48 protein-coding genes (2 of these 48 cut by a window edge) are annotated in these 57671 nt (G+C 66.0%); 22 read left to right on the forward strand and 26 right to left on the reverse strand.

What is annotated here, in order from left to right:
• Positions 1-1826: the 3' portion of an EAL domain-containing protein gene (locus DID96_RS06240; protein WP_124598388.1), read on the forward strand. It extends 799 nt beyond the left edge of the window; the window shows 1826 of its 2625 coding nt (coding positions 800-2625); the start codon falls outside the window, past its left edge; its stop codon occupies positions 1824-1826.
• Between the two features lie 132 nt (positions 1827-1958).
• Positions 1959-2162, forward strand: coding sequence for a cold-shock protein (locus DID96_RS06245; protein ID WP_124598389.1), 204 nt, complete (start codon positions 1959-1961; stop codon positions 2160-2162).
• Positions 2163-2270: 108 nt separating this feature from the next.
• Here the strand turns inward: DID96_RS06245 and rpoD are convergent, their stop codons facing one another.
• Complete coding sequence (gene rpoD / locus DID96_RS06250; protein WP_124598390.1) at positions 2271-4259, reverse strand: RNA polymerase sigma factor RpoD; 1989 nt, start codon at positions 4257-4259, stop codon at positions 2271-2273.
• 510 nt (positions 4260-4769) lie between these two features.
• Between rpoD and DID96_RS06255 the strand changes: the two genes are divergently transcribed.
• Positions 4770-7019 (forward strand): bifunctional diguanylate cyclase/phosphodiesterase, encoded by a 2250-nt coding sequence (locus tag DID96_RS06255; RefSeq protein WP_124598516.1) that lies wholly within the window; start codon positions 4770-4772, stop codon positions 7017-7019.
• A 74-nt stretch (positions 7020-7093) separates the two neighbouring features.
• Here DID96_RS06255 and DID96_RS06260 read toward each other — a convergent pair whose 3' ends face one another.
• From DID96_RS06260 to DID96_RS06295, 8 genes are all read right to left on the reverse strand, one after another.
• Positions 7094-8221, reverse strand: coding sequence for a diguanylate cyclase (locus tag DID96_RS06260; RefSeq protein WP_124598391.1), 1128 nt, complete (start codon positions 8219-8221; stop codon positions 7094-7096).
• A gap of 45 nt (positions 8222-8266) precedes the next feature.
• The gene (locus tag DID96_RS06265) at positions 8267-9274 is read right to left on the reverse strand and encodes a chemotaxis response regulator protein-glutamate methylesterase (protein WP_124598392.1); all 1008 of its coding nucleotides are present in this window, start codon (positions 9272-9274) and stop codon (positions 8267-8269) included.
• A complete protein-coding gene (locus DID96_RS06270) occupies positions 9271-11619 on the reverse strand; it encodes a hybrid sensor histidine kinase/response regulator (RefSeq protein ID WP_124598393.1) in 2349 nt (782 codons plus the stop codon). Before DID96_RS06270 ends, DID96_RS06265 begins: the two co-directional genes overlap by 4 nt.
• Positions 11616-12347, reverse strand: coding sequence for a chemotaxis protein CheW (locus tag DID96_RS06275; RefSeq protein ID WP_124598394.1), 732 nt, complete (start codon positions 12345-12347; stop codon positions 11616-11618). The genes DID96_RS06270 and DID96_RS06275 overlap by 4 nt, the downstream gene beginning before the upstream one ends.
• A complete protein-coding gene (locus tag DID96_RS06280; protein WP_124598518.1) occupies positions 12328-13773 on the reverse strand; it encodes a CheR family methyltransferase in 1446 nt (481 codons plus the stop codon). Before DID96_RS06280 ends, DID96_RS06275 begins: the two co-directional genes overlap by 20 nt.
• Positions 13774-13781: 8 nt before the next feature.
• Positions 13782-14270: a chemotaxis protein CheW gene (locus DID96_RS06285; RefSeq protein ID WP_124598395.1), complete on the reverse strand. Its 489-nt coding sequence runs from the start codon at positions 14268-14270 to the stop codon at positions 13782-13784.
• Positions 14271-14298: 28 nt separating this feature from the next.
• Positions 14299-15975: a methyl-accepting chemotaxis protein gene (locus DID96_RS06290; protein WP_124598396.1), complete on the reverse strand. Its 1677-nt coding sequence runs from the start codon at positions 15973-15975 to the stop codon at positions 14299-14301.
• 474 nt (positions 15976-16449) lie between these two features.
• Positions 16450-16674 carry a hypothetical protein gene (locus tag DID96_RS06295; RefSeq protein ID WP_124598397.1) on the reverse strand — a complete coding sequence of 75 codons (225 nt, stop codon included), beginning with the start codon at positions 16672-16674 and terminating at the stop codon, positions 16450-16452.
• 107 nt (positions 16675-16781) lie between these two features.
• On the opposite strand from DID96_RS06295, the gene DID96_RS06300 reads away from it, so the two are divergent.
• On the forward strand, positions 16782-16955 hold the full coding sequence (locus DID96_RS06300) for a hypothetical protein (RefSeq protein WP_260463814.1): 174 nt from the start codon (positions 16782-16784) through the stop codon (positions 16953-16955).
• A gap of 34 nt (positions 16956-16989) precedes the next feature.
• On the opposite strand, the gene DID96_RS06305 is transcribed toward DID96_RS06300, so the two are convergent.
• A complete protein-coding gene (locus DID96_RS06305) occupies positions 16990-19257 on the reverse strand; it encodes a TonB-dependent siderophore receptor (protein WP_124598398.1) in 2268 nt (755 codons plus the stop codon).
• Positions 19258-19667: 410 nt separating this feature from the next.
• Between DID96_RS06305 and DID96_RS06310 the strand changes: the two genes are divergently transcribed.
• Entirely contained in the window at positions 19668-20732 is a 1065-nt protein-coding gene (locus tag DID96_RS06310; protein ID WP_124598399.1) for an asparaginase, read from the forward strand.
• A 16-nt stretch (positions 20733-20748) separates the two neighbouring features.
• Here the strand turns inward: DID96_RS06310 and DID96_RS06315 are convergent, their stop codons facing one another.
• Positions 20749-21729 carry a LysR family transcriptional regulator gene (locus tag DID96_RS06315; protein WP_124598400.1) on the reverse strand — a complete coding sequence of 327 codons (981 nt, stop codon included), beginning with the start codon at positions 21727-21729 and terminating at the stop codon, positions 20749-20751.
• A gap of 251 nt (positions 21730-21980) precedes the next feature.
• Between DID96_RS06315 and aspA the strand changes: the two genes are divergently transcribed.
• Both aspA and DID96_RS06325 read left to right on the forward strand, forming a co-directional pair.
• Positions 21981-23387, forward strand: a complete 1407-nt coding sequence (aspA, locus tag DID96_RS06320) for an aspartate ammonia-lyase (RefSeq protein ID WP_124598401.1) — start codon at positions 21981-21983, stop codon at positions 23385-23387.
• A 135-nt stretch (positions 23388-23522) separates the two neighbouring features.
• Positions 23523-25022 (forward strand): amino acid permease, encoded by a 1500-nt coding sequence (locus tag DID96_RS06325; protein WP_124598402.1) that lies wholly within the window; start codon positions 23523-23525, stop codon positions 25020-25022.
• 57 nt (positions 25023-25079) lie between these two features.
• On the opposite strand, the gene DID96_RS06330 is transcribed toward DID96_RS06325, so the two are convergent.
• Positions 25080-25769, reverse strand: coding sequence for an alpha/beta hydrolase (locus tag DID96_RS06330; protein WP_124598403.1), 690 nt, complete (start codon positions 25767-25769; stop codon positions 25080-25082).
• Positions 25770-25985: 216 nt separating this feature from the next.
• Between DID96_RS06330 and DID96_RS06335 the strand changes: the two genes are divergently transcribed.
• The 7 genes from DID96_RS06335 to DID96_RS06365 all read left to right on the forward strand — a co-directional run bounded on the left by DID96_RS06335 (position 25986) and on the right by DID96_RS06365 (position 32746).
• Entirely contained in the window at positions 25986-26207 is a 222-nt protein-coding gene (locus DID96_RS06335) for an antitoxin (RefSeq protein ID WP_124598404.1), read from the forward strand.
• Positions 26208-26717: 510 nt separating this feature from the next.
• Complete coding sequence (locus tag DID96_RS06340; RefSeq protein WP_124598405.1) at positions 26718-29108, forward strand: MCP four helix bundle domain-containing protein; 2391 nt, start codon at positions 26718-26720, stop codon at positions 29106-29108.
• The gene (locus DID96_RS06345; RefSeq protein WP_124598406.1) at positions 29105-29851 is read left to right on the forward strand and encodes a methyl-accepting chemotaxis protein; all 747 of its coding nucleotides are present in this window, start codon (positions 29105-29107) and stop codon (positions 29849-29851) included. Before DID96_RS06340 ends, DID96_RS06345 begins: the two co-directional genes overlap by 4 nt.
• On the forward strand, positions 29848-30396 hold the full coding sequence (locus tag DID96_RS06350; protein WP_124598407.1) for a hypothetical protein: 549 nt from the start codon (positions 29848-29850) through the stop codon (positions 30394-30396). Before DID96_RS06345 ends, DID96_RS06350 begins: the two co-directional genes overlap by 4 nt.
• 65 nt (positions 30397-30461) lie before the next feature.
• Positions 30462-31421: a chemotaxis protein CheX gene (locus DID96_RS06355; protein WP_124598408.1), complete on the forward strand. Its 960-nt coding sequence runs from the start codon at positions 30462-30464 to the stop codon at positions 31419-31421.
• Positions 31422-31451: 30 nt separating this feature from the next.
• The gene (locus tag DID96_RS06360) at positions 31452-31817 is read left to right on the forward strand and encodes a response regulator (RefSeq protein WP_124598409.1); all 366 of its coding nucleotides are present in this window, start codon (positions 31452-31454) and stop codon (positions 31815-31817) included.
• A 134-nt stretch (positions 31818-31951) separates the two neighbouring features.
• A complete protein-coding gene (locus DID96_RS06365; RefSeq protein WP_124598410.1) occupies positions 31952-32746 on the forward strand; it encodes an enoyl-CoA hydratase in 795 nt (264 codons plus the stop codon).
• 15 nt (positions 32747-32761) lie between these two features.
• On the opposite strand, the gene alr is transcribed toward DID96_RS06365, so the two are convergent.
• Positions 32762-33883, reverse strand: coding sequence for an alanine racemase (gene alr, locus DID96_RS06370; protein ID WP_124598411.1), 1122 nt, complete (start codon positions 33881-33883; stop codon positions 32762-32764).
• Between the two features lie 307 nt (positions 33884-34190).
• Here alr and DID96_RS06375 point away from each other — a divergent pair, with 307 nt between their 5' ends.
• Positions 34191-34559 (forward strand): MAPEG family protein, encoded by a 369-nt coding sequence (locus tag DID96_RS06375; RefSeq protein WP_124598412.1) that lies wholly within the window; start codon positions 34191-34193, stop codon positions 34557-34559.
• A 126-nt stretch (positions 34560-34685) separates the two neighbouring features.
• Here DID96_RS06375 and fabF read toward each other — a convergent pair whose 3' ends face one another.
• Positions 34686-35951, reverse strand: coding sequence for a beta-ketoacyl-ACP synthase II (gene fabF, locus DID96_RS06380; RefSeq protein WP_124598413.1), 1266 nt, complete (start codon positions 35949-35951; stop codon positions 34686-34688).
• A 105-nt stretch (positions 35952-36056) separates the two neighbouring features.
• On the reverse strand, positions 36057-36704 hold the full coding sequence (locus DID96_RS06385) for a helix-turn-helix domain-containing protein (protein WP_311767723.1): 648 nt from the start codon (positions 36702-36704) through the stop codon (positions 36057-36059).
• Between the two features lie 157 nt (positions 36705-36861).
• Between DID96_RS06385 and glnH the strand changes: the two genes are divergently transcribed.
• The 6 genes from glnH to DID96_RS06415 are packed head-to-tail and all read left to right on the forward strand — an operon-like array spanning position 36862 to position 42064.
• On the forward strand, positions 36862-37614 hold the full coding sequence (gene glnH / locus DID96_RS06390) for a glutamine ABC transporter substrate-binding protein GlnH (protein WP_124598414.1): 753 nt from the start codon (positions 36862-36864) through the stop codon (positions 37612-37614).
• Between the two features lie 18 nt (positions 37615-37632).
• Positions 37633-38340, forward strand: coding sequence for a glutamine ABC transporter permease GlnP (gene glnP / locus DID96_RS06395; RefSeq protein ID WP_260463815.1), 708 nt, complete (start codon positions 37633-37635; stop codon positions 38338-38340).
• Entirely contained in the window at positions 38337-39065 is a 729-nt protein-coding gene (gene glnQ / locus DID96_RS06400; RefSeq protein WP_185732184.1) for a glutamine ABC transporter ATP-binding protein GlnQ, read from the forward strand. The genes glnP and glnQ overlap by 4 nt, the downstream gene beginning before the upstream one ends.
• A 20-nt stretch (positions 39066-39085) precedes the next feature.
• On the forward strand, positions 39086-40135 hold the full coding sequence (locus DID96_RS06405; protein ID WP_124598416.1) for a C45 family peptidase: 1050 nt from the start codon (positions 39086-39088) through the stop codon (positions 40133-40135).
• A gap of 15 nt (positions 40136-40150) precedes the next feature.
• Entirely contained in the window at positions 40151-41485 is a 1335-nt protein-coding gene (locus DID96_RS06410) for an aspartate aminotransferase family protein (protein ID WP_124598417.1), read from the forward strand.
• 24 nt (positions 41486-41509) lie between these two features.
• Positions 41510-42064 carry a carboxymuconolactone decarboxylase family protein gene (locus DID96_RS06415; RefSeq protein WP_124598418.1) on the forward strand — a complete coding sequence of 185 codons (555 nt, stop codon included), beginning with the start codon at positions 41510-41512 and terminating at the stop codon, positions 42062-42064.
• A gap of 104 nt (positions 42065-42168) precedes the next feature.
• Here the strand turns inward: DID96_RS06415 and ahpF are convergent, their stop codons facing one another.
• From ahpF to DID96_RS06470, 11 genes are all read right to left on the reverse strand, one after another.
• A complete protein-coding gene (gene ahpF, locus DID96_RS06420; protein ID WP_124598419.1) occupies positions 42169-43764 on the reverse strand; it encodes an alkyl hydroperoxide reductase subunit F in 1596 nt (531 codons plus the stop codon).
• Positions 43765-43884: 120 nt separating this feature from the next.
• Positions 43885-44448, reverse strand: coding sequence for an alkyl hydroperoxide reductase subunit C (ahpC, locus tag DID96_RS06425; RefSeq protein ID WP_059610848.1), 564 nt, complete (start codon positions 44446-44448; stop codon positions 43885-43887).
• 80 nt (positions 44449-44528) lie between these two features.
• Positions 44529-45860 carry a hypothetical protein gene (locus DID96_RS06430; protein ID WP_124598420.1) on the reverse strand — a complete coding sequence of 444 codons (1332 nt, stop codon included), beginning with the start codon at positions 45858-45860 and terminating at the stop codon, positions 44529-44531.
• Positions 45857-47680: a glutamine--fructose-6-phosphate transaminase (isomerizing) gene (gene glmS, locus DID96_RS06435; RefSeq protein ID WP_124598421.1), complete on the reverse strand. Its 1824-nt coding sequence runs from the start codon at positions 47678-47680 to the stop codon at positions 45857-45859. Before glmS ends, DID96_RS06430 begins: the two co-directional genes overlap by 4 nt.
• A gap of 127 nt (positions 47681-47807) precedes the next feature.
• Entirely contained in the window at positions 47808-48296 is a 489-nt protein-coding gene (locus DID96_RS06440; RefSeq protein WP_124598422.1) for a Biofilm PGA synthesis auxiliary protein PgaD, read from the reverse strand.
• Positions 48274-49545, reverse strand: a complete 1272-nt coding sequence (gene pgaC, locus DID96_RS06445) for a poly-beta-1,6-N-acetyl-D-glucosamine synthase (protein ID WP_124598423.1) — start codon at positions 49543-49545, stop codon at positions 48274-48276. Before pgaC ends, DID96_RS06440 begins: the two co-directional genes overlap by 23 nt.
• Positions 49542-51632, reverse strand: a complete 2091-nt coding sequence (gene pgaB, locus DID96_RS06450) for a poly-beta-1,6-N-acetyl-D-glucosamine N-deacetylase PgaB (RefSeq protein WP_124598424.1) — start codon at positions 51630-51632, stop codon at positions 49542-49544. The genes pgaC and pgaB overlap by 4 nt, the downstream gene beginning before the upstream one ends.
• Positions 51633-51649: 17 nt before the next feature.
• On the reverse strand, positions 51650-53647 hold the full coding sequence (pgaA, locus tag DID96_RS06455; protein WP_124598425.1) for a poly-beta-1,6 N-acetyl-D-glucosamine export porin PgaA: 1998 nt from the start codon (positions 53645-53647) through the stop codon (positions 51650-51652).
• Between the two features lie 177 nt (positions 53648-53824).
• On the reverse strand, positions 53825-54577 hold the full coding sequence (locus DID96_RS06460; RefSeq protein WP_124598426.1) for a hypothetical protein: 753 nt from the start codon (positions 54575-54577) through the stop codon (positions 53825-53827).
• A gap of 74 nt (positions 54578-54651) precedes the next feature.
• Positions 54652-55065: a hypothetical protein gene (locus DID96_RS06465; RefSeq protein ID WP_124598427.1), complete on the reverse strand. Its 414-nt coding sequence runs from the start codon at positions 55063-55065 to the stop codon at positions 54652-54654.
• A gap of 795 nt (positions 55066-55860) precedes the next feature.
• Positions 55861-56847, reverse strand: coding sequence for a LysR substrate-binding domain-containing protein (locus DID96_RS06470; protein WP_124598429.1), 987 nt, complete (start codon positions 56845-56847; stop codon positions 55861-55863).
• Between the two features lie 789 nt (positions 56848-57636).
• Here DID96_RS06470 and DID96_RS06475 point away from each other — a divergent pair.
• Positions 57637-57671 carry the 5' end (the start) of a circularly permuted type 2 ATP-grasp protein gene (locus DID96_RS06475; RefSeq protein WP_185732185.1) on the forward strand. 1381 nt of this gene lie beyond the right edge of the window, so only the first 35 of its 1416 coding nucleotides appear in the window; the start codon lies at positions 57637-57639; its stop codon lies beyond the right edge, outside the window.

A 57671-nucleotide genomic window follows, 5' to 3' on the forward strand; every position in this document is an offset into this window, starting at 1 on the left:
AGCGGATGCAGGAAATGCTGACCCGGCAGCACGAGCAAATCCGGGTGACGTTGCACTCGATCGGGGATGCCGTCATTGCCGCGGATACGACGGGACGCGTCCAATACCTCAATCCGATGGCGGAGCGGCTGACCGGCTGGTTGTCCGAACATGCGACGGACCGCAGCATCGACGATGTCTTTCATGTCTTCGACGAGCGCACCGGCGCGCAAGCGGCGAACCCCGTCAAGCGATGCCTCGTCGAAGATCGCGCGATCCAGCTCGACGACGACACAGTGCTTGTTTCCAGGGATGGCCAGCGTTTCTGCATCGAAGATTCCGCCGCACCGATCAAGGATTCGAATGGCGTGACATCGGGCGTCGTGCTGGTCTTTCGTGACGTGACCGAGGAGCGGCAAATCTCGAAGGAGATGGAGCATCGTGCGACGCACGACGCGTTGACCGGCCTCATCAACCGGACCGAATTCGAGGCCCGGCTGCTGCGCGTGCTGGACGGCGAGCGCGATGCGACGAGGCCCGGTGCGGTCTTCTACCTGGACCTCGACCAATTCAAGCTCGTCAATGACACATGTGGCCATGCGGCCGGCGACGCGTTGCTCAAGCAGGTGGCGTCACAACTCGACGACAGCCTCGACGTGCGTCACACGCTGGCGCGGCTGGGAGGCGACGAGTTCGGCATCATTCTGGACGCTTGCGCGATCGGCGAGGCCGAGGAAGTCGCGTCGCGCCTCTGCCGGCGGCTCGACGAGATGCGCTTCGACTACAACGGTTTCCACATCTGCGTCGGGGCGAGCATCGGGGTCGTGCCGCTCGACAGTCAGCTGGAGTCGGTGGATGCAATCATGCAGCAGGTCGACAGTGCATGCTATACGGCCAAGGATGCCGGACGGAATCGCATTCATGTGTGGACCCCGACGGACCAGGCAATGCGCGCGAGAAAGGACGAGATGGACTGGGTGCGTCGGCTGCGGCAGGCGCTCGATGAAAATCGCTTCGTCCTGTATGCGCAGGAGATCATTCCATTGCAGACGCCCGCCACCTCGAAGCGATTCGAGGTGCTGCTGAGGCTCAACGGCGAAGAAGGGAAGCTCATTCCGCCCGGGGAATTCCTGCCGGCTGCGGAGCGCTTCCACATCGCCAGCCGTATCGATCGATGGGTGGTCAACCAGGTATTCAGATGGATGGCCAGCTACTCGGACAAACTGGACCACATCGAGTACGTGTCGGTCAATATCTCGGGCCAGTCGATCGGTGACGCGGAATTCCTGGACTACATCCGGCGCCTGTTGCACGGTTACCCGTTCAACGGGAGCAAGCTCTGCTTCGAAGTCACCGAGACTGCGGCCGTGACGAACCTCGACGTCGCCGCGTCATTCATCAACGCGCTGAGAAGGTATGGCGTGCGATTTGCGCTCGACGATTTCGGGAGCGGCGCATCGTCATTCGGATATCTGAAGGCGCTGCCGGTCAACTATCTGAAGATCGACGGGCGATTCGTGAGGAACCTTCATCAGGACGCGCTCGACAGGACGGTGGTCCGGTGTATCCAGGAGGTGGCCAATGTGCTCGGCAAGGAAACCATCGCCGAATTTGTCGAAACCGCGGAAATTTCCGCCATCCTGACGGAAATGGGCGTAGGCAGCGCACAGGGCTTTTTCCTGCATCGTCCGCAGCCCATCTCCGTGATGCTGGCTTGCCGCTCGACGTCCGGGATCGAGCGTCCCGGACGCCCGCCTGAACCCTCGCCTGGGCCCTCGCATGAACCTTTTTTCTCGCGAGACAAGTCGATCGGGGCCAAGCCGTCGACCGACACGAGCCGGACGTGACGGTTCCCGAATGGCGTCGCCCAACAACAACCGGATTGTCGGCAACGGCTCCGTTGTGATACAACATTGGCCGCACGTCTGGCACCGGCCAGGCGTGTCATCCACAATCAATCTCTCTGGAACACTCAGAATATGGCAACCGGTACCGTCAAGTGGTTTAACGATACGAAGGGTTTCGGGTTCATCACGCCGGATGACGGCGGCGAAGACCTGTTTGCGCACTTCTCCGAAGTTCAGGGAAGCGGCTTCAAATCCCTTCAAGAGGGCCAGAAGGTCACTTTCGACGTCAAGCAGGGCCCGAAGGGGAAACAGGCAGCGAACATCAAGCCTGTGTAAGTTTTCCCGCGCAGCGAACCCGCCCGGCCTCAGAGCAGCGATCAGGCCGGCGCGAGATCGCTGCGGGTGTGGAGCAGGGCGTCGAACGAACCTCGCGCCCGGCTTTCCTCAGCGCTCGAGAAAGGCTCTCAGCTTGTCCGCGCGGCTGGGATGCATCAGCTTGCGCATCGCCTTGCCTTCGATTTGACGGATCCGCTCGCGGGTCACGTCGAACTGCTTGCCGACCTCGTCGAGCGTGTGGTCGGACGTGGTGTCGAGCCCGAATCGCATCCGCAAGACCTTGGCCTCGCGTGGCGACAGTGCGTCAAGCGCCTCGTCGATCGCGGCGCGCAGGTTCGCGTGGATCGCAGCCTCTGCCGGCGAACTCGCACCGGCATCCTCGATCATGTCGCCGAGCGTCGCATCGCCATCGTCGCCCACCGGGGTTTCGAGCGACACGGGTTGCCGGGCGATCTTGAGGATCCCGCGCACCTTTTCCTCGGACATCTCCATGCGCTCCGCGAGGACGGCAGGATCCGCTTCCTTGCCCGTCTGTTGCAGGATTTCGCGTGAAATCCGGTTCAGCTTGTTGATCGTCTCGATCATGTGCACGGGCACGCGAATGGTGCGCGCCTGATCGGCAATCGCACGCGTGACGGCCTGGCGGACCCACCATGTGGCGTAGGTCGAAAACTTCCAGCCGCGCCGATATTCGAATTTGTCCACCGCCTTCATCAGGCCGATATTGCCTTCCTGGATCAGATCCAGGAACTGCATGCCGCGGTTCACGTATTTCTTCGCAATGGAAATGACGAGACGAAGGTTCGCCTCGATCATCTCCCGCTTGGCCTGCCGCATTTTCGACTCGGCGGCGCACATCTGGCGGTTGATCTGCTTGAGCTGCTGCAGCGGCAGCGAAGCCCTTTCCTCGATATCGACGAGCTTTTGCTGTCCGGCCTGAATCGCCGGCAGATGTCGCTCGAGCGCCGCGCCAAACTTCCGCGAAGATGCCGCCGTGCGGCTGGCCCATTCGAGGTCGGTCTCATTGCCCGGGAACGACTCGACGAACGCGTCGCGCGGCATGTCGCACCGGTCGACGGCGATCTGCAGGATGTCGCGCTCGATCGCGCGAACCTGGGCGATCTGCTCCTGCACGTCGGCGCACAGCCGATCGATGGTCTTGGCCGTAAAGCGGATCGGCGCCAGTTCGCGCTGGATCTCCGAGCGCACTTGCGCAACGGCGGCGGAACGGGCCTTGCCAGTCACGGGACCTTCCGGCAGTTGCTCGAACAGGGCCCGGACGCGCGCGAAAATCGCGAGGCTGTCGTTCGTGAGCTGTTCGAGCCGGGCCGCGTTCGCCTTTTCCGAATCGCCGGCGTCCGTTTCGACGTCGTCGTCGTCTTCGTCCGAATCATCGTCGGATGCGAGCGATGTCTCGCTATCGTCGTCGGACTCCGGCGTCGGTTCGTTCGCGTCGGCGTCGATGCTGATGCCGTCGACGAGTTCGTCGATACGCAGTTCGCCGGCAACGATGCGGTCGACATCGGCGAGAATCGTGGACACGATCGACGGACACGCGGCGATCGCCTGGATCATGTCCTGCAGGCCGCCTTCGATGCGTTTCGCGATCTCGATTTCGCCGGCGCGGGTCAGCAGTTCGCGGGCGCCCATTTCGCGCATGTACATCCGGACCGGATCCGTCGTGCGGCCGAATTCCGAATCGACGGTCGAGAGCGCGGCTTCCGCTTCCTCGTCCGCCTGATCGTCGGATGCCGCGGCCGGCGCGGCGTCGTTCAGCAGCAGCGTTTCGGCGTCCGGCGCCTGCTCGTACACGGCCACGCCCATGTCGCTGAACGTGCTGACGATCGCCTCCATCGCCGCCGTTTGCGTCACGTTGTCGGGCAGGTGATCGTTGATGTCCGCGTGTGTGAGATAGCCGCGCTCACGTCCAAGCGCGATCAGTGCACGCATCTGGAGTTGACGCTCCTCGTCGTGGCGCGCCACCGACGCGGCGTCCGGCGGTGTTGCGACGGCCAGGGTTTTCCCCTTCGACGCATTGCGACCGGTTTTTGACGTAACTGCGATCGCGCGGGACGCGGAATCGTCCCGATCAGGCATTGCCAATGCATTCTCCTCGACAGGTTGGCCGACGATCGTCGCGAGCATGACGGCAAGTTGGTTTGCCTGCCGATTGCGAACGGAATCGTGGAGTGGCGCACAGGCAGTCGAGGCCGGGGTGCCTCGCGCGGAGTCCGATGTGCGCAGTATGTGGGACCGGGAATAGTATCAGACCAGCTTGTGCGACGCAATATGTCGCGGGCAAGAATTTGTCGGGCAGGCGGGGAGGCGAAAAACACGTGCTGGCCCGATTTTCCGGACCTGGCGCGCGACGAAGCGTTCAAGACATCCGCGTCCCGTGCAACTCCCTATGCATTTCGATGCGCTGGGTGTCACGGATTAGTGTTAAATGTATTACGGTCCGATACCGGAACGGCGTTTGTCCGTCCGGCCGCGCCGTCCCTTGGCGTAAACCCGGACGCAAGAAGCTGCACGGAGAGAAGCGGCACGAAGTCAAGATAGCGAATCGCGCGCGCCAGACGCGATCGAACCACGACGGCGGGTTTCATGTTGGATACCGAACCGCAAAGCTCTCGCTACAGCCTCGGTCTTGCGGCCGAAGTGCTCGCGTCCGAGCAGAGCGTGCTGCGGCTGATCACGCGCAACACACCGTTGCCCGAACTGCTGGCCGAGGTCTGCCGGCGCGCGGAAGGGCTGCTCGGTGCAGGCGCGTCGTGCACGATCATGCTGCTCGACGAGGACGGCTTGCATATCCGCGTCGGCGCCGCGCCGTCGCTGCCGGCCCACTATGGCGCGGCGATCGACGGCGCCGCGATCGGCCCGAAGGCGGGCTCGTGCGGCACCGCGATGCACGAACGCAGCATGGTCGCGGTCGAGGACATCGCAACCGATCCGCTGTGGAGCGACTACAAGGCCCTCGCGCTGCCGCTTGGGCTGCGCGCGTGCTGGTCGGTGCCGTTTCAGGACGAAGCGGGCGCCGTGCTCGGCGCGTTCGCGGTCTACCATCGCGCGCCGCGCCGGCCGAGCGACGAGGAAACCGCGCTGCTGCGCGACATCAGCAACAGCGTCGGGCTCGCCGTGCACCAGGACCGGATTGCGCGGCAGCTCGCGCGCAGCGAGGCGCATCACCGGCTCGTCGTCAACAGCCTGAACGAGGGGATCTTCGTGGTGTCGCGCGACGGCACCATCGTCGCGAGCAACCCGAGTGCGAACCGGATGATGCGCGTGGAGGGCAGCCTCGTCGGCCGCCCGCTGTCGACCGTGATCGTGCGCGCGCTGTACGAGGACGGCACGCCGATCCCGCCGGACGAGTGGCCGAGCCGGCGCGCGCTCGTGACCGCGACGCCGCTGCTCGGCTACACGGCGGGCCTCGGCCTTGCGGATGGCGACGTGGTCTGGGTGCGCGGCAACGCGGTGCCGATCGTGAAGCCGGGCGACACGGAGGCCGATTCGGTGCTGGTGTCGATCAACGACATCGGCCCCGTGCGCGAAGCGCAGCAGCAGCTGCGCTACCTCGCGACGCGCGACGCGCTGACGGGCCTCTACAACCGCCGCTGGCTTGCCGACCGGCTGCGCGAGCTGTTCGACGCCCGCGACGGCGCCGCCGGCGCCGCGCGCGTCGCGATCCTGTACGTCGATCTCGACGGTTTCAAGAAGGTCAACGACACGGCCGGCCACGACGCGGGCGATGCGCTGTTGCGCAGCGTCGCGTCGCGGCTCGCGGGCTGCGTCGGCGAGCGGCATGCGCTCACGCGCGTCGGTGGCGACGAGTTCGTGATCCTGGTCGACGACTGCGACGAACCGGACAGCCTTGCCGCGCTCGCGCGGCAGGTGATCGACGCGATCGCGCGGCCGTTCGAGGCCGCGAACAACGAGTACTACCTCGGCGTGTCGATCGGCATCGGCGTCGCGCCGCGCGATGGCGACGACGCGGCGACGCTGATGCGTAACGCGGATTCCGCGATGTACGACGCGAAGCAGCGCGGCCGCAACCAGTTCAAGTTCTTCACCGCGCAGCTGAACCTGCGGCTGCAGCGCCGCTTCGCGATCGAACAGTCGCTGCGCCGCGCGCTCGCGTCGAACACGCTGCGGCTCGCGTACCAGCCCGTCGTCGACGGCCGCAACGGCCGCACGGTCGGGGCCGAGGCACTGCTGCGCTGGACGAGCCCGGAGCTCGGGCCGCTGTCGCCGGCGGAGTTCATTCCGGTCGCGGAGGACACCGGGCAGATCGTCGCGATCGGCCAGTGGGTGCTCGAGACCGCGTGCCGGCAGGCGGCCGAATGGCGGCGCACGATCGCGCCGGACCTGATGATGGCTGTGAACCTGTCGCCGCGGCAGTTCCACGACGGGCTCGTCGAGTCGGTCGACCGCTGCCTCGCGCAGGCGGGGCTCGACCCGTCCGCGCTCGAGCTCGAGATCACCGAGGGGCTGCTGATGAACGACACCGCGACCGTGCTGCCGATGCTCGAAGCGCTCACCGACATGAACGTGCGGATCTCGGTCGACGATTTCGGCACCGGCTATTCGTCGCTGTCGTACCTGAAGCGTTTCCCGCTGCACAACCTGAAGGTCGACCGCTCGTTCGTGTCGGGCGTGCCGGAACACCGCGATGCCGTCGCGATCACGCAGGCCGTGGTCGCGATGGCGCATTCGCTCGGGATGAAGGTCACGGCCGAAGGCGTCGAGACCGAGGCGCAGTCGTCGTTCCTGCGGCAGATCGGCTGCGACAAGCAACAGGGCTATCTGTTCAGCCGGCCGCTCGAGCCGGCCGATTACGCGCGCCGGCTCGGCGAGCCGTAACGGCACGGGCCGGGTCGGGCCATTCGGCCGGCCCCGCGCATCACGCGGCCGCGCCGTTCGGGCGGCCCTGCCGATTACGCAGGCGTGTTGCCGTTTCTGCCGCTTTCGTCCGGCTGGATGGCCATGCCGATCACCACACGGTTCTTGCCGTCGTGCTTCGCGCGATACAGCGCACGGTCCGCGGCCTCGATCAGCGACGTCATCGGCGCGCCGGCCGCCGGCACGACACCCGCGCCGCCGATGCTGATCGTCACGTAGCGGCCGGTGGACGAATGCACGTGCTCGAGCCGCAGCGCCTCGACTGCGAGGCGGATCTTCTCGGCGAGCAGGCGCACGCCGCCCGGCGACGTGCCCGGCAGCACCACCGCGAATTCCTCGCCGCCGAAGCGCGCGGCGAGATCGCCCGGGCGGCCGAGGCAGCCTTCGACGGTCGACGCGATCCGCTTGAGCACATCGTCGCCCGACACGTGGCCGTACGTGTCGTTGTACCGCTTGAAATTGTCGACGTCGATCATCAGCAACGACAGCTCGGTGCGCTCGCGCGCGCCGCGCCGCCACTCGGCGTTCAGGTATTCGTCGAGATAGCGCCGGTTCGACAGCCCGGTGAGGCCGTCGGAATGCGTGAGGCGGCGCAGTTCGAGGTTCGCTTCGAGCAGCTGCTGCTGCGATTGCCGCAGTGCGCGATACGCCTCGTCGCGCTGCAGCAGGTTCACGTACGAACGCGAGTGGTAGCGGATGCGCGCGACGAGCTCGATGCGGTCCGGCAGTTTCACGAGATAGTCGTTCGCGCCGGCCGCGAACGCGGCGCTCTTGATCGCCGGGTCGTCCTTCGTCGACAGCACGATGATCGGCACGTCGCGGGTGGCCGGATTCGCGCGGTACGCCTTCACGAGGCTCAGCCCGTCGGTGCCGGGCATCACGAGATCCTGCAGGATCACGGTCGGCCGCGTCTCGGTCGCGGCGACGAGCGCGTCGTCCGAACGCGTGCAGTAGTGGAAGTCGATGCGGTCTTCGTCGGCGAGCGCGCGCCGCACGGCCTCTGCGACGATCGTCTGGTCGTCGACCAGCAGCACCATCGCCGGCACGTCGGTGGCCGGCGGCGTCTGCAGGGTCGCGCGCGCGGCTTCGAGCGCCGCATCCGCGCCGTCCGCGGCGGACGTGCCGTTATCGTGGCCCGGGCGTCGCGTGGAATCACTAGTCATGTCGATACCTGTTGTTGCCATTGCTGTCACGCATGTCGATGTCCTTCAAACCCTGACGAGCGCCGCCAGTTCGCCTGCGATGCGCTCGAGCGGCAGGATCGCGCGCGCGGCGCCGAGCGTCGCGGCCGCTTTCGGCATCCCGTAGACGGCGCTCGTCGCCTGATCCTGGGCGATCGTGTGGTAGCCCTTCATCCGCATCGCCTTCAGCCCGATCGCGCCGTCGCGGCCCATGCCGGTGAGCAGCACGCCGATCACGTCGCCGGGCCAGTGCTCGGTCACGCTGTTGAAGAACACGTCGACCGACGGCCGGTACGGCGTCGCGGCCGGCTCGCGGGTGTATTCGAGCGTGCCGGCGCGCGTGACGCGCAGGTGGTCGTTGGTCGCGGCGAGCAGCGCGACGGACGGCTCGGGCCGGTCGCCTTCGCGCGCGATGCGCACGGTGAGTGGCGTCTGGCCGTCGAGCCATTGCGCCATGCCGTCCGCGAACGCCTGGTCGACGTGCTGGACGATCACGATCGGCGCGCCGAATCCGGCGGGCAGCGCGCCGAGGATCGACGCGAGCGCGGTGGGGCCGCCGGCCGATGCGCCGATCGCGACGAGCGGTCCGCCGTAGCCGCTCGCAGCGGGGGCGGCGGGGCGGGCGGTGCCCGGCGGATTGTCGAGCAGCCGGCCGATCTGGTCGATCTTCGCGAGCAGGAGTTGCGCGGTATCGCCGTTCGCGCCTGCGCCGAGCCGCGGCGTGTCGACCGCGTCGAGCGCGCCGGCACCCATCGCCTCGTACACGCGCCACGCGTTCGCGCCGATGCTGCTCGTCACGATCAGGATCGCGCACGGCTTGCCGGACGACATGATCCGCCGCGTCGCCGCGACGCCGTCGAACTTCGGCATGATCAGGTCCATCAGCACGATGTCGGGCGGCTGCGCGGCGCAGAACTCGACGGCCTGCGCGCCATCGGTCGCGACCCACAGCACGTGGTGCTCGGGCCGTCTTGCGATCGCGCGGCGCAGCGCCTCGACGGCCAGCGGAAGGTCGTTGACGATGCCGATGTTCACGAACGGGCTTCTCCTATCAGGTCGCGCACCGCGTCGAGCAGGGTTTCGTCGTGGAAGCTGCTCTTCGCGAGGTAGTAGTCGGCGCCCGCGTCGAGCCCGCGGCGGCGGTCTTCCTCGCGGTCCTTGTACGACACGATCATCACGGGCAGCGTTTTCAGCGCGGCGTCGCGCTTGATCAGCGTGACGAGCTCGATACCGTCCATGCGCGGCATGTCGATGTCGGTCACGACGAGATCGAAATCGGCGCCGCGCAGCGCGTTCCAGCCGTCCATCCCGTCGACCGCGACGGTGACCGCGTAGCCGCGCTTCTCGAGCAGCTTGCGCTCCAGTTCGCGGACCGTCAACGAATCGTCGACCACCAGCACGTGCCGGCGTCGCGCGACGGCCGCATGCTGCGCGCGCTGCACCTTGTCGAGCTGGCCGCCGTGCACGAGCTTGTCGACCGAGCGCAGCAGGTCCTCGACGTCGATGATCAGCACCGGGTCGCCGTTCTCCAGCAGCGCGGCCGCCGAGATGTCCTTGACCTTGCCGAGCCGGCGGTCGAGCGGCTGGATCACCAGCATGCATTCGCCGAGGAAGCGGTCGACCGCGATGCCGTACGTATCCGATTCATCGCCGATCACGACGGTCGCGATGCTGTCGCGCGCGTGTTCCGGCGCACGCGCGCCGAGCAGCTGGTGCGCGGTGACGAGCCCGATCGCGCGGCCATCGAAGCGGAAATGCTGCTGGCCTTCGAGCAGGTCGATGTCGCTGCGCGCGAGTTCGAGCGTGCGGCGCACGTGTGCGAGCGGGATCGCATACGTTTCGCCACCGACCTCGACGAGCAGGCTGCGGACGATCGACAGCGTGAGCGGCAGCTGCAGCACGAAGCGCACGCCGCGGCCCGGCTCGGTAAAGATCCGCACGGTGCCGCGCACGGCCTTGACCATGTCGTGCACCGCGTCGAGGCCGACGCCGCGGCCCGACACGTCGGTCACCCGGTCGCGCATCGAAAAGCCGGGGAGCAGCAGGAAGTCGAGCAGCTCGTGGTCGGTGAGCCGCGCGGCCGTGTCCGCGTCGGCGAGCCGGCGCCGCACGACGGCCGCGCGCAGCGCGTCGAGATCGATGCCGGCGCCGTCGTCGCTGACGGAAATCAGCAGCTGGCCCGCGCTGTGGCGCGCTTCGAGCGTCACGTTCGCTTCGGCCGGCTTGCCGCGCGCGAGGCGCTCGTCGGGCGTCTCGACGCCGTGGTCGAGCGCGTTGCGCAGCAGGTGGCCGAGCGGCGCGTCGAGCATGTCGAGGATGTCGCGGTCGACCTGCGTCGCCTCGCCGACGATCGTGAAGCGGACGCGCTTGCCGAGCGAGCGCGCGAGATCGCGCACGATGCGCGGATACGCATGCGCCGCGTCGCCGAACGGCCGCATCCGGCAGCGCAGCGCCTCGTCGTACAGCTGCTGCGCGAGATGCGTGCTGCGGCGGTCGAAGCGGTCGAGTTCGTCGAGGCGCGCGCCGAGTTGCAACTGCAGGTTGCCGAGCCCCTGGCGCACGTCGTTCAGCGACGCGAGCGCGGTCTGGTCGAGCCGGTCCGTAAGCGTTTCGACGAGTACGTCGAGCGAGCGCGCGATATCGCGCTGCGTCCGCTTGATGCGCAGGATCGATTCCGTGAACGGCTTCAGCCAGTGCGATTCGACGAGCGATTCGCCAGACAGGCTCAGCAGCCGGTCGAGCTGCTCGGCGCGCACGCGCAGCATCCGTTGCGGGTCGTGCCGGGGGCCCGGCCGGGCCGGCGAGGGCAGGTCGGCGTCGGGCACGGCGGGCGCTGGGTCGGGCGCTGGATCGGGTGCGGGGTCGGGCGCCGGATCGGCCGGTGTGTGCGGCGAGTGGTCGTCCGCGCGCGGCGGTGCAATGGCGATCGCGATCGTTTCTGCGCCGGGCTCGGGCGCGGGCGACGCGGGTCCCGCCGATGCGGCGCCCGGTTCGAGCGCGGCCAGCCGCGCGGCGAGCGCGTCGATGTCCGCGCGCGCGACCGCGGCCGCCGGATCGGCATCGCCGACGCGCAGCAGCAGGTCTACGCCGTGCAGCAGTACGTCGATGTGCGCGGCCGTCAGCGTCAGCTCGCCGCGCTGCGCGGCGACGAAGCATTCCTCCATCGCGTGCGCGACGTCGACGCCGTCCTGCAGGTCGATGATGCGCGCGGCGCCTTTCAGCGAATGCGCGGCGCGCATGCACGCCTCGAGCGCGGCCGCGTCGCCGGGCGCATGTTCGAGCGTGAGCAGGCCGCTCGCGAGCGCCTGCGTCTGCGTGTGTGCTTCGTCGCGGAACAGGTCGAGCAGCGACAGGCGCATCAGGTCGTCGTCGGTGCTCATCGCAAGCTCCTCGCGAGCGAGTCGAACACACGGTCGGTGTCGAGCAGGCCGATCGTCGTGTCGCGCCACGCGAGCAGGCCGCGCGCGTGCATCGCGGCCGCGTGGGTGAGCGTCGTCGGTACCGGCAGCAGCGCGGACGCCGCAAAGCGCAGCACGCCCTCGACCTCGTCGACGGGCAGCGCGACCGTGTCGCCGCGATGCTCGACGACCAGCATCCGCGCATACGCGTTGCGCGACGCGTGCCGCCCGGCCGCATCGCGATCGAGATTCAGCAGTGCGCCGAGCGATGCGGCGATCGTCAGCGTGCCGCGCACGTTGACGAGCCCGAGCACGACGCCGTTGCGCCGGTGCGGCAGCGGATGGATCGGCCGCGTCCCGTCGATCTGCCGCAGCACGGAGGCGGGCAGCGCGAGCCATTCGTCGGCGATGCGGAACGCGAGCGCGGACTGCAGCGGTTGCACGTCATTGGCGGGTGCGTGGGCGGGCGCGTCGGCGGTCCGGTCCGGCCGCGCCGTTGTGTGGGCAGTGCGCGCCGTTTCGGCGAGATCGGCGTCGGTCAGCGGCCGGTCGAGCAGCTTCGCGGCCGCGTGTTCGAACACCGGGCAGTTCAGGCAGCGCGTGTGCTCGGCGAGCCGCGGACACGAGCCGTCGCCTCGCGTGCCGATGCGATTCCAGCAGTCGTCGACGGACTTCGCCGGGGCGAGGTCGTCAAGCGCGGCGTGAACCATGGGTTCCTCCCGGTTCGTCGGTCCGGTCCGGCGCCGTCGGCGTGCCGCGCAGCGCGCTGGCCCGCCGCGCACGCAGCATCAGCTGCCGTGCGCCGGCGCCATCGCCGGCCGCGTCGCGCAGCGCGGCGAGATGGGTCAGCGCCTCGTAATGGGCCGGGTCGAGATACAGCGTCTTGCGATAGAAATCCTGCGCGTCGGCATCGCGGCCGCGCGCGTCGGCGATCAGGCCGAGCAGGTGGAACGCGTCGGCATCGGGGCCGTGCGCGAGCGTATACGCATGCGCGGCACGCTCGGCGTCGTCGAGGCGCCCCGTGTCGGCGAGCCGCCGCGCGTCGGCGAGCGTCGGGACCGGTTCGGCGGACGTCGCGTCCGGCGCGGCGTTCGCGAGCTGCGTCGCCGGCCGTTTTGCGGACGCGGCGAACGGCCGGGGCACCGCCTCCACGTCGCGCGCTGGTGCACGGTACGCGCGTAGCGCCGGCTGCTGCGGCACGGCGGGCCGCAGCAGAGGAGGCGAGGCCGGCGAGGCCCAGTCGTGCTGCGCGCGGACGGGCACGCCTGCGGCCGGCGCAGTGACGGGCGGCGCCCGATGGAACGCGAACGCGAGCGGAATGCGCGCGGGCGCCAGCGCGTGCCGCATCATCAGCCCCGTTTCGGCCGGGCCGACGAAGATCGTGCCGCCGTCCGCCAGTTGCCGGTCGAGCAGCCGGATCGACTGGTCCTGCGTGTCGCGGTTGAAATAAATCAGCACGTTGCGGCAGAAGATGAAGTCGTAGCGCGTGTCCGCGTCGAGCGGCAGATCGAACAGGTTCGCCTGCACGAAGCGCACCGGTTCGCGCACCCGCGCGTGAAGCTGCCAGCCGCCGTCCGTTTCGCTGAAGTGACGCTCGCGGAAGTCGAGCGGGTGGCCGCGAAACGCGTTGCGTCCGTACACGCCGTCCCGTGCGCGGTCGATCGCGCGCGCGCTGATGTCGACTGCGTCGATCGCGAAGCGCGACGCGCCGATGCCGGCGTCGATGAGCGCCATCGAGATCGAATACGGCTCCTCGCCGGTCGAGCACGGCGCGCTCAGCACGCGCAGCGTGCGCGCGGGTTCGCGCACGAGCCGCGCGTCGGCGAGCCGCGCAAGCGCGACGAACGCTTCGCGGTCGCGGAAGAACCACGTTTCCGGCACGACGAGCGTCTCGATCAGCGCCTGCCGTTCGTCCAGCGACGCGATCAGCCGCTGCCAGTACGCGTCGATCGCGCCGTCGCCGAGGTCGTCGGCCGGCATCCCGCCGGCGGGCAGCGTCACGTCCGGCGCGCCGGCCTGCATGATGCGCGCGCGCTCGAGCACCGCGCGCGCGAGCGCACGATGGCCGAGCGTCGTGGCATCCATGCCCGTTTCACGCGTGAGCCACGCTTCGAAGCGGGGATCGTCGGCGTTCATCGCGTTCGTCATCCGGCAGCCACCTGCTGCAGCGGCTGCGCGGGCGGGAACAGCAACGCTCGCGCATCGTCGTCGAGCATCTGCCGCACGTCGATCTGCTGCACGAACCCCGACGCGTCGGCGGCGACCGGCCCGAGCCAGCGCGCGTGCGGCGTCGCGATGCCGCTGTCCGCGAATTGCGCGGGTGCGAAATCGCGCACCTGCGTCGCGTGCTCGACGATCAGCCCGAGCCACCGATCCGCGCCGTCCGCTGCGTTCGGCTGCGCATAGCGCACGACGACGAGCCGCGTCGAGCGCAGCGTGCGCGCCGCGCGCCCGAGCGCGAGCTGCGGGACGTCGAGCACCGGCACCAGCGTGCCGCGGTGATCGATCACGCCGGCGAGCCACGGCGGCGTGCCCGGCATCGACTTCACGGGCGCGAGCGCCAGCACCTCGACGATCTGCGTCGCATCGAGCGCATAGCGTTCGCCGTCCAGTTCGAAAAGAAGGAAGAGCATCGTGTCGATCGCCCGGAGGCCGTCTGCGTCAGCTGTCGATCTTGAAGCGCGACACGCCGGTACGCAACTGGTTCGCCACGAGCGTCAGGTCGTCGATCGCCTGCGACGACTGGCGCAGCGATTCGGCCGTCTGCTGCGCGGCTTCCGACAGCTGCGACAGCGCCTGCGTGATCTGCTCGGCGCCGCTCGCTTGCGTCTGCATCCCTTCGTTGACCATCTGGAAACGCGGCGCGAGCGTCTGCACCTCGTGGATGATCTGCGACAGCTGGCCGCCCACCTGCTGGACCTCGCGCATCCCGCGCCGCACTTCTTCGGAGAACTTGTCCATCCCCATCACGCCAGCCGACACCGCCGACTGGATCTCCTTCACCGTCTGCTCGATGTCGTAGGTCGCGACGGCCGTCTGGTCGGCGAGGCGGCGGATCTCGGTGGCGACGACCGCGAAGCCGCGACCGTATTCGCCGGCTTTCTCGGCTTCGATCGCCGCGTTCAGCGACAGCAGGTTGGTCTGGTCGGCGACTTTCGTGATGGTCGCGACGACCTGGTTGATGTTGACCGCCTTCTCGTTCAGGATCGCGAGCTTCGCGTTCACCGAGCCCGCGGCCTCCATCACGCTGCGCATCATTTCTTCCATGTGCGCGAGGCCGCTCTGGCTCGCGCCCGCGAGCGCCGCCGACTGCTCGGCGACCGACGACACTTCGTTCATCGTGTGCAGCAGGTCGCGCGACGTCGCGAGAATCTCGCGGGACGTCGCGCCGATCTCGGTCGTCGTCGCCGCGGTTTCGCTCGCGGTCGCCTGCTGCTCCTTCGACGTCGCGGCGATCTCGGCCACCGACGTCGTGACCTGCAGCGACGACTGCTGCGCCTGCGACACGAGGCTCGCGAGCTCTTCGGCCATCCGGTTGAAACCGTCCTGCAGCGTGCCGAATTCGTCGCCGCGACGCAGGTCGAGCCGCTGCGCGAGGTTGCCGGTGCGCATCGCGTCGTGCACTTCGACGAGCCGCGTCATCGGCCCCGTGATTGCGCGGAACAGCGCATAGCCGGTCGCGAGCGCGACCAGCAGCACGACGCTCAGCGCAGTCGCGAGCGTCGCTTCAGCGGTGTTGACCGACGTGCGGATCTGCGCTGCCGAATCGTCGGCCTGCGCGCGGTTTTCTTCGACCATCACTTCCGCGGTGCGGACCACGTTCTGCCACGTCGACGTCACGCGCGCGAAGCTGGCCCGCGCGGCTGCGCGATCGCTCGCCGCAGCGTGCGCCGTGTCGTTCAGCAGCGGCAGGTATTCGTCGTACGCAGCCCGGAGTGCGGTGAAGCGCGCCTTGTCGTCGTCGCGGAACAGCGTGGCCTCGTACTGGCTCGATGCGAGGTCGAAGCGCCGCAGCGCGTCGGGTATCCGGTCGAGGTCGTGCTTCGTGGCGTCCGCGTCGCTGTCGACGAACACCGCCCGTTCGAGCACCGTGTAACTTTCGTTCACCGCGGCACGCAGCGACGTCGACAGGAACAGGCCCGGCACCGAATCCCGCCGCAGGCTGTCGGCCGACGCGTCGATCGCGGTCAAACGTGTGTATGAAATCACCGCCATCACCAGCATCAGCACGAAGATCGCGCCGAAGCTGAGCACGATGCGCGTGCCGAGCGTGAAGCGTGGGCCGCGTCGCAAGGCGGGCAGGGGCGGCGTGCCGGCGCGGGGCGTCGCAATGGCCATGTCAGTCTCCCGGAGAGCTTGGGTCGGATGGGTTCGGCGGCGCGAACTGCGGATGAAACGATTCGGTCGCGGGTCGGCACGGTCGATCGGATCGTTCCGGATCGCTGCTCGATTGCCGGCGCCCCGCATGCTGTCATGCGGCGCGTTTGATCGCAACCGAATTTTCTGCGCATTGCGTCGCGCTTTTCCGTCCTATTAAAGTTAGTTCATTGTTCTGACGGTAGCTGTAATTCGAATGAAATGTGTGGGTGGTTTATCTGTAAACTTCGGCGTTCATCGATGCATGTCGTTTCGGCCGTTTTCCAGGAGGGGATACAGGTTTCGGTGGGGCCCCGATCGGGCGCGGGATGGCGTTCGCGGGCCCGCCGCGGGGCGGCCGGCGCGCGCATGGTATGGGCTTGCGGAGTTGGTCGGGTGTCGGGTGAAAGACCGGCGCCGACGTGTCGCGACGTCGGCGCGGATGCAACGATGGACTCAGTGGCTGCGCGCATACCCCTGGATCAGCGCGCGCATCATCCCTTCGACGGTCGCATCGCGCAGGTCGTCTTCCTGCGCGACGTCCTCGACGAGCGCGGCATACGCGGTGGCGAGCGTCACGCGATCGACTTCATGGCGCTGCTCCATCAGCGTCACCATGCCGTCCTTCGCCAGATGAGCGGAGAACGCGCGGCTGCCGATGGTTTCGAATACGTCAATCATGGCGGCTCTCCCGAACATTGCGGATGCTTTTCAGTGTAGTTGCTGCACGGAGGCTCCGCCATGCGGGCTGCCGGCCAATTCCCTCCCGCCGACAAGGTCACGGCGCGGTGATCCGCCGCTCTGTCGAGCAGGATCACGCGCCGTCGGCGTTGCTGTGCGCCGAATGCTGGATCGACTACGACGTCGTTCGCCACCCGGACGACCAGGCGATCAGCCCCGCGCGGATCGCGTTCGACAACGCGTGCCGCGAGACCTTCTGGCTGCGTTACCACCTCGCCTGAGCGCGCGCGGACCGCAGAGATCGCGTTACCGGCGTCACTGGTAGAAGTTCAGCGTGACCATCGCCGAGCGGCCCGGCGCCCACGTCGCGTAGATCGGGTATGCGCTCGAGTAATACTTCTTGTCGAACAGGTTCTGCACGTTCAGTTGCAGATCCATCGTCTTGTTCACGCGCCACGTCGCGGCTGCGTCGAAGCGCGCGTAGCCGGGCGTCCACTTCTTGACGGTCGGCGACACCGACGCATAGGTCTTGCTCGCGACGGTCGCGCCCGCGCCGACGGTCAGCTTCGGCATCACGTCGTAGCTCGTCCACAGCGTGAAGTTGTGCTTCGGCACCATCACCATCGGCAGGCCCGACGCGCCGGGGTTGCCGGGGCCCGCGTCGGTCGTGATCGCGTTCAGGTACGAGTAGCCGCCGAACACGCGCCACTTGTTCGTCACGTTGCCCGCGAAGCCGAGTTCGGCGCCGCGCACGCGCTGCGTGCCGGCGTTGATCACGTGACCGAGCCCGTCGCTCACGCGTGCGTTGGTCTTTTCGGTCTGGAACAGCGCGGACGTCAGCGACAGCCGCTCTTCGAGCACGTCCCACTTTGCGCCGATCTCGATGTTGCGCGAGCGCTCGGGCGTCAGGTCCTGGTTGGTCACGGTGATCTGGTCGGTGCCGCCGCCAAGGCCCGCGTTCGAGCCCGGCGGGTTCGACGACGTGCCGTACGACGCGTACAGGCTCACGTTGTGCACCGGCTTGAACACGAGGCCGAACTGGTAGCTGAACAGGTTCGACGTGTTCGACAGGTCGGCGACGCCGGCCTGCTTCGCGGTGACGTCGTAGCGGTCGAAGCGCAGCCCTGCGTTGAACAGCCAGCGCTCGGACAGCTTCACCGTGTCGAACACGTACGCGGACACGGTGTCGGTGCGCGTGTTCGTCGTCGGCCCCGGGAAGCCCTTGTCGCCGTTCAGCACGATGCTGCCGGTCCACGGCATGTTCGGGTTCCAGCCGCCCGCGAGCGGCGTGCAGTTGCCCGCGACCGAGCACGGGCCGCCCGTGCGGATGCTGTTGCCGGCCGAGTCGGACACCAGATAGCCCTCGTAGCGGCTCTGCTCGTGACTGAACTCGACGCCGGCCGTCATCGTGTGCTGCATGCCCAACAGGCTCGCGCGCCCGGTGACTTCGGTCTGGTTCGCGATGCTGTTGAGCGCGTACTTGCCGCTCTTCGCCTGCAGGCCAAGCAGGTTCGGGTTCGACGCGAGAATCTGCGGATTGGTCGCGACGTAGTCGAGCGTCGAGCGCCCGAACATCGTCGTGTTCTTCAGTTTCAGGTTGTCGTTGAAGCGGTGCTCGACGCGCACTTCGGCGGAATCGGTCTGCGTGTAGCGGTAGTCGCGCGTGTTCAGCCCGAAGAACTGGCCGCGGTCGGTCGGCACCGGCGTGCCGCCCGACGCGCGGAACGGCACGCTGAAGTCCGGCATGTCATAGCTGTTCAGGTGGTAGTAGCTGACCGTGACCGTGGTCGGCGTGTTCAGGCCGAACACCACCGACGGCGCGACGCCCCAGCGCTTGCTGTACACGTCGTTGCGGCCGGCCTGGTTCGCGTCGTGACCCATCAGGTTCAGCCGCACCGCGGTCGTGTCGTTGAGCTTGCGGTTCGCGTCGATCGTCGCGCGCTTGTAGCCGTCGGTGCCGAAGCCGATGCTGCCGTTGACGAAGTCGTCGTTCTGCGGCGTCTTCGTGACGATGTCGATGCTGCCGCCGACCGAGCCGCGGCCCGCGTACACCGAATCCGGGCCCTTCACCACGCTGATCTGCTCGACCGCGAAGGTCTCGCGGTTCTGCACGCCCGAGTCGCGCATCCCGTCGACGAAGATCGAGTTGCGCGATTCGAAGCCGCGAATCACCGGGCGGTCGGCCGACGGGTTCGCCGCCGCATCGCCGCCGAGGAACGTGATGCCGGGCACCGAGCGCAGCGCGTCGGCGAACGTCGTCACGTTCTTTTCCTTGATCAGCTGTTCGGGAATCACCGTGACCGAGCGCGGTGTGTCGAGCAGCGGCGCGGTGAACTTGTACGACGGCGAGCGCTTCGCCTGCATTTCGGACTCGGCGGACGACCGGACTGCGATCGTCGGCAGCGTCGCGGGCGCGCCGTCGGCGGCGGCCGGTTGCGCGGCGGGCGTGGTGTTGCCGGAAGCCGCGGGCGCGGTGAGCCCCGCGGGCGCGGATTGCGCGGCGGCGAGGAGCGGGGTCAGGAAAGCGGAGCAATACAGCGCGGACACGAGGGTGCGCGGCCGCGTCTTGAACTGGGCAGGCATAGAGATGGCAGCGGAAGGTTCGGTGTTCGGGTGCGTGCTGGCGATGACGGCGGACGGGACGACGCCCGCGGTCATCTAGTGAAGTAATGTAAATGCTTATGATTCGCGTTTGCTATCTCAATTGTAGGGATTGATGCGAAATATGTAAACACTTGAAGGGTTCTTGTACTGAATGGGTCAGGATGCGGGGCGAGCGGCGGGCGAGTGCAAAACGGCGTCATTGCCGGTCAACTGCGGCGCGCGTTCGACCTTGTCGAGCGGTTCCGGCGGCCCCCGCTGCACGTTGCGCCTTTGCATCGGGCGCAAGACCGCTTTCCATCGGCGGTTTCGCCCGCTACGGCGGCGACTCGATACACTTTCGTACCGATTGGACGGGGCCCCGGATGGCGCGGCCCGAGAATGGAGACAGGATGGAAACGAATGGCGCAGCGGTCGTCACGTACCGTGGCAACTCGATCGAGAACACGCATGTCGCGCACGTAGCAGTGGTGGATGCCGGCGGCAGGCTGCTGTATCGGTTCGGCGACCCGTTCCGGATGACGCTCGCGCGATCGGCGGCCAAGCCCGCGCAGGCGTTGTCCGTAATCGAGACGGGCGGCCCCGACCGGTTCGAGTTCGATGAAGCGGATGTCGCGCTGATGTGCGCGTCGCACAGCAGCGAAGACCGGCATATCGAGCGGACCCGGGCGATGCTGTCGAAGGTGCATGCGCAGGAATCCGACCTCCGCTGCGGCGGGCACGCGCCGCTGTCCGACGCGGTGTACCGGTCATGGATCAAGCGCGACTACAGCCCGACCGGCGTCTGCAGCAATTGCTCGGGAAAGCACGTCGGCATGCTGGCCGGCGCGCAGGCGATCGGCGCCGCGATCGATGACTACCATCTGCCGGACCATCCGATGCAGATGCGGGTAAAGCGCGTCGTAGCCGAAGCGTGCGGGCTGCGTGAAGACGAAGTCGAATGGGCGATCGACGGCTGCAACCTGCCGACGCCCGCGTTTGCGCTCGATCGCCTGGCTCGCCTCTACGCGAGCCTCGCCGATGGCGCGGACGCGGTGGAAGCCGGCAACGCCGAACGATCCGCGCGTGTCCGTGCACTCGCGCGCCTGCATCACGCGATGACGCGGCACCCCGAGATGGTTGCCGGCGACGGCAGGTATTGCACGGTGCTGATGCGGGCCTTCGACGGGCAAGTCGTCGGCAAGCTCGGCGCGGATGCGTGCTACGGGCTCGGCGTGCGCGCGTCCGATGATACGCGGCGCCTCGGCGCCGACGGCGCGCTCGGCATCTCGGTGAAGGTCGAGGACGGCAACATCGACGTGCTGTACATGATCGTCAGCGAACTGCTCGAGCGGCTGCAGATCGGCACCGCCGGGCAGCGCAAGCAGCTGGCCGCGTTCCATCGGCCGCCGATGCTGAACACGCAGAACGTCGAGATCGGTCACGTGACGTTCCCGTTCGAGCTGCGGCAGGGGTGACCGGCGGCGCCGGCGCTCAACGCTGGCCGCTGTCGCCGCGAATCTTCTGCATTTCCACCTCGGACCACTCGCCGATGTGCGCGAGGTGTTCCGCCAGGAACTCCCTCAATACCCGCAGTTTCGCCGAGCTGCGCCGGTTCGCCAGATACGCCATGTAGATGAAGTCGCCGGTCAGCTTGTTCTGCAGCCGGTAGCGGGGCAGCACGGCCTCGAGCCGGCCGCTTGCCAGCAAATCGCGCACCAGCCAGATCTCGAATTCCGCGATGCCGAGCCCCGCGCAGGTGGCCTCGAGCAGCAGTTCCGAGTGATCCGACACGAGGTTGCCGGCCGGCAGGATGCTGTGCCGCGTGTCGTCATCGACCAGCTCCCAGCGCGGGTCGCCCTCAGGATGGACGTAGCGCAGGCAATTGTGGTGCGCGAGCGCGTCCGGCGTGGCCGGCCGGCCGCAGCGGTCGAGATAGGCGGGCGCCGCGCACAGGATGCTGTCGTTGCGCGACAGCCGCTGGACGATCAGGTTGTCGAGGTAGTTCTCGCCCTCGTGGATGTCGAGGTCGAAACCGCCGGCCACCAGATCGTTGTGGTTGTCGGTCAGCCGGACGTCGAGCTGGATCGTCGGATAGCGCGCGAGAAACGGCGCGACCAGCGGCGCGAGGTAGCGCCGGCCGAACCCGACCGGCGCCGTGAGCTTAAGCGGCCCGCTCGGCTGTGCATTCAGTTCGGCGACGACGCGCAGCGTGTCGTCGAGATCCGCGATCAGCGTGACGGCCCGTTCGTGATAGATGCTGCCGGCTTCGGTCAGCGTCACGCTATGCGTGGACCGGTACAGCAGCGGCACGCCGAGCACCTCTTCGATGGCCGACACCTTGCGCGCGACCGTGGACGTCGACACGTGCATCTCCTTCGCAACGGCCGAAAAGCTGCCTGTTTCGACGACGCGCACGAACGCGCGCATCGCGCCCAGGTGATCGACGCCCGTCTCTCTTGCTCCCTTTCTCATCCGCCATTCATCCCGCTTTTCATCGCGCTTTTCATCACTGTCTCGCCGTCTTGGTGTTGCGTCAGACGCAAAACAACTTTCGATATTACAGAAACAAGGTTCTATTTGCAAAGGCATAGAATGCGAACGCGTCGCTCAGGCGACAGAGGAGACAGGTGAGCGAAGCCCGGCCTTGCGTCGCGGCGCACGAGGCGACGGCTTCACCGGGGTCGGCTGCGGCCGGCGGCACGAGACAATTCTGGAGAGACACGATGGCAGGCAACGACTTCCGCGTCGAAACCGATCTATTAGGTAAACGAAATATTCCGGCAGATGCCTACTACGGTGTTCATACGCTGCGCGCGAAGGAGAACTTCGACATCACCGGCCGCAGCATCGCGTCGTTCCCGTATCTGATCATTGCGCTCGCGGCGGTGAAGGAGGCCGCGGCCGAAGCGAACTGCGAACTCGGGCTGCTGCCGCACGCGTACCGGGACGCGATCGCCGCCGCGTGCGTCGAGATCCGCGAAGGGCATCTGCACGACCAGTTCGTCGTCGACATCATCCAGGGCGGCGCGGGCACGTCGACCAACATGAATGCGAACGAGGTGATCTGCAACCGCGCGCTGGAAATCATGGGCCATGCGCGCGGCGAGTACGAATATCTGCACCCGAACGAACATGTGAATCTCGCGCAGAGCACGAACGACGTCTATCCGACGGCGATCCGGATCGCGACCTGCTTCGCGATCGAGCATCTTCTGGAGGCGATGTTCTGCCTGCGCGACGCGTTCGGCGAAAAAGCCGAGGAATTCGCGGGCCTGCTGAAGCTCGGGCGCACGCAGTTGCAGGATGCCGTGCCGATGACGCTCGGCCAGGAGTTCTCGACGTATGCGGTGATGCTGACGGAGGATATCGCGCGCCTGCAGGAGGCGAGTGCGCTGATTCGCGAGATCAATCTCGGCGCGACCGCGATCGGCACGGGGATCACCGCGCATCCGCAGTACGCGGAAAAGGCGCTCGTGGCGTTGCGGCGCATTACCGGCATCGAGCTGAGCACGGCGCCGAACCTGATCGAAGCGACGCAGGATTGCGGCGCATTCGTGCAGATATCCGGCGTGCTGAAGCGGATCGCGGTCAAGCTGTCGAAGACCTGCAACGACCTGCGGCTCCTGTCGAGCGGCCCGCGCGCCGGGTTCGGTGAAATCAACCTGCCGCCGATGCAGGCCGGGTCGTCGATCATGCCCGGCAAGGTGAATCCGGTGATTCCGGAAGTCGTGAACCAGGTCGCGTTCGAGGTGTTCGGCAACGACCTGACGGTGACCTTCGCGGCCGAAGCCGGCCAGCTCCAGCTCAACGCGTTCGAGCCCGTGATCGCGAGCGCGCTGTTCCGCAGCTTCAGCCATCTGACCGCGGCGTGCGTGACCCTTGCCGACAAGTGCGTGAGCGGTATCACCGCGAACGCCGACCGGCTGCGCGAAACGATGGAGCAATCGGTCGCGCTCGCGACCGCGCTCAATCCGTACATCGGCTACAAGAACGCGACCTCGGTGGCCGCCGAGGCGCACGCGAGCGGCAAGACCGTCAGGGAAGTCGTGCTGGGCCGCCAGCTGATGACCGATGCGCAGCTCGACGACGCGTTGCGGCCCGAAGCGTTGATCCAGCCTCGCGTCTATTGAACGCAGCGAGAACGCCGCGCGAACGCCTCGATGGGGCGGCGCCGGCGCTCGCAGCCGGCGCCGCCGCGTGCGGCCGACCCTTTCAGCGCTTCCCCCGGAAGCGCGACAGATCACAAATCAAATCGGAGACTCACGATGAACTACGCCAGCGAGCGCCCGGCTGATACAGCCAGCGGCGCGGATGCCTGTCATGCCGACCCGGACGCGCGGTTCGCGTCCCACGAAAGCGGTTACGCGAAGCATTTGAAGCCGAGACATGTGCAGATGATCGCGATGGGCGGCGCGATCGGGACCGGGCTGTTCCTCGGCGCCGGCGGTCGTCTGCAGCACGCGGGGCCCGCACTGGCGGTCGTGTATCTGGTCTGCGGCATATTCGCGTTCCTGATCATGCGCGCGCTCGGCGAACTCGTGATGCATCGACCGGCCAGCGGAAGCTTCGTGTCGTATGCGCGGGAGTTCATGGGCGAACGCGCGTCGTTCGTCGCCGGCTGGATGTACTACCTGAACTGGGCGACCACCGGCATCGTCGACATCACCGCGGTCGCGATCTACATGAAGTACTGGGCCGCGTTCTCGGACGTGCCGCAGTGGGTGTTCGCGCTCGGCGCGCTCGCGATCGTGTCGACGATGAACATGATCGGCGTGAAGGTGTTCGGCGAAATGGAATTCTGGTTCTCGCTCGTCAAGGTCGGCGCGCTGAGCGTGTTCCTGCTCGTCGGCACGGTGTTCCTCGCGAGCGGCCATCCGGTCGCCGGACACGCGCCGGGGCTCCACCTGATCGCCGAGAGCGGCGGGATCTTCCCGCACGGCATCCTGCCGGCGGTGCTGATCGTGCAGGGCGTCGTGTTCGCGTATGCGAGCATCGAGCTCGTCGGCGTGGCGGCGGGCGAGACCGCCGATGCGCGCAAGGTGCTGCCGAAGGCGATCAACAGCGTGATGTGGCGCATCGCGCTGTTCTACGTGGGCTCGGTGGTGCTGCTGATCACGCTGCTGCCGTGGACTGCGTACAGCGCGCACGAAAGCCCGTTCGTGACGTTCTTCGGCAAGCTCGGCGTGCCGTACGTCGGCACCGTGATGAACGTCGTGGTGCTGACGGCGGCGCTGTCGAGCCTGAACTCCGGACTCTATTCGACGGGGCGCGTGCTGCGTTCGCTCGCGATGGGCGGGTCCGCGCCGCGGTTCGTGGCGCGGATGAACGCACGCGGCGTGCCGTATGGCGGGATCCTGATCACGGTCGCGATCAACGCGATCGGCGTGCCGCTGAACTACATCGTGCCGGCGCAGGCGTTCGAGATCGTGCTGAACATGGCATCGCTCGGCATCATCGCGACGTGGGGCTTCATCGTGATGTGCCAGATCCTGTTCCGGCGCAAGGTCAACCGCGGCGAGCTGAACGACGTACCGTTCCGGATGCCCGGCGCGCCGTTCACGTCGTGGCTCACGCTTGCGTTCCTGCTCGGCGTGCTGGTGCTGATGGCGTTCGACTACCCGGGCGGCACATGGACCATCGCGATGATTCCGGTCGTCGCGCTCGCGCTGACGGTCGGCTGGCATCTCGCGAAGCGCGGTGCGGCACGCGCGTCTGCGCCCGCGGTGACGGGCCAGCCGATGGTTGATCAGGCGAACAACGCGTGAGGGTGTGAGGTTGGGCGCGGGGCACGCGAGTTACGAGCGTCACGCGTGTCGTGTGTGTTACGCGGCGCGGTCCAGCCCCGCGCGTTCGCCGAGCCACCGGCTGAAGTCGCCGATCATATCGGCGCTCAGTTCGTGTCCGGCCGGATACAGCCGCGTGTCGTGCGCGACGCCGAGCGCGGCGAGTTTCGCGTCGGCGGCCTCGGCCCACGAGACGGGCAGCTTGTCGTCGGCGCGGCCGTGCACGATCAGCGCATGCAGCGCGCGGAGCGCATCGCGCGGCGCGATCAGCGGATCGATCTCCGGGAGGATGCGTCCGCACAGCACGGCGAACCCGACGACGTCAGCCGGCGACGTGAGGCCGACGCTCGCGCTCATGATGCCGCCCTGGCTGAAGCCGGCAATCACGGTCGGCAGCGGCGCCGCGCCGTCGCGTTCGCGCAGCGCGCGCACCAGCGCGAGCAGCTTCGTGCGGCTCGCCTCCGCGTGCGCTGCGTCGATCTCCGGGCCGTTCAGGCCGAAGCGCACCGGAAACCACGCGTACTGGCCGGGCCCGAACGTAAGCGGGCCACGCACAAACGCGACTTCGATACGCGGATCGAGCGCGTCGGCCAGCGCCAGCAGGTTGGTTTCGTTTCCGCCGACGCCATGCAGCAGCAGGAGGCGGGCCGCCGGTGCGGCGCTTGCCGGGTGCAGGCGGTAGGCCAGGCCGGATACGGGGTCGTCGGTCAGGGGCAGGACGTCGGTCATCGCGGGGTTCCATCAGGGCTGGGCGGGAGGTTACAGTCTATGACGTTGTTGGGAGAACATGAATCGCTGGTTCGCGATTGACTATTTCCTCACTGGAATGAATGTTCGCATGGCGAATCCATGTACATCGCCCCGGGTCACTATCCGGGAACGACACCAACATCGCGGATCTCTGGTGCAATACATGCTTGTTGTCGATACGTTGAAGGGGCATCGATGCATATCGCCAAGGTGTTCGAGGATGATGGGGCGCAAACCGTGCGGCTGCCGAAGGATTTCCGCTTTGAGGCGACTGAGGTCCGGATCCGCCGGCATGGCGCGGCGATGATCCTGGAGCCCTTGTCGCAGAACTGGGCATGGTTGACTCCCCTGATCGGCTCCGTCGATGCCGACTTCGAAGCAGCTGCAGTTGAGCAGCCGACTGAGCAGGATCATTAGGACAGCATGTGCTCGAATGAATCTCCTGCTGGACGACAATGCAGCGATCGCAATCCTGACGAATACGCCAATCATGCTTCGACGCGCATCCGACATCGGCGAATGATTCGCCATTGATTCGGCTTGATCGTTTCGCCGATTTACGCTTTCATTCTAAAAAAGCGACTCGTGCCCGATTAATTATTCGATAATTCGCAAACGTTTTACATTGCATGCGATGCGAATTGAAGCGCGTACGCCAATCAGAAAATCCACGCGCGTCGGCACTCTGGAGCGACGCTTGCCGCAGGCTCCCAAAGCCATTTCGGCGCACCGGGACATCAGTTAACGGCATTCGTAGAAAAAACTTTAGGATTTCAGGCCTAAAAATAATTATTTCAATTCCATCAATAATCGATTGATTTGTAGTCATCGGACGGTCATAAACCATCCCCGATAATTCGGCGCTCACATTCTTTCAATGGCACGCGCATGGCGATCGAAGCCGGATCGCCACGGGGAGTTGCAGACATGACCATTCGCCATCGCATTACGTTGCTAGTCGTCCTGACGTTTCTCGCCCTGTCGGCGATTGGCGTCTATGCCGTGATCCAGACGCGCAATAGCGCATCCGAGGTACGGCAAGTCACGCAGGGGATCGTGCCGAGCGCGCTCGCGTCTGCGGATCTCGTGTCCGACGTGAAGAACATCCAGATCGCGACGATGACGCTGATCTACGCGCCCGACACCAACACGGCCGCACAGGCGCACGACGAGCTGAAGGCAAAGCAGGCGGCGCTGCGCGCGGCGCTCGACGTGCAGGCGAAGTCGGCCGCGAGCCACGCGCAGGAAGGCCTCGTCGCGCAGGCGAGGGACAGCGCGACGAACTACTTCTCGGCGATCGACGACACCGTGAAGATGAAGGCCGACGGCAAGACCGACATGGCCCAGGCCTACCTGTTCGCGAACGTCGCGCAGTATCGCGACGAGCTCGAGGGCATCGTCGATACGCTGCGCATCGAGAAGAACCGCCAGAAGGACGACGCGATCAGCGCGCTGAACGGGATGCTGTCGACGACGGCGACCGCGATCGCGGGCGTGGCCGGCACCGTGATCGTGCTGCTCACCGCGATCGGCTTTGTGCTGTACCGGCAGATCACGCGTCCGCTGAGCCGGATGCAGACGATGATGAGCGAGATCGCGACGAGCCAGGATTTCACGCGCCGCGTGCCGGTCGGCCGCATGGACGAGATCGGCCACTCGATCGTCGCGTTCAACGGGATGATCGAGAAGATCCAGGAGAATTCCGCGCAGCTCAAGCAGAAGACCGCCGACATCCAGGCGATGCTGCAGAACATGCAGCAGGGCATCCTGACCGTCGTCGGCGGCGGCGTCGTGCATGCCGAATACTCGGCTTACCTCGAAACGATCTTCGAGACGAAGGACATCGCAGGCCGCGACCTGATGGCGCTCGTGTTCGACGATTCGAACCTCGGCTCCGACGCGCGCTCGCAGGTCGATGCCGCGATGCATGCTTGCCTCGGCGAGGACAGCATGAACTTCGAATTCAACGAGCACCTGCTCGTCAACGAAGTCGCGAAGCGCATGCCGGATGGCCGCGAGAAGTGGCTCGACCTGAGCTGGTCGGCAATCACCGACGAGACCGATACCGTCGTGCGCCTGATGCTGTGCGTGCGCGACGTGACCGAGCTGCGCGAGCTGACCGCGCAGGCCGGCGAGCAGCAGCGCCGGCTCGAGATGATCGGCGAGATCCTCGCGATCAGCCAGGACAAGTTCCACCAGTTCGTCGACAGCGCGAACGGCTTCCTCAGCGAGAACGAACGGATGATCCGCCAGCACGAGCGCGCGGACCACTCGATCGTCGCGGCACTGTTCCGCAACATGCACACGATCAAGGGCAATGCGCGCACGTACAGCCTGCAGCACCTGACGAACATCGTGCACGAGGCCGAGCAGGCCTACGAATCGCTGCGGCACGCGGACGCCGGCCCCGACTGGAACCGCGACGCGCTGATGGACGATCTCGCGCGCGTGCGCGACGCGGTCGAGCACTACGCGACGATCAACAAGGTAACGCTCGGCCGCAGCGGCGACGCGGCGCGGCCTGGCACCGGCCATTACCTGATGGTCGAGCGCGCACACATCAGCGAGAGCCTGCGCGTGCTCGACGGTGTCGATCCGGCGAACGCGGCCGACTGGCGCGCGGCGCGCGATGCGGTGCGCCGCATGCTGAGCCTGCTCGGCACCGAGAGCATCGGCGATGCGCTCGGGGGCGTGCTGGAATCGCTGCCGTCGCTCGCGGCGGAACTCGGCAAGGCGGCACCTGTCGTGCGGATCGACAGCAACGGCTATCGCGTGCGCAGCGAGATCGGCGGCACGTTGAAGGATGTCTTCATGCACCTGCTGCGCAATTCGATCGATCACGGGATCGAAACGCCTGATGCACGTCGCGCGGCCGGCAAGGCGGCGGCGGGCACGATCGACATCGAAGTCGGTGTCGATGGCGGGATGCTGCAGATCGCGCTCAGCGACGACGGCCGCGGCCTCGCGCTCGACCGGATCCGCGGGATCGCGCGCGAACGCGGCTGGATCGACGCGGAGAACGAAGCCACGCTGACCGACGATGCCGTGGCCGAGCTGATCTTCCGGCCGGGCTTCTCGACCGCGCAGGCGGTGACCGAGGTGTCGGGGCGCGGCGTCGGCATGGATGCGGTGCGCAACTTCCTGAAGCGCGAAGGCGGCGGCATCGCGCTGCGCTTCACCGACGACCGGCGCGGCGCCGCGTATCGCGCGTTCCAGACGATCGTGTCGCTGCCGGAGTCCTGCGCAGTGGACAGTCTCGATCAGGCAGCGCCGGACCGCGCGGGTGCGCGGGCCGGGATGGCGGACGCGACGGAGTGATCGTGCAGCAGGCAATCACGCATCTTGGCGCCGCGCTGGCGGGTGGTCTCGTCGCATGGATCGCTGCGACGGTCGTGTTTCGCGCGCATCGCGCGCGGCTCGTCGCACACCTGAGCGGCGAAGCGGCCGCGCTGCGCGAGGCGCTCGCGCAGTCGGACGCGCAAGCGGGCGACGCCGCGGCAGCGCACGCGGCGCAGGCTGAAGTGTGGGCGAGCAGGGAAGCGCAGCTCGCCGACACGCTCGCGCAGCACGAGGCGGACGCCGGCGCGCAGCGCGATGCGCTGCAGGTCGCTCGGGCCGAGCGGGACGCGCTGTCGCAGCACGCGGAGAAGATCGCGCACGAGGCCGCGCGCCTGCGCGGGCTCGCGGGCACGTTCGAGCGCTGGCACGAGCAGATGATCTCGCTGACCACGCAGAACCAGGACATGCGCGCGAAGAACCAGGAGCTGTCCGCGATCGTCGCGCATGTATCGATCGTGTCGCTGAACGCGTCGATCGAAGCGGCGCGCGCCGGCACCGCCGGACGCGGCTTCTCGATCGTCGCGAGCGAAGTGCGCGGGCTCGCGGCGCGCTCGCAGGAGTTGTCGAACAGCTATCGCGACAGCCTGAACCGCAACGATCTCGTCACGGCCGCAACGTTCCAGGACATCCAGGCGGGGGGCAAGATGGTCACCGCCGCGCTCGCGACGGTCGAGACGCTCGCCGCGCAGTTGCACGCACGGCTGGAAGGAGCGGCGGCGTGATCAGCGCGCAGGCGAAGGCGAGCTTCGAACGCATCTTCTTCGACGCGGCGCGCACGCGGCTCGCGACGGGCGGCGGCACGTGCGACATCGTGCCGGCCGCCGACGAGCCGCCGCGCAACAGCCGCGCGAAATCGAAGACGCCCGAACAGGTTGCAGTACTGACGATATCGGCGCTGCATTTCCGGTTGCTGCTCGCGCTGCGCTTTCGCGACGACGACGCGACACGACGCCATTTCGCGGGCAACGCGCAGCAACCGCTGCACGAGGCATTCATGGAGGTGGCGAACCTGTGCTGCGGCGCGATAAACCAGGCGCTGATCGAGCCGTTTCCGGATCTCGGGATGTCGACGCCGTACCTGCTGAGCAGCGCGAGCATCGACTACCTGAGCGCGCTCGCGCCTGGCCACGTCGCCGCATTCGACGTGACGCTGGACGGCGCGGTGCGGATCCGCGCAACGCTGTGCGTCTGCGCGAATGCGCCAGTCGATTTTCATGTGCCGGAAACGGCGCTGGTCGAGACCGGCGGCGAGCTGGAACTGTTTTGACCGTGTCGCGGCGCTCGTCGTGGCGCCGGAATCCGAATCTCAACCCGAATGCAAGGAAACGCGCGATGACCGAAGGCAAACCCGTCAGCAAGGTGCTGGTGCTCGACGAAAGCCGTGAGCACGCGGATGCGATCAAGCGCTTTTGCGACGACCACAACCTGATCGGCCTGACCGTGGGCCGCAACCGGCTGCTGAAGGTGCTGCGCTCGAACATCGATCTCGGCGCGATCCTGCTCGCCGAGGATTACGGCGGCTCGCCTGCGGAAACCGCGATCATCGCGACGCAGATCGACGCGCTGCGCCCGGAGCTGCCGATCATCCTGCGCCGCGACACGCAAGCGTCGCGCGACGGCCTGCCCGAAGCGCTTGCGCGCGTCGCGTGCGCGACCTACGTCGCGGACGACATGACGCCGCTGCAGCGCGTGATCGACGAATACATCTTCAGCCTCGACTATCCGAACGCGCTCGTGCGCGGGATCTCGGAGATCACTGAAGCGCGGCTCGACAGCCTGTTTCCGGGCATGACGATCAGCCTCGACACACCGTGCATCGTCCGCGACCAGATCATCTTCGGCGAGGTGTTCAGCCTGATCGCGCTCGAGAGCGCGTGGTGCCGCGGCTACATGCTGCTGCAAACGAGCGAGCAGCCGTTGCTCGACATGATCGACAGCACGCACGACGACGGCCGTGCGCCGGATTTCCGCGACGTGAACAACGTGCTCGGCGAGCTGACGAACCTCGTGTGGGGCGCGTTCAAGAACCGCTACCTCGGCGATGCGGAAGCGCTCGCGCGCCATCCGGTGCAGGTGCCGCTGCTCGTCAACCACAAGCAGAAGTTCATCTCGTTCGGCGGCGACTGTCCGCAGCTCAGTTTCAAGTACCGGATGACCGACCCGTCATCGGGGCGGTCGGTCTGCCTCGACCAGCGCTTCGTGTTCAGCCTGAGCTGGTCGCCGGAGGATTTCCGCGAATCGGTTCAGGATGTCGGGCCGATGGTCGAGTCGGGCGAACTCGAATTGTTTTGAAGTCTTGAGTAAAGGAAAGGGGAATACGACATGGCAAAGATTCTGGTGGTCGACGATTCGGGCACGGTGCGCGACGAGGTCGCGGGCTTCCTGCGCAACAACGGGCTGGACGTCGCGACTGCGGTCGACGGCAAGGACGGGCTGGCGAAGCTGAAAGCGACGCCCGGCATCCGGCTCGTGATCAGCGACGTGAACATGCCGAACATGGACGGCCTGACGATGGTCGAGAAGATTCGCGGCGAGCTTGCGAACACGGCGGTCAACGTCGTGATGCTGACGACCGAAAGCAGCCCGGCGATGAAGGAGCGCGGCAAGGCGGCCGGCGTGAAGGGCTGGATCGTGAAGCCGTTCAAGGGCGACGCGGTGCTCGACGCGCTGAAGAAGCTCGCGGGCTGACGCGTGCTGCCGGGCCGCCGCGGCGCGGCCCGATCGTTCATGCGTGCCGACATCCTCCATCCGGGCCCCGATTGGACTATATTGATCCGTTAGCGGTTAGCGCACCGCGATCGCTCTCAATCTGGTGGACCATCATGGAATCGAATCCCTCATCATCGGAACCCATTCTGCTGCGTGACGACCATGAAGGCGTCGTCACGCTGCGACTGAACCGCCCGCAGCAGTTCAACGCGCTGTCCGAAGCGATGCTCGCGAGCCTGCACGATGCATTCGCGGCGCTCGCGTCGGACCCGCACGTGCGCTGCGTCGTCCTCGCGGCCGAGGGCAAGGCGTTCTGCGCGGGCCATGACCTGCGCGAGATGCGCGGCAAGCCCGAACTCGACTACTACCGCGCACTGTTTGCGCAATGCAGCCGCGTGATGCTCGCGATGCGTGCGTTGCCGGTGCCGGTGATCGCGCGCGTGCACGGCATCGCGACGGCGGCCGGCTGCCAGCTCGTTGCCGCCTGCGATCTTGCGATCGCGGCGGACACCGCGCGCTTCGCGGTGTCAGGCATCAACGTCGGGCTGTTCTGCTCGACGCCGGCCGTCGCGCTGAGCCGTAACGTCACGACGAAGCGCGCGTTCGACATGCTCGTGACCGGCGGCTTCGTCGATGCGGCGACGGCCGCGTCGTGGGGGCTCGTCAACGAAGCGGTGCCGGCAGATGCGCTCGATGCGGCGGTCGCGCGCAAGGTCGCGGAGATCGTCGCGAAGAGCCCGGCCGCCGTGCGCTACGGCAAGCAGATGTTCTACCGGCAGCGCGAGATGACGCTCGACGACGCATACGCGTACGCGGGCGACGTGATGGCGCGCAACATGATGGAAGAAGACGCGGGCGAGGGCATCGACGCGTTTCTCGAGAAGCGGCCGCCGCGCTGGCGGACGTAACGCGCGCGGCCGGACTTACCGGCCGTAGCTGCCGGTGCGCAGCGCCGGCTGCGTGGTCGATGCGCCGGGCGGCACGATCACCACAGGCACGCGGCGCGCCAGTGCGCACATCAGCTCGTAGCCGATCGTGCCGCTTGCTTCCGCGACATCGTCGACCTTCACCTGGTCACCCCACAGCTCGACGCTCGAACCGATGCCCGCATTCGGGCATGGCGTGAGGTCGACGGTCAGCATGTCCATCGACACGCGGCCGACGACGCGCGTCAGCACGCCGTCCACCGCGATCGGCGTGCCGGTCGGCGCGTGGCGCGGATAGCCGTCCGCATAGCCGCACGCGACGACGCCGACGCGCATCGGCTGCTCGACCGTGAAGCGGCGGCCATAGCCGACCGTTTCCTGCGGCGCGAGCGTCTGCACGCCGATGATCCGGCTCGTCAACGTCATCGCGGCCATCAGCGGCGTGTCGGCGATGTGCCGCGACGCGCCGGTCGGCGATGCGCCATACAGGATCGTGCCGGGACGCACCCAGTCGCGGTGCGCGCGCGGATGCCACAGCACGGCGGCCGAGTTCGATACCGAGCGCTCGCCCGGAATCCCGGCCGACGCCGCGTCGAACTGGTCGAGCTGCCAGTCGATCTCGCCTTCGTCGGCGTTCGCGAAATGCGTCATCAGCGTGATCCTGCCGATCGACGGTGCGGCGGCCGCGCGCTCCCACGCGGCGCGGAACGCGGCGGGGCGGAAGCCGAGCCGGTTCATGCCGGAGTTCATCTTCAGCTGGATGTCGATCGGCCGCTGCGGTTTCGCGGCGATCAGGAGGTCGAGCTGCTCGTCGCAGTGGACGGCGACCGTCAACTGGTGGCGCTCGACCCGTTCGACGTCGGCCGGCTCGAAGATCCCTTCGAGCAGCAGCACGGGCTTGTCCCAGCCGAGCTCGCGCACGCGCACCGCTTCGTCGAGATCGAGGAGCGCGATCCCGTCCGCGGCCGCGAGGCCCGGATAGATCCGCTCGATCCCGTGGCCATACGCATTGGCCTTGATGACGGCCCATACGCGCGACTGCGCGGCGGTCTGGCGGATGAAGTCGAGGTTGTGGCGCAGCGCGTCGGGGCGGATATGGGCGACGATGGGACGGGGCATGGCGTTGGCTCGGGGCGTATGTCGTTCGATGCGCGGCGCGGCAAGTGCGCGGCACGGGTGAGCAAGCCTGGCCCGCGACGTGCCGGGCCAGTGGTGAACGCTATGGTATTGGGGAATGACCAGTTTTATTTCGCGTATTTATCCGCAATTTGGTGGAAATTTTGGCGAGGCGGGCGCCGGCTTGCGTGGTCCGGCAGGCGCGCGCCGAGCGTCCCGTCTAGAAAACCGGCGCGCGATCGGGGCGGCGCAATGCTAAGCTCTCGGCGATCTTGTCATTGAATGATGTAAACATAAGGAGGAGGCTTAGATGACGACGTCCCAGCTGTGCCTGTTCATCGTGGCGGTGCTGCCGTTCCCGCTGACGATGCTCGCGAAGGCGAAGAAGGGCTACGACAACCATGCGCCGCGCGAGTATCTCGCGAAGCTCGAAGGCTGGCGTGCGCGCGCGGCGGCGCACCACAACGCATGGGAGGCGCTTGCACTGTTCACGGCGGGCCTCGTCATTGCGTGGCATTCGGGCGCGAACGCGCATCGCGTCGACCAGCTCGCGATCGCGTTCGTCGCCATCCGCATTGCGTACTCGCTGCTGTACCTGCTGAACTGGGCTACGTTGCGCTCGCTCGTCTGGTTCGCCGGCATGGTGTGCGTCGTCGGGCTGTTCTTCGCGACGCCTTGACCCGCGTGCCGCCCGGTTGCCGGGCGGCGTTCGCAACAGATGTTTCATCCACGCCGGGCAGAAAACAGCGGAGATGACGGATATCCACTGTTTTCAACTCCCCGGTCACAAGTAGGTCGCCCTCGGTTAATCAAAACGGCGGAACAGGACACTGGCGTTCACGCCACCAAAGCCGAATCCGTTGGAAACGGCATACTCGATTTCCATTCGCCGAGGAGACTCATGCACGATATCTATCCCGGCAGCCATTTCATCCGGCGTTTCCAGATTGAGGGTCGCCGGGGCAATCTGATCTCGTATGGCCAGCGCCGTAAAAATAGCCTCGACCCCACCGGCGGCACCCAGCAAATGCCCAGTGGCTGACTTCGTGGCAGAGACCGCCAGGTTCTTGGTCGTCCCAAACACCGCCCTGATGGCGTTCAATTCGCTGCTATCGCCAAGTTGAGTGGACGTTGCATGAGCATTCAGGTGTTGAACGGAGGTCGGGGCAATCCCGGCCTGCCTGAGAGCCAATTCCATCGCCCTGCGCGCGCCGTTGCCGTCAACTGGCGTCGAGGTCATATGGTAGGCATCCGAACTGGTTCCATAACCGACCAGCTCGACGATCGGCGTTGCGCCCCGGTTTAGCGCGTGTTCGAGTTCTTCGATAACAAGGAGTCCGGCTCCTTCACCGATGACGAATCCATCACGCGCTTGATCGAAGGGACGCGAAGACTGTGCCGGATGGTTGGCGAAGCTCGTGGAAAGCGCCCTGGCAGCCGCAAACGCGCCAACGCTGACCCTGTCAATGCATGCCTCGGACCCGCCACACAGCGCAATGTCCGCCTCGCCCGCTCGAATCAAACGGGCGGCATCGCCAATGGCCTGGACACTGGCCGCGCAGGCCGTGACTGGCGCGCCGATTGGCCCCTTGAAGCCGTGCCGAATGGCAATGCTTCCAGCAGCCATGTTCGCCAGGAAGCTCGGAATGGTGAATGGGGAAAGACGGCGAGGCCCTTTGGTCTCCGTGGTTCGCACTGCGTCGGCAATCGCGCCAAATCCGCCAATGCCGGACGCAATGATGGTGGCAGTTCTTGTTCGCTCATCTTCACTCGCGGGGAACCACTTTGCCTGCTCCAGCGCCTCCTTTGCAGCAGCGAGAGCAAAGAGGATGAAGCGATCCATTTTCTTCTGGTCCTTGACGTCAGCAGCCAGATTTGGATCAAAGCCGGCTGGACAACCCTCTGCATAGTCAGGAACCAGACCTCCAACTTTTGCTGGAATGCCATCAACGATTTCAGGCGGCAGAGCGACGATACCGGAATCGCCGTGCAGCAATCTGCGCCACACGTGCTCCAGGCCGCACCCGAGGGGAGAGATTATGCCCATACCCGTTACGACAATTCTTTTCATGTTCACCCATCTCAATCGCTAAAAATCGCGGGCACCTGGCCGTCAGTCGACCCAATGACCGCGCTCCGTGTCGGCGGATGCGTTGGCTGTCGCAGGGCAATCGCCTCACGCTCGCTCATTCGCTGCGCGCTTTGCGGCTATTCGCGCAAAACGGTCCTTGATGATCGTGTCGGCAGCGAGGCCTGGCACGACTACATGACTGTCCCGCGTAATTGGCTGCCCTGTTTCCAGGTCCACGAGTCCGATCCGCGCGGGCCGTCCCGATGCCTTGTCGAGCACCTGGACGGCGCGCCCCTCCGGCGACAGGCGCTCGCCCCCCCATTCAATAAGCGCCAACATCACCGGGTGGAATGACCAGCCGAGTTCGGTCAGGACGTACTCGTACCGGGGAGGCTTGCTGCTGTACTGGACGCGATCCAGCAGGCCAGCGGCAACCAGGTCGGCCAACCGTCGGGTGAGCATGTTCGACGCTATGCCCAGGCTCCCTTCAAATTCGTCGAAGCGGGTCAGCCCAAACATGGCATCGCGCAGGATGAGGATGCTCCACCACTCCCCGACGCGACTGAGGCTGCGAGCGACGGGACAAGCCCACGCACTTAGATCGACACGTTTCATCTGATGCCCCTTCTCGTGGATACTGACTTGCAAGATGAAAGTGATGTTATCACTTGCATATTGAAAGTCACAAGCATTCATCGCGAGCACCTGCCGGCCAGGTGAGGGCGCCCGCTCCCCGGGTTTTTCTCGATGCATTTGCCTGTTGCACATTTTTTTGTTGTCGTAGTATCGGCGTTGACAACACATGTTGCACTAATGTCTAATTCAACATCGCATGTTGCGGTGCGGCTTGCTGTCGTCGTTTCGCCCGGCCGGGGTGCCGGGCCCATCGCCCATCATGTGGAGAAATGCCATGAGTCGCCGTTCCTTCCTGAAAACCGCTGTGGTCGTCGCGATGCTCGGCGCAAGCGTCGCGCACGCGGACACCAAGACGCTTGTCGTCGGCACCGACACGTCGTTCATGCCGTTCGAGTTCAAGCAGGGCGACAAGTACGTCGGCTTCGATCTCGACCTGTGGGCCGAGATCGCGAAGGACCAGGGCTGGAAGTACACGATCCAGCCGATGGATTTCGCGGGGCTGATCCCGGCGCTGCAGACGCAGAACATCGACGTCGCGCTGTCCGGCATGACGATCAAGGAAGAGCGCAAGAAGGCGATCGACTTCTCCGCGCCTTACTACGACAGCGGCCTTGCCGCGATGGTGCAGACCGGCAACACGTCGATCAAATCGATCGACGACCTGAACGGCAAGGTGATCGCCGCGAAGACGGGCACCGCGACGATCGACTGGATCAAGGCGCACCTGAAACCGCAGGAGATCCGCCAGTTCCCGAACATCGACCAGGCATATCTCGCGCTCGAGGCCGGCCGCGTCGACGCGGCGATGCACGACACGCCGAACGTGCTGTTCTTCGTGAACAACGAAGGCAAGGGCAAGGTGAAGGTCGCGGGCCAGCCGGTCAGCGGCGACAAGTACGGAATCGGTTTTCCGAAGGGCAGCCCGCTCGTCGCGAAGGTCAACGAGGAGCTCGTGAAGATCAAGGCCGACGGCCGCTACGCGCAGATCTACAAGAAGTGGTTCGGCGCCGAGCCGCCGAAGATGTGAGCGTGACGACGGTGCATCGTGGCGTGGCCGCCTGGCCGCGCCGGTCTTGAATCGAACGGGGAGCGGCAAGTGAATTTCGATTGGTCTGCGATCTGGGCAGCGTTGCCGGACCTGATGGACGGGGTCCGGCTGACGGTGTTCATCGCGTTACTCGGGTTATTGGGCGGTTTCGTCGTGGGCATGATCGCAGGCATGTTCCGCGCATACGGACCGAAGGCAATGAACGTGCTCGCGCAGGTCTACATCGAGCTGATCCGCGGCACGCCGATCGTCGTGCAGGTGATGTTCCTGTATTTCGCGCTGCCGTTGCTCGCGCACATCCGCATCGACGGTTTGACGGCCGCGATCATTGCGATCACCGTGAATTCCGGCGCGTATCTCGCGGAAGTGGTGCGCGGCGCGCTGCTGTCGATTCCGAAGGGATTGACGGAAGCGGGGCTCGCGATGGGGCTGTCGATGCCGCGCGTGCTGCTGAAGGTGGTCGGGCCGCTCGCGTTCCGGCGGCTGATTCCGCCGCTCGGCAACCAGTGCATCGTGAGCCTGAAGGACACGTCGCTGTTCATCGTGATCGGCGTCGGCGAGCTGACGCGCAAGGGGCAGGAAATCATCGCGGGCAACTTCCAGGCGGTCGAGATCTGGACCGCGGTGGCGGCCATCTACCTGATGCTGACCGGCGCGATGACGCTGACGCTGCGCGTGGTCGAGAAGAGGATGAAGATTTTATGAGCATGGTCGAATTCCAGAACGTGTCGAAGAGCTTCGGGCATGTGCCGGTGCTGAAGCATATCGACCTGAAGATCGACGCGGGCGAGGTCGTGGTCGTGATCGGTCCGTCGGGCTCGGGCAAGTCGACGATGCTGCGCTGTATCAACGCGCTCGAAAAGATCACGTCCGGCGAACTGCTCGTCGACGGCCAGAGCGTGCGCGGCCACGCGTCGACGATCCGCAACATCCGGCTCGAGGCCGGCATGGTGTTCCAGCAGTTCAACCTGTTTCCGCAGATGACCGCGCTCGAGAACGTGATGTTCGGTCCGACGCAGGTGCGCGGCGCATCGCGCGCCGACGCGCGCGACCAGGCGATGGCGCTGCTCGACAAGGTCGGTCTCCAATCGCGCGCGAATCATTACCCGTCCGAGCTGTCGGGCGGCCAGCAGCAGCGCGTCGCGATTGCGCGCGCGCTCGCAATCCGGCCCCGGCTGATGCTGTTCGACGAGCCGACGTCCGCGCTCGATCCGGAACTGCGCCACGAAGTGCTGAAAGTGATGCAGGATCTCGCTACCGAGGGGATGACGATGATCGTCGTCACGCACGAGATCGGCTTCGCGAAGCGGGTCGGCACGCGCCTGCTGTTCATGGATCAGGGCGGCATCGCCGAAGACGGCCATCCGGTCGACCTGATCGACAATCCGCCGACGCCGCGCCTGAAGGAATTCCTGAAACACGTGTCCTGAGCACGACCCTGACATTCGACATGCAGCTTTCCCTTTCTCCCGTCATCGCCGGCACGCCGTTCGACGTCGGCGTGCGCCTCGGCGAACTCGCACGGCCGGTGTTCGATGCGTATATGCAGCAGAGCAGCGCGTGGCAGGCGGTCAGCCGCTGGCGCGGCCATCCGTTCGTGCGCGCGCTGCGGCAGGCGGCGCTGGCCGCGTATCCCGATCTCGTCGCGGAACTCGACGGGATGGCGGCCGGGCTTGGCTGGCCGGCCGACGACGTCTTTCTGTGGAATTGCCGCGGCGAACTGATCCACAACGCGCCGGACGGCTGCACGACGCTCGCTGCACGCGGCGCGGACGGCACGCGCTGGATCGCGCACAACGAGGACGGCGACCCGTTCCTGCGCGAGCGCTGCCTGCTCGTCGACGTTCGGCCCGACGGCAAGCCCGGTTTCGTCAGTTTCTATTACCCGGGGTCGCTGCCGGGGCATACCTTCGCCGCGAATCGCGCGGGCGTCGCGCAGGCGATCAACAACATCCGCATCAAGGTGCCGGCCGCCGGCGTGCCTCGGATGATCCTCGCGCGCGCAGTGCTCGACGCGACGTCGCTCGACGCGGCGGTGGACGTGCTGCGCACGCAGGCGCGGGCGAGCGGTTTCCATCACACGCTCGGCGCGACCGGCGACACGCGGCTGCTGAGCATCGAGGCGAGCGTCGCGCGCTGTTCGAGCGTCGACGTAGCGCGGCTGTCGGGCCATGTGAACCATCTGGTGCATCCGGGTTGCGAGCGGGAGGCGCAGATCGTCACGCAATCGTCGGAAGATCGTCAGCGCCGCGTCGACCTGCTGCTGCCTGACATCGAGCCGATCGATGCCGACGCGCTGCTGCGCGTGCTCGGCGATCGCGCGCCCGAAGGTCTGCCGATCTACCGCGACGATCCGGCCGATCCCGACGACGAGAACACGCTCGCGACCGCAGTGTTCGCGATCCGGGAATCAGGCATCCAGATGACGGTCCATCAACACGGCACGCAGCGTTTCACGACGCAGATCGTGCCGGACAGACGCGCGACAGACGCGTCCTGAACCATGAGGCAAAGTATGACGACAGTTTTCCATCGCGCGCCGCGCGCGACCCTCCCGGTCGCCGTCGCAGGCGACGGCATCGAGATCATCGACTCTACGGCCAAGCGCTACATCGATGCATGCGGCGGCGCGGCCGTGTCGTGCCTCGGGCACAGCAACCCGCGCGTGATCGACGCGATCAAGCGTCAGGCGCAGCAGCTGCCGTACGCGCACACGTCGTTCTTCACGACCGAAGTCGCGGAGGAACTGGCCGACCGGCTCGTCGAAGCGGCGCCGGCGGGGCTCGAGCACGTCTACTTCGTGTCGGGCGGCTCCGAGGCGGTCGAGGCGGCGCTCAAGCTTGCGCGCCAGTACTTCGTCGAGAAGGGTGAGCCGCAGCGGCGTCACTTCATCGCGCGCCGCCAGAGCTATCACGGCAACACGCTCGGCGCGCTCGCGATCGGCGGCAACGCGTGGCGGCGCGAGCCGTTCCTGCCGATCCTGATCGATGCGTATCACGTGAGCCCGTGCTATGCGTATCGCGAGCAGCGCGCGGACGAAACCGAAGAGGCGTTCGCGCAGCGTCTCGCGGACGAACTCGAACAGACGATCCTCGAACTCGGCGCGGAGAATGTTGCCGCGTTCGTCGCGGAGACGGTGGTCGGCGCGACGGCCGGCGCGGTGCCGCCGGTGCGCACGTATCTGAAGAAGATTCGAGCGGTGTGCGACAAGTACGGTGTGCTGCTGATCCTCGACGAGATCATGTCGGGGATGGGGCGCACGGGCTACCTGTTCGCATGCGATGAAGACGGCGTCGCGCCGGACCTGCTGACGATCGCGAAAGGGCTCGGCGCCGGATATCAGCCGATTGGCGCGACGCTCGTCAGCGACCGGATTTATCAGACGATCGTCGGCGGCTCCGGTTTCTTCCAGCATGGTCACACATATATCGGGCATGCGACCGCATGTGCGGCGGCGCTCGAAGTGCAGCGCGTGATCGCCGAGGAAAAGCTGCTCGACAACGTGTTGGCGCGCGGCGAGCAATTGCGCGGTTTGTTGCGCGAGCGTTATGGCGATCATCCTTGCGTCGGCGACGTGCGCGGCCGCGGGTTGTTCGTCGGCGTCGAATTCGTGCGTGATCGTGACAGCAAGGCGCCCTTCGATCCGGCACTGAAGCTGAACGCCGTGATCAAGCGCGAAGCGATGCAGCGCGGTTTGATGGTGTATCCGATGGGCGGTACGATCGATGGACGCCAGGGCGACCACGTGCTGCTCGCGCCGCCGTTCATCTGCACCGCGCAGCAGATCGACACGATCGTCGAACGCCTGGCGGGCGCGATCGACGCGGCGTTGGCGACGGTCGGCGCATGACGGAACCAACGAACGGACAAACCCATGACTTCGAGACTCCCCACATTCGACCCCGCAACGGCGACCGACGCGCAGAAGGCCGTGCTGGACGAGATTCTCAGCGGCCCGCGCGGCAACCTGAACGGGCCGTTTCTCGGCTGGATTGCGAGCCCCGAGCTTGCCCAGCACGCGCAGCGGCTCGGCGCGTTCTGCCGCTATCGCACGGGCTTGCCGCTGCGCCTGTCGGAACTCGCGATTCTTGTGACGGCTGCGCGCTGGCGCTCGCAGGCGGAATGGCATATTCATCATCCGATTGCACTCGACGCGGGCGTGCCGGCCGCGACCGCCGAAGCGATTCGGGATGGTGTCGAGCCGGTTTTCGAATCGGATGACGATGCGCTGATCTACGCGTTCGCGAGCGAGTTGTACGATTCGCGTCGGGTGGGTGACGCGACCTTTGCGCGCGCGGAAGAACGCTTCGGGCATGAAGTCGTCGTCAACCTGGTCGCGTTGCTCGGTTATTACGCGCTCGTCGCGATGACGCTCAATACGTTCGACATGCGTGCGCAAGGGCAGACGGAATTGCCGTTTCCGGAATAGGGCGCCCGGCGAGCGATCCGGCGGTGACGCCGGGCGACGGCGCGAAAAAAAGGGGCCCCGCACGCCGACCAGGGCACGCGGGGCCAAGAGAGACAACTTTCGAATTACGCGGCGATGGCTTCTTCCGCCTGCGGTTTCGTTTCGATCGGCGCCACATCCTGCCGGATCAGGTGATCGAACGCGCCGAGCGACGCCTTCGCCCCTTCACCAACCGCGATCACGATCTGCTTGAACGGCACCGTCGTCACGTCGCCGGCCGCGAACACGCCGGGCACCGACGTCGCGCCGCGCGCGTCGACCACGATCTCGCCGTGCTTCGACAATTCGACCGTACCCTTCAGCCACTCGGTGTTCGGCACAAGGCCGATCTGCACGAACACGCCTTCGAGCTCGATGCGCTTCACATCGCCCGTTTGCCGGTCCTTGTAGACGAGGCCGTTCAGCTTGCTGCCGTCGCCGGTCAGCTCGGTCGTCTGCGCTTGCGTGACGACGGTCACGTTCGGCAGGCTGCGCAGCTTGCGCTGCAGCACCTCGTCCGCGCGCAGTTGCGCGCCGTATTCGATCAGCGTGACCTCGCGGACGATGCCCGCCAGATCGATCGCCGCCTCGACGCCCGAGTTGCCGCCACCGACCACCGCGACGCGCTTGCCCTTGAACAGCGGGCCGTCGCAGTGCGGGCAATACGCGACGCCACGGTTGCGGTATTCGCGCTCGCCCGGCACGTTGATCTCGCGCCAGCGCGCGCCGGTCGCGATCACGATCGTCTTCGCGTTGAGCACCGCGCCACTGGCGAGACGGATCTGGTGCACGTCGCCGGGAATCAGCGCGTCGGCGCGCTGCACGTCCATGATGTCGACGTCGTACTGCTTCACGTGCTGCTCGAGCGCCGTTGCGAATTTTGGCCCTTCGGTTTCCTGCACCGACACGAAGTTCTCGATCGCCATCGTGTCGAGCACCTGCCCGCCGAAGCGCTCGGCAACCACGCCGGTCGCAATGCCCTTGCGCGCCGAGTAGATCGCGGCCGCCGCGCCGGCCGGGCCGCCGCCGACGATCAGCGTGTCGAACACGGGCTTGCTCTCGAGCGCCTTCGCCGCCCGCGCGCTCGCGCCGGTGTCGAGCTTCGCGAGGATCTCCTTCACGCTGCTGCGGCCCTGGCCGAACGTTTCGCCGTTCAGGAACATTGTCGGCACGGCCATGATCTGGCGCGCTTCCACTTCACCCTGGAACAGCGCGCCGTCGACCGCGACGTGGCGGATGCGCGGGTTGATCAGCGCCATCACGTTCAGCGCCTGAACGACTTCCGGGCAGTTCTGGCACGACAGCGAGAAATACGTCTCGAACGCATAGTCGCCGTCGAGTGCGCGGATCTGCTCGATCACTGCGTCGTCGAGCTTGACCGGATGGCCGCCCGTTTGCAGCAGCGCGAGCACGAGCGACGTGAATTCATGTCCCATCGGAATGCCGGCGAAGCGGATGCCCGCGGCCTTGCCCGGTTCGCCGATCGAGAACGACGGCTTGCGCTCGGAATCGTCGCGGCGCTCGATCACGGTCACGCGCGGCGTCAGCGACGCAATCTCGTTCAGCAGCGCGAGCAGTTCCTGCGATTTCGCGCCGTCGTCGACGGAAGCGACGAGTTCGATCGGGCGCGTGATCTTTTCCAGGTACGCTTTGAGTTGGTTCTTGAGATTGGCGTCGAGCATGGCGATTCGGATTCCGTATTAATGGTTGTCGGGCAGGTCATGCCGAAAGAGGAGGGGCGGGCCGCACGGGTACGGCAGCCCGCCGTCGCGCGCCTGTTGTGGCGCGCGCGGATCTGATCGTCAGATCTTGCCGATCAGGTCGAGCGACGGCGTCAGCGTCTCGGCGCCCGGGGTCCACTTGGCCGGGCACACTTCACCCGGGTGCGCGGCGATGTATTGCGCGGCCTGCACCTTGCGCAGCAGTTCGCCTGCGTCGCGGCCGATGCCGTTGTCGTGGATCTCGCACAGCTTGATCTCGCCTTCCGGGTTGATCACGAACGTGCCGCGCAGCGCCATCCCTTCTTCCTCGATCAGCACGTCGAAGTTGCGCGACAGCGTGAGCGTCGGGTCGCCGATCATCGGATACTTGATCTTGCCGATCGTGTCCGACGTGTCGTGCCATGCCTTGTGCGTGAAATGCGTGTCGGTCGACACCGCGTAGATTTCGACACCCAGCTTCTGGAATTCCGCGTAGCGGTCGGCGAGGTCGCCCAGCTCGGTCGGGCAGACGAACGTGAAGTCGGCCGGGTAGAACACGACGACGGACCACTTGCCCTTCAGGTTCTCGTCGGAGACGGGCACGAAATCGCCGTTGTGGTATGCGGTTGCCTTGAACGGTTTGATTTGGGTGTTGATGATCGGCATCTTGCGCTTCCCTTTGAATCGGTAGTGGATGAGGAAGCGTCAGTATCCGGGTTCACCCTTGGATTGTGAAATTGCTTGTTTCAATCCGGGGCATCGGGAATTTCTATGCAGCCTTCGTCCGACGCGGCGAGCTCCGTTTCCCGGCCCTGTTCGAAGTCGGCTTCCCGTGCGCCCGACGGCGTCAGCGACACGAAATGCATCGTCGTGCCGTTTGCCGGGAAGCCGACAATACCGGTCGTGCCCCACGGAATCGGCGAGCGCTGGGCGCCGCGCACGGCGATCCGCTCGGGCGCAAGCGCCAGCGTCAGAAGCCGCCCGTCATGCGTCGGCACATAGGCGCTGGCACCGGCAACGCCGATGCCGGATTCGCGCACCGTCGCCGGCAGGCAGTCGAGCGTCGCCGTGCGGCGGCCTTCCTGGTCGATCAGCATCGCGGCGCCGCGGCCATTCGCCGCCGTGGTGACGACCACGAAGCGGTCGATCGCGGGCACGTATGCAGCGGAGTACACGTAGTACTGAATCGCGTCATTCAATGCGCCTAGCTTCTCCAGCTTCGCCGTCACGGGATCGAACATCGCGTATTCGAGCGTCGCATCGGTGCTGCCCTTGATGTACTTCTGCCACACCAGCAACGCGTTGCGCGAGGAGCCCGCGATCATGGGCCACCATTCGCGGCTGTGCGGCGCGACCGACACGTGGTTCAGCACGCGCCCGGCGGCATCGTACGTCTTCAGATAGACGCCGCCGCCAGTCCCCAGATTGTCAACGCCGCCGCCGTCGACCCAGTCGGCCGAATAGAACACGACGAAGCGCTCGCCGACTGTCGCGACATGGCCCGAGTGCCCGCCGGACTCGACGTCGTTCGGGTAGGGCTTGACCGGTTTCAGGTTGCGGCGATAGACGCCGTACCGCTGGCTGACTTCCTGCGGCGCATTCCAGCCGTCCTCGAACGTAACGAAGATGTCGCCGCGATCGTTCTGCGCGATCGACACCGGTTCCTGCGCTTCGGGCCGGCTGATGAACGTGCGGACATGCGTGATGTGCGCGCTGCCGGGCGACCATTCGCCGACGTAGACGTCATGCGGCCAGTTGCCGTTGGCCAGCGCGCCGCGCGGCACGATGCCCGAGCTGCTGAAGAAGATCCAGCGCTTGCCGTTGCCGGCGTCGGCCACGCCGACGCCGTGCATGAAGCGTCGCGGGTCGCCGGTTTCGTTCTGTCGCGTGGAAGGGCGGGGCGCGGCTTTGTGCCGGGCCGCCGTACCCGCGAGCGCGGCCTGCGACGCGACGCTCGACGCAACGGCGAGACAGCCCGCGATGCAGCCTGCGATGCACGCCGCGGACGCGGCGGACCGGGCCGTTTTCCATCCGGAAGCGGCCGATCCGCCGATGCGCCGCATCGGCAGCAGCGTCATTCGACGGTCACCGATTTCGCGAGGTTGCGCGGCTTGTCGACGTCGGCGCCGCGCGCGCAGCCGACGTGATACGCGAGTAGTTGCAACGGCACCACGTGCATGATCGGCGCCAGCGCATCGCCGGGTTCGCGCAGGCGGATCAGCCGCGTGTCGTCATCGGCGTCGATCTCGAGATGGCTGCCCGCGAGCACGTAAAGCCGCCCGCCGCGCGCACGCACTTCGGCCATGTTCGACTTCAGCTTCTGGAACAGGAGATCGTCCGGCGCGATCGTGACGACGGGCATCGCGCTCGTCACGAGCGCGAGCGGGCCGTGCTTCAGCTCGCCCGCCGGGTAGCCTTCGGCGTGGATGTACGACACCTCCTTGAGCTTCAGCGCGCCTTCCATCGCGATCGGGAAATGGATGCCGCGCCCGAGGAACAGCGCATTCTCCATCTGCATGAAATCGTCCGCCCAGCCCATGATCTGGGTCTCCAGCGCCAGCGCGTTGCCGATCCGCACCGGCAGCTCGCGCAGCTGCTGCAGGTATGTCGCGGCGCGCACGGCGTCGAGCCTGCCGCGCAGCTGCGCGAGCGTGATCGTCAGCAGGAACAGCGCGACCAGTTGCGTCGTGAATGCCTTGGTCGACGCCACCCCGAGCTCGATGCCCGCCTGGGTCAGGAACCGCAGCTGCGCGTTGCGCGCGATCGTGCTCGTCGGCACGTTGCAGATCGCCATCGACACGTCCTGGCCCAGGCTGCGCGCGTGCTCGATCGCGCCGATCGTATCGGCGGTCTCGCCCGACTGCGAGATGCCGACGACGAGCGTGCGCGGATCGGCCACGGATTCCCGGTAACGGTATTCGCTTGCGATCTCGACCTGGGCCGGCACGCCGGCGATGGCCTCGAGCCAGTATTTCGCGGTGAGCCCTGCGTAATAGCTGGTGCCGCAACCGAGCAGCAGCACGCTTCTCACGCGTGACAGCAGCGCTTGCGCGTCGCTGGGCGGGCCGAACAGCGCGGGCGAGATCGTGTCGATGCCCGCGAGCGTGTTGCCGATCGCCGTCGGCTGTTCGAAGATCTCCTTCTGCATGAAGTGCTGGTACGGGCCGAGGCCGGCGTCGCTGTCGCGTGCCTTGACCTCGCACAGCGGCCGTTTCGCGTCGCGCCCGAGCGCGTCGACGATCCGGATGCGCTCCGGCGTAATCAACGCGACGTCGCCATCCTCGAGGTAGATGAAGTGGTCGGTCAGGTCACCGAGCGCCGCGCAGTCGGATGCGAGGTAGTTCTGGTGTGCGCCGATGCCGATCACGAGCGGCGAGCCGGCGCGCGCGGCGACGAGGCGCTGCGGCTCGTGCGCGCTCAGCGCCGCGATCGCATACGCGCCGCGCAGGCGCTTGACCGCGCGGACGACGGCATCGAACAGATCGTCGCGATATTCGCCGTGAATCAGATGCGCGATCACCTCTGTGTCGGTCTCGCCGCGAAACGTGTAGCCGCGCTGCTGCAGTTCCGCCTTGAGCGCTTCATGGTTTTCGATGATGCCGTTGTGGACGACCGCGATCGTGTCGCCCGACATGATCGGATGCGCGTTCGTTTCGGACGGTGCACCGTGGGTGGCCCAGCGCGTATGGGCGATGCAGGTTCCCGCTTCGAGACCGAGCGTGATCACCCGTTGCTGCAGGTCCATCACGCGGCTCAACGTGCGCTCGCTGCGAATGCGTCCGCCGCTTTGCAGCGCGATCCCGCACGAGTCGTAGCCGCGATATTCGAGCCGGCTCAGTGCCTTGACCAGTTGCGGCACCTGATTGTTCCGGCCACTTGCTCCGACGATTCCGCACATATGTCACCTCGTCCAGAAGAAGTTGTCGACGTAATTGCCGCGCGTGCGACGCCTGGAACGGGTGGCCGCGTCCGGCGCCATGCCGGGTCAGCCTGCGGCCGCTGCCGTCGCGCCGCTCGCCGGCAGCCTATTTGCGGGTTTGCTGCGCAGCGTGGGTCGTCCATTCGATCCCGGAAATCAACCCGTTCGCGTCATGCGATGCGATCAGGATGCGCGATGCCTGTTTCTCGGCCGGCCGGCGCGCGTGCATCATCGCCGCCGTCGATCCCGTCCTCGCCTTGAGGCTCGCCGAACGCCGCAGCATCTTCGACACGCGCAGCCGGTAGGCAAGCGGATGGACGACGCGCCCCGCGATCAGCCAGGTGAACAGCACGCCGGCCATCACCGAGATGCACGTGACGTAGAAAATCAGCTGTTCGATCGGCATCTCGGCCTGGTCGAACGGCAGCAGGTAACGGTACGTATAGATGCAGATCGACGCCCAGACCGCACCGACGAGCGATGGCCGCACGAGGCGGAACCACACGATCTGCATCACGCCGACGATCACGCCTCGATCGGCGATCATCTGGCTCGGGGAGCGGAGTGAGAGGTCAATAATCGGCGCGTTCTTCATGTTGAATTCCTCGGTCGGGACTGATCCATACGGCGCGCTTGCCACGGCCGCGCAGCGCGATAGCGGGCAGTGCGACAACGGTGGTGACCATGCTGATCAACCAGAAGGCAACCGGATACCAGACGGTGTCCAGGAAGTACATCAGGAGTTTTTCGTCGTAGCGCCGGTCGATCATGCAGCCGACGATCAGCTGCAGCACGCAGGTTGCGACCAGCAGCATGCCGTGCCAGTGCGGGACGACCGACACGTGCCAGTCCTGTGGCAATGGATGGAAGAGGCCGACGAGCGCCAGAAGCAGGATGAACGACATCGAATACGCCCACGCGATGCCGATCAGATACTCCGCGAACAGCGGCCACATCATCATCTGCGTGGGCCTGGCCAACGTGCTCGCATACTTGAGCAGCACCTGGATGCCACCCTTCGACCAGCGCAGCCGCTGGCGGTACAGCCCCTTCAGCGTCTCCGGCATCAGGATCCAGCTGAGCGCGTGCGGTTCGTACACGACACGCCAGTCGCGACACTGCAGCTTCCAGCTGATGTCGATGTCCTCGGTCAGCATGTCCGAGCTCCAGAAGCCGACGTCGGCGAGCGCGGTCTTGCGGAACATCGTGATCACGCCGGAGACCGTGAAGATGCGGCCGTACACCTGCTGCGTGCGCTTGATCAGCCCGACGATCGACGAGAACTCGCCGACCTGCATGCGGCCGAGCAGCGACGTGCGCGTACGGATGCGCGGGTTGCCGGTCACCGCGCCCACGCCGGGGTCGGTAATGAAGTGCTCGAGCATCCATTCGAGCGCATCGTGCGCGAGCAGCGAGTCGCCGTCGATGCAGAGCAGGTACTCCGAGGTCGAGACGGCCGCGGCGGTCGTGAGGCCCACCGCCTTGCCCTCGTTGTGCGCGTGGTGGATCACGAGGAGCCGCGGGATCGACGCGGCCAGCTCGTTGAGAATCTCGGCGGTGCGGTCCTGGCTGCCGTCGTTGACCGCAATGATGTCGTAGTTCGGATAGTGCATGCCGTTCAGGTGCTCGATCACGCTGCGCGCGTTCGCTTCCTCGTTGAAGCACGGCACGACGATCGACACCTTCGGCATCCCGCTCGACGCGAGCGCTTTTCTCGACAGCACGCGCCCGTCTTCGAGCAGGAAGAAGTGCACGACACCGCCTATCATCCACAGATACGACATGAAGAACGGATAGTAGAAGACGAAGTCCTGCAGGCGATGGATGATGGATTGGGTTGTCATTGTGCCGCTGTCCCCTTGTTGTGCTGCATGTTCATCAGCGCGTTGATCGAGGTCGGGTCGAGCCGGGACTTGAGCGACATCACATCGCGCATGGCCACGAGCGTCGGCTTGTTGTTCAGGAAGTTGTCCGGGTAGTAGCCGAAGTTCAGCACGCCGCGGTCCCGCAGGTGATGCATCTGCGCGAGCAGCGTGCTGGCGGGAATGTCCGCGCGGGCGTGCCAGTCATAGGACTGCAACTCGAACACGGTCTTCGCGAAGCCGCGCTGCTTCTTCGCAACGACGTCGATGAGCTGGTCGAGCCAGCGATCCGGATTCGACGCCTGCTCCATGTACGGCATCGCCATCAACGCGACGAAGTCGTACGTATTGAGGAAATCGTCGTAGTTCTGCGCATACCATGCTTCGGACTCGGGATTCAGCACCGGCTGCGCGAAGATGTTGCGCGCGGTCAGCACATCGCCCGCGTTCTGGTTCGCGCGCACGATCTGCTCCAGCTGCCGCGTCAGGTTCAGCAGATAGCGCGTCTTTTCCCGTGTCCAGCGATTCATCAGATCGGGCTTCGCGCGAATCTGTCCGATGTCGCGCGGCAGCCCCCATTGCGCATACGTTTGCAGCGCATGCCTGCCGGCATCCTCGTAGTCGTCGAGCACGGCGTCGTCGCTGAACAGGATGCCGGTGAACGACGCGAACTTGCTGAGATCCTCGTAGATCTGCTCGATCATCAGCCGCGCGTTCGGATCGAACGGGCTCAGGCGAAAGCCGCGCGTGACGTGCTCGCGCGCCGGCGCGCCGCCGTATGCGCTGACCGGTTCGAGGCCGTGCAGCTTCTCCGGAGGCGGACGGAACGCGAGCACCGGCAGCCATGCATACACTTCGACGTTGGAGCGGGTACTGAGCTGCCAGGCCGCGCGCGAGAACAGATCGGCGCGCATCGGCAGGTGCCGGTTCGGAAAATAGACGGATTCCGCGACGCCGGTGCCCTTCGGATCGGAAAATGCCTGCAGGTAGACCGATTTCGGCTGCATATCGTAGATGCGCTGGACGAGCACGCCGAGATTCTTTTCCTGCTGCGCAGGGTTCGGGTCGTAGACCTGGTCGAGATCGACCTGCACCACACGTTCGACGACGTCGACGGCGCCGCGGTTGGTCGCCGGCTCGCGCATCGAACGCTCGAACACGCCGATATCGACGTCATACATCATCAGGATGCGCCGCAGGCGGTCGAGCGGCACGTCCGGCGTATTCGGCCCTGCATCGAGACTGAACTGGATGTCCATGCCGAGCGATGTCGAGATCTTGCGCACCGGCTGGTTTTCCGCGCCATACGGCCAGACCATCGAGCGTGCAACGAGGCCCGTGCGTTCGTGAATCTGCCGGATGCAGGTCTGCAGATCGTTGCGCACCCGAGCGTCGAATTCCATGTCGGTTTCATAGCGCTTTTCACCCTCCAGATAGAGGTGCGACGTGGTTGCGGGCATCTGGTTGCCTTGCGGATTGGCCGTCGCGCCATGGTGCAGATTGTGCGTATGGCACGCGAGTTCGACGAGGTCGGACGAACCGACCTGCCGGACTTCGTCCCAGGACATGAAGTAATCGCGCGGCACCTGGATCTTGTCGCTGATGCGGATCGGCGTATCCGCCGGCGTGTCGATCCACGCGGTGACGATGCCCATCACCGCCGGATACCGGAAGCGCTTCAGCAGCGGCAGCACTTTCGTGTAGTGGCTGCGGAAGCCGTCGTCGAACGTGAGCAGCACGGCACGAGGCGGCAGCGGCTTGCCGCCGTGCCGGGACGCCTCGATCTGCCTGACGGTGATGGGGTGATAGTTGTTGGTGTCGAGCCACGAAAAGATCGCGGTCAGCGTGCCGGTGTCGATCGCGTACGGATCGATCATCGTCGACGTGGCGAACGTCGACAGCAGGTTGTCGCGCACGTCGTGCATGCAGATCACGCGAAACGTCTTGCCGTCGGCCGGGTCCGATGGCGGCAGCAGATCGATCATTCGTGCCCGGGTCACCCCCGGGAACAGCGAACATGCGGCAAATGTACCAACGCATCCACACATGAAAGTCCGTCTGGATTGCATGAGCTGACCTCCTGGTTCTAGAACGGCAGGTTCAGCGACAGGAAGCCCGTTTCCGAGCGCTCTCGCGTACCGTCGTAAGCATGGCTGCTGACTTCGACGCCATAGGTCAGCGTGATGTCATGCTTGAATGTCCACGCGTGTTCGAGGCGCGCACTCCAGAGTGCACTGGTGCCGAACCCGCGCTCGTTGTAAGCGCCGCCGGACGCGAAGATGCGCTGCCGCATCGACATGTCGCCCTTCTTCCACAGCATGATCTGATGCATGACGGTGGCCGCGATCGCGTAGTCGCGCCCCGGGCTGAAGTAGGGCACATCCTGCCGCGTGTTGCTGTCGGTGCCGAGGTTCAGCGACACGTTGACCAGCTGGTTCGCGGACGTGAACACACGCTGCGTGCCGGTCGCCGCGATCTCCTGGTGCAGGTTCGAATCGCTGTAGCGGCTCACCGCGTAGCTCAGGCTGGCCTCGCGACGATCGTTCTGGCGCCACTTCACCGCGACATTCGCGGACTTGCCCCAGATGTGCGCGAGATAGGCCTTCCATGGCAGCGAGTTGTCGTTGCTGTCGAGCCCGCCGGACACCGTCCAGTAATCGTCGAGGTTGTAGGTGACCGAACCGCGGCCGCCGGTGCGCCCGTCCGCGCCGAACGAGCGGGTGACCTCGCCCTGCACGGTGAACGGCCCGTGCCGGTAGTCGCCGCCGACGCCCGTGCGTGTACGGCTGACGCTGCCGAGATCGGTCTGCGCATGGCCGTAGAACGTATGAGAGAAAACCCGCCAGTTATCCCCGAACGGCTGCGAATAAAGATAGGTATCCGACGTGAACGCGTTGTCGGCCAGTGCGCTGTTGCCGTGCTCGTAGCTCAGGTCGGTGGTCAGCACCGGGCTGCGGTACGCGTTGTAGTCGCGCTTGAACGACCGTACCGCGCCGCTGTCCGGAAACGTGTTGTCGAGGGTCTGCTCGATCTTCCGCGCGGTTTCGTAGTCGTCCGCCGTCAGCGCGGCGCGACCGAGTCCGGAGAGGTTCTCGACACTGTCGGGGTGATCGGTCAACGTCGCGCGATACATCGCGAGGGCCTGGCGAGGGTGCGCCTGGCCCGACACGGCGTCCGCGTGCGCGGCGCGTATCTCGGAGTTGAACGGCACTTCCTTTTCGAGCTTTTCCAGCTCGGCGATCCCTTCCTCGACCCTGCCCGTAAAGATCAGGTACTGCGCGCGCAGCCGGTAGTAGCGCAGGTAGTCGTCGTTGGCCGGATCCCACGGATGCACCTGCGTAGCCGGCGGCAGCGACTTGCCCATGTCGTCGAGCACCTTGCTCGCATCGTCTGCTCGCGCCTGGTCGACATACGACCAGAACAATCCTTCGCGCAACTCGATCGGCCGCGTGCGCGCGCCGTACTGGAAGCCGCGCGTCGCATGGTCGGTCGGCGATGCGCTCGCTTGCGCAAGCGCGCGCTGATAGGCCGCCGACGCCTTGCCCGGTTCGCTCAGGTACAGGTATGCATCGCCAACGCCGGCCAGCGCGTCGATCGATACCTCCGCGTCGGGAGGGATCGTTTCGAACGCCGCCACCGCCTTCTTCATGTCGCCGCGGGACGCATAGGCGACCGTGCGATCGCCCGCGAGCGCGGTTCTGACCGGCGAGTACTCGGGCGTGATCGGCATCCTCGCGTTGAGATCGTCGGCGGCGTGCAGCGCGGTGTCGATACCGTCGAAGCGATCGGGGCTCGTCATCGAGCGCGCCTTGTCGCGTCCGCCGCGCACCTGCTGGCGGATCGACAGTTCCTCCAGCTGGGCGAGATCGAACGCGGAGAAGATGTCGGGCCGGGATTTCGCCTCGTCGAGCGCCTTGACGGCGCCGCCGCTGGTGGCCAGACCGAACACTTCGTTACGCACCGACGCCGCATCGGCCGGCTGCGTGGCGGGGGGGCTCTGGGTCTCGGCGATCTTTGCGGGCTCGTGTGACTCGACGTCGCCTTCAGCGGCGACGCATGTGCCCGAGGCAACGAGCAGCAACATGAGTGGAGCCTGAAAAAGTATCCGCCGATGGGGCGGCAGGGCAATGAACCGGCGATTGCGTATGTTGGTCACGGCGTATTCTCCCGACGATACGGCCGAAGCGGCCGCACCCCGAACAGTGCGCTCGATCTCGCGTCGAGCTGCTCGATAGCTGGTTCCCCCGATTGCAATGCAAAGTCAAAGCCGGTTGCGGATCGCCTGCCCAAGCAGCGCGCGCGATTCGCTGTTACCCGGATCGATGGCGAGCACCCGGCTCGCGTTCTGCTCGACGCAACCCCATTCGTCGAGCACCGCGCACGAACGTGCCCGTGCGAGCGCGCGTGCGCTGTCCGGCTCCGCGTGCGTGACGCTGGCCGTCTGCGTGTGCACCGGGCGGCCGACGGTCGGATGCTGTTGCGATGCGACCTCCGCGCGCATCCGTGCGCTTGCGAAGTCGTGATTCTGCAGTGGGCGATGCACGTCGCCGTACCGCTTTCTGACGGCGGCGTTGGCCAATGCGCGATGCGTATTGGCCGCATGGGCCGCATTGGCTGCTACGGTGACGGATGGGGAATGGGCAGGTCGTGCATGCGTGGCGGGCGCCGCCTGGGTGCCGGCGCCAGTCGTGGCCGCCGGATCGACCTGAACCATCGCCGGCGACACGGTTTGGGCTTTCGGCGCGGCCTGCGCGGTGTTCGCGACGGGCTCGACGGCGGGGCTGGCTGCCGCAACGGCTGCAGGTTTGCCGGTGCTCGCGGGTGCCGTGGCGACTGCGCCGGATACGACATGCGCGACGTTCGCATGCTCACCGCCGCCTTCTCGCCTGACATGGGTAAAGACGCCGAAGATCACGGCGAACGCGGCGAAGCTGAGTGCCGCGTTCTTGCCCGGCCCCCATCCCGATTTCGGTCGGCGGGTGGAGTCGGCGTCCGGTCCATTTTCACTGGTCATGCGTCGCTCCTCGATGTCAGGCCTGGATCGTGGATGACGCAGGGTCACTCACGACAGGCAGCCGAGCAGAAGACTTACCACCGCAGTTGCGTATTCAATGCACCTGTTTCGACGATTGCGTACTTCATTTCGCCCTGATACGTCCCTTCGATTCGGTAGCTCGCATCGGGAACGCTGAACAGGCACCGCGATCCCGAAGCGTTGAATTCGACGAGGACGCGGCCGTGACGCCTCAACCGCACCTGGACGTTGGCGAGCGGCTGGCCGGTTTGCTCGGATGTAAATGACACCCCGAGGTTGTACGGCCGCCCGTCGGCCGGGAGTGGCGCGTTCCCGTCGATCCGCGCATCGCCGCAAATGTATGAAATGACATATCGCTGCGCGCCAGGATCGGGATTGGCCGTTTGAGCGATTGCAGCAGCTGCGCAAAGCATTGAAGCGGCAATGGCTGAAAAGGGAAGCGCATGCTTTTTAAACGAAGACGACATGACCACCTCCGTTTGCAGTTGTTGGCAAGCATACATTTGGGCCCGGAAAACGCAAATCCGATTCGCCATTTTGCAACACGTTATATTCGTACCTGAAATATCGTGAATGAACAATCGTGATTTTCATGGGGGTGGCGGTCGAAACATATTATTTAAACAGGATTGCGCGGCAATTAGTGCCGATAATAACGACTGACAAATAGATTTTTTCCCGGTGCGCGGATTGTCCGAGCGGCACAGAAGGGTGCAAATATGTGTTTGAGAAGATTTGTCGCGCAATTCGTGCCGGTGGTAACGACTGAGGAATGGTGGTTTTCTGGTTGGGCTGGATGCCATGTGGCAGTAGCGTCGAGGCAAAATGTGCCAACCTAATAATAATATGCACGTAAATCGTGCCGATGCTGGCGCCCGATGAATGCCGGATTTCCGAAATATTCTGTAATGCGGTAAAAGGTGGCGATACAAAATATTGCAGATTTAAATGGGGTTGCGGTGAATTTCGAGTCGGTGGTTTCGGCTTATGAATGAAGGTTGTTCCGCGATGTGATAAGCGGGGGCATTCCCCGGGAATGCCAAGTTGCGGTTTTCAGTTCCGATTTTTTATCGGGCGGATTTTTGTTTCAGGCCTGATGCATTTTGAATGCGCGGATGTTTCATTTCTGATACTGAAAAAGCTTCTGCGGGAATCGGGTGAATTCCCGATGACGGGATTGAAAAGATGTGGATGACGTTCCTCGTCCGGAGGAAATCCGAACGAGCGATCATGCTTACCGGGCGCGCCGCCGCCGCGCCCCGTCATTGACCGCCGCTGGCGGCCCGTCGTGCGATCCGCATCGCCGCTGGCTGCATCTGATCGGGCAGTGCCGCCGCGCTGCGCGGCCGGTTCATGATGTAGGTCCAGAGCTGTTCGGCCGCGAGCCCGCGTTTGCGCGCGGAGCGGTACAGCCGGATTTCCAGCTCGGTGATCCAGCCGGCCGACCCCGCGCACACGAGGCTGCCTTCCGCGAGCTCCTTCGCGACGCAGCTTTCCGGCAGCCAGCCGATCCCGTGCCCTGCGACGACCATTCCTTTCAGCGCCTCGGACATGTGCGTCTCGAAGCAGCGGTGCAGCGCGTACGGCTCGGCCGCGTTCAGCAGCAGCATCTCGACCACGTTGCCGAGGAAGGCGCCCGACGAATAGGCGAGCAGCGGCAACGGCTCGCCCGGCGTGCCGGGCAGCGCGAACGCGGGCTTGCCGCGCGCGTCGGGCGTGGAAACGGGCAGGATCCGCTCGACGCCGAGGCTCACGAACGGAAAGTGGTTCGGATCGAGCACGATCGGCAACTGCGGATGGTGATAGCCGAGCAGCAGGTCGCATTCGCCCTCGACGAGTTGCTGCACGCCTTCCGGCACGTTCACCGCATTGACGCGCGCGGTCACGTGGCCGACTTCGCCGTTGAGCTGCTTCAGCCATTCGGGGAACAGCGTGAACACGAGCGTGTGCGCGACCGCGAAGCGCACGACCTGGTCGCTGGCCGCGAACTGGTCGTAGCCGTTCACGAGGTTGCGCGCCGCATACATGCTGCGCAGGATGTCCGCGGCGAGCCCGCGGAACATCTGTCCGGCCGGCGTAAGGGCGACCGGCGTGATGCTGCGGTCGACGAGCTTCGCATCGATCCACGTCTCGAGCGCAGCGATGCGCCTGCTGAATGCCGACTGCGTCAGGTGCCGGTTACGCGCTGCCCGGGAAAAGCTCTTGGTATCCGCGAGGCTCAGGAAATCTTCCAGCCACTTTGCTTCCATATCGATCGTCGTCTTGTGTAGTCGGGCGCGTGTTTGTGCCAGGGTGCCATTTCGCGGCACGAACTTTCTAGCGTACCGCGCCTCGCGCCGCGCATGCCGATGTTTTTTTTCGATCGGTGTCAGTCGAAATATGCATGAGCGTTGTCGCGGTAAATACGGCTGCTTAACGTTCGAGTGCCGGACACGGCTAACCGGTTAGTTCAGCGCGTCGGAACGCGCCGGCTGGCCGTGCACGGTACTTCCCCCCGGGCCGGCCGCGCGGTGCGCGTGCCGGTCCGCCTTCTTGCCGACTCCGCGCAGCGCGACCGGGCACCGGGCCGTCCGGTCGCGCTGCCGTGCGTGGCGGCACGCATGCCGCGCTGCGGCAGTCGGGCGCGGCACATCGCGCCGTGGCGGCAGTATGGGCTCGCCGTGCTCCGCGATGGTGCGGGCGCATATCGGATGCGCGTCGAATGCGTGTCGGATATGCGTCGGATGCGGCGGCGCATCACCGCGTATCGCGGCACGCGGGGCGACGGGCGCGCCGATCGCGAATGCTGCACTGCAGATTGCACATTCGTGACACGCGGGAGAACTATGTTCGACATGCGCGGCGCAACATCGGTGCATGAACGCGGCGCACCGATGCCGCGAATCGCGTCGCGCGTTGCACTGCCGTGGTGCGGCATGCCGCGGCAGCGGCGAAATGGGGGAAATAAATGGGGGGAAATACAAGGCACGGTCCTTGCTCAGCAGTGGTTACGCCGGTCCGGCATGCGCAATGCCGGGAAAACGATGGAGAACAAATCGATGAAGCCATTCGATGAAATGCTGCAATCCGGCGA

This window comes from Burkholderia sp. Bp8963, from assembly GCF_003854275.1.
GTDB lineage: Bacteria > Pseudomonadota > Gammaproteobacteria > Burkholderiales > Burkholderiaceae > Burkholderia.

Excerpts from the sequence above, each read along its gene's own strand:
- DID96_RS06460 (WP_124598426.1), bottom strand. The coding sequence starts at position 54,577 with ATGACCAGTGAAAATGGACCGGACGCCGACTCCACCCGCCGACCGAAA.
- DID96_RS06355 (WP_124598408.1), top strand. The coding sequence starts at position 30,462 with ATGACCGAAGGCAAACCCGTCAGCAAGGTGCTGGTGCTCGACGAAAGC.
- glmS (WP_124598421.1), bottom strand. The coding sequence starts at position 47,680 with ATGTGCGGAATCGTCGGAGCAAGTGGCCGGAACAATCAGGTGCCGCAA.
- DID96_RS06365 (WP_124598410.1), top strand. The coding sequence starts at position 31,952 with ATGGAATCGAATCCCTCATCATCGGAACCCATTCTGCTGCGTGACGAC.
- pgaC (WP_124598423.1), bottom strand. The coding sequence starts at position 49,545 with ATGACAACCCAATCCATCATCCATCGCCTGCAGGACTTCGTCTTCTAC.
- DID96_RS06315 (WP_124598400.1), bottom strand. The coding sequence starts at position 21,729 with ATGAGAAAGGGAGCAAGAGAGACGGGCGTCGATCACCTGGGCGCGATG.
- DID96_RS06275 (WP_124598394.1), bottom strand. The coding sequence starts at position 12,347 with ATGGTTCACGCCGCGCTTGACGACCTCGCCCCGGCGAAGTCCGTCGAC.
- DID96_RS06260 (WP_124598391.1), bottom strand. The coding sequence starts at position 8,221 with ATGACTAGTGATTCCACGCGACGCCCGGGCCACGATAACGGCACGTCC.
- DID96_RS06340 (WP_124598405.1), top strand. The coding sequence starts at position 26,718 with ATGACCATTCGCCATCGCATTACGTTGCTAGTCGTCCTGACGTTTCTC.
- DID96_RS06360 (WP_124598409.1), top strand. The coding sequence starts at position 31,452 with ATGGCAAAGATTCTGGTGGTCGACGATTCGGGCACGGTGCGCGACGAG.
- DID96_RS06325 (WP_124598402.1), top strand. The coding sequence starts at position 23,523 with ATGAACTACGCCAGCGAGCGCCCGGCTGATACAGCCAGCGGCGCGGAT.
- fabF (WP_124598413.1), bottom strand. The coding sequence starts at position 35,951 with ATGAAAAGAATTGTCGTAACGGGTATGGGCATAATCTCTCCCCTCGGG.
- DID96_RS06385 (WP_311767723.1), bottom strand. The coding sequence starts at position 36,704 with ATGCATCGAGAAAAACCCGGGGAGCGGGCGCCCTCACCTGGCCGGCAG.
- rpoD (WP_124598390.1), bottom strand. The coding sequence starts at position 4,259 with ATGCCTGATCGGGACGATTCCGCGTCCCGCGCGATCGCAGTTACGTCA.
- DID96_RS06305 (WP_124598398.1), bottom strand. The coding sequence starts at position 19,257 with ATGCCTGCCCAGTTCAAGACGCGGCCGCGCACCCTCGTGTCCGCGCTG.
- DID96_RS06410 (WP_124598417.1), top strand. The coding sequence starts at position 40,151 with ATGACGACAGTTTTCCATCGCGCGCCGCGCGCGACCCTCCCGGTCGCC.
- aspA (WP_124598401.1), top strand. The coding sequence starts at position 21,981 with ATGGCAGGCAACGACTTCCGCGTCGAAACCGATCTATTAGGTAAACGA.
- DID96_RS06375 (WP_124598412.1), top strand. The coding sequence starts at position 34,191 with ATGACGACGTCCCAGCTGTGCCTGTTCATCGTGGCGGTGCTGCCGTTC.
- DID96_RS06295 (WP_124598397.1), bottom strand. The coding sequence starts at position 16,674 with ATGATTGACGTATTCGAAACCATCGGCAGCCGCGCGTTCTCCGCTCAT.
- alr (WP_124598411.1), bottom strand. The coding sequence starts at position 33,883 with ATGCCCCGTCCCATCGTCGCCCATATCCGCCCCGACGCGCTGCGCCAC.
- DID96_RS06245 (WP_124598389.1), top strand. The coding sequence starts at position 1,959 with ATGGCAACCGGTACCGTCAAGTGGTTTAACGATACGAAGGGTTTCGGG.
- ahpC (WP_059610848.1), bottom strand. The coding sequence starts at position 44,448 with ATGCCGATCATCAACACCCAAATCAAACCGTTCAAGGCAACCGCATAC.
- ahpF (WP_124598419.1), bottom strand. The coding sequence starts at position 43,764 with ATGCTCGACGCCAATCTCAAGAACCAACTCAAAGCGTACCTGGAAAAG.
- pgaB (WP_124598424.1), bottom strand. The coding sequence starts at position 51,632 with ATGCAATCCAGACGGACTTTCATGTGTGGATGCGTTGGTACATTTGCC.
- DID96_RS06290 (WP_124598396.1), bottom strand. The coding sequence starts at position 15,975 with ATGGCCATTGCGACGCCCCGCGCCGGCACGCCGCCCCTGCCCGCCTTG.
- DID96_RS06270 (WP_124598393.1), bottom strand. The coding sequence starts at position 11,619 with ATGAGCACCGACGACGACCTGATGCGCCTGTCGCTGCTCGACCTGTTC.
- DID96_RS06470 (WP_124598429.1), bottom strand. The coding sequence starts at position 56,847 with ATGGAAGCAAAGTGGCTGGAAGATTTCCTGAGCCTCGCGGATACCAAG.
- glnH (WP_124598414.1), top strand. The coding sequence starts at position 36,862 with ATGAGTCGCCGTTCCTTCCTGAAAACCGCTGTGGTCGTCGCGATGCTC.
- DID96_RS06405 (WP_124598416.1), top strand. The coding sequence starts at position 39,086 with ATGCAGCTTTCCCTTTCTCCCGTCATCGCCGGCACGCCGTTCGACGTC.
- DID96_RS06310 (WP_124598399.1), top strand. The coding sequence starts at position 19,668 with ATGGAAACGAATGGCGCAGCGGTCGTCACGTACCGTGGCAACTCGATC.
- pgaA (WP_124598425.1), bottom strand. The coding sequence starts at position 53,647 with ATGTTGCTGCTCGTTGCCTCGGGCACATGCGTCGCCGCTGAAGGCGAC.
- DID96_RS06415 (WP_124598418.1), top strand. The coding sequence starts at position 41,510 with ATGACTTCGAGACTCCCCACATTCGACCCCGCAACGGCGACCGACGCG.
- DID96_RS06335 (WP_124598404.1), top strand. The coding sequence starts at position 25,986 with ATGCATATCGCCAAGGTGTTCGAGGATGATGGGGCGCAAACCGTGCGG.
- DID96_RS06465 (WP_124598427.1), bottom strand. The coding sequence starts at position 55,065 with ATGTCGTCTTCGTTTAAAAAGCATGCGCTTCCCTTTTCAGCCATTGCC.
- DID96_RS06330 (WP_124598403.1), bottom strand. The coding sequence starts at position 25,769 with ATGACCGACGTCCTGCCCCTGACCGACGACCCCGTATCCGGCCTGGCC.
- DID96_RS06280 (WP_124598518.1), bottom strand. The coding sequence starts at position 13,773 with ATGAACGCCGACGATCCCCGCTTCGAAGCGTGGCTCACGCGTGAAACG.
- glnQ (WP_185732184.1), top strand. The coding sequence starts at position 38,337 with ATGAGCATGGTCGAATTCCAGAACGTGTCGAAGAGCTTCGGGCATGTG.
- DID96_RS06430 (WP_124598420.1), bottom strand. The coding sequence starts at position 45,860 with ATGACGCTGCTGCCGATGCGGCGCATCGGCGGATCGGCCGCTTCCGGA.
- DID96_RS06440 (WP_124598422.1), bottom strand. The coding sequence starts at position 48,296 with ATGAAGAACGCGCCGATTATTGACCTCTCACTCCGCTCCCCGAGCCAG.
- DID96_RS06285 (WP_124598395.1), bottom strand. The coding sequence starts at position 14,270 with ATGCTCTTCCTTCTTTTCGAACTGGACGGCGAACGCTATGCGCTCGAT.